A 57,671-nucleotide genomic window follows, 5' to 3' on the forward strand; every position below is an offset into this window, starting at 1 on the left:
CTTAAGTGAACGGCATTACCACCTAGTGTGGGCTTTTTTGTGTCTGCGTTTCTGGAAAGTACCTTAAATAGCATCATTCTTGTCTGCCTCCCCGTTGAATAATTATTGGATGAGCTAAGTGACTCATATCTCTCAAACTCGATTTGTGACCGCGTGGTGACCATGCTGTGACAACCTTCTAAGCATCTACAGTTTGGAGTAACAGAACATTTAAGAAATAGTCATCAGCACATTTTTAAAAAGAATGCTCTCGTTAATCTGAGTCTGGTGCGGTTTGAAGGGTCCAGCACTACGGTTAATGCAAAACTACTATAGAACTTAGGCTCAAGTTATCAACGTTAACTTTGTGCGGCCAGTGAAGTGGGTGTGCAACAAATTATAGTGTTCTTGTTAACGGGTGATGGCTGATGAGTTATTTCAAGGTGAACTAGGCGCCAGTTGTAGGTGAGGGTAGATTCAAGCAGAGTATAGAAATGTTCAAAAATGGGAAATAGAAAAGAGCCAAATAAACATGGGTTCATTTGGCTCTTTTTTGAGTAGCTCTCATTAATGCAATTGCTTCAAAGAAAAACTGATCCGTGATTGCATTGCAATCAACAGCCAACTGGCATCTCGATTATTTGGTTTGTCTTTACATAGATGTAGTGCTTTTAGTACACCGCGCGTGACTGAATCAATAAAGACATGTTCATGATGGAATTTATCTGGCCACAGTTCAGTACGTTGCTTGATAAGTTCGTAAATTTCATCGTATAGCCAATCAATATCTTGATGAGAGATTTTCTGAAAACACTGAGCCTGAAGAATGTCACAGCACAAACTGGTGCAGTGAATAGCTAGAGGTGAATAAGCCATTTACTTTCCTCCATTTAAATTAGCATCTAATAACTTTTCAAAAGCACTGCCGTCTTGCCTGGTTAGGTTTGGTATATATCGGCTGTAAACTGTGAACAGCATTTTTGTAGTGGTATGGCCCATTTGGCGAGCTATCCACTCAGGTGCTTCTCCGGCTGCTAACCATAATGTTGCAGCCGTATGTCGAGTCTCATAAGGGCGGCGATATTCCATTCCCAAGTTTTTAAGTGTCGGCTTCCAGATTCGGTCTCTGACGTTACCTTTATCTAAAGGGTTTCCAGCTGCATTGCAGAACACATACTCCTTAGTACCAGTCACTTTGTATTGGGATTTTATAGCTTTAAGTACAACAGATGACATTTGAATGTCTCTTGTTGAACCCACCGTTTTCGTTGTGTCTGAACGGCCGTGTACAAACGTTTCTCGAACTGAAATTAAACCACGCTCAAAATCTACGTACTTCCATTTCAGACCATCGATCTCTGAGGTGCGCATTCCGGTGAAGAAACGAACGGTGAAGTAATCTTTAAAATCGGAACGTACCGATGATAAAAACAAGTTCACTTCGTTAAAATCAAACGGGTTTACATTAGTGCGTTCAACACGTAGTGGTTTGATGTTTTCAAACGTCGAACGAAAATCATAGCGATCTCCGGCTTCGCTCAAAATCATGCGCAGTGGTGTCATGACATGATTAATGAACTCGGCAGATAATTTTTTGCCGTTGTTACGCGGTTTCACTAAAGAAGCACGGTACTTTAAGATGTCAGGTCGAGAGATCTTCGCGACGTCTAAATGCCCGAAGTGAGGTACAAGGTACGACCATAAGTAGATCTTCATACTGTCCTTATAGCTTTCTTTCCAACGCACTTCGTTTTCGTCGTACCACTCCTGTGCGAAGCTTTCGAACAAGACAGTTTCAATTCCTTGTAGCCCTTGTACTGCCGTTTTGTAATTACCAAGTAATTCCTGTTTGCGTTTTTGAGCTTGGATGTCTTGTTTCAAAAATGTTTGAGCTTTCTTAGACTCAGGGAAGTACTCACTATATACAAAACAACTCAGGCGAATGTCCGCTTCAATTTGATTTAGCAGTTTCTGTAGCTTGCGTTGGTTTACTTGAGTTGCAGGCAGTGCAGTTTGCTCACGGCAACGCATACCTTCATATCAGAAGTCGAGATAGAGCTTACCGCTACGTGAATTGATACTACCCATGACACACCCTCCCGCCAGCCATTGGAATATACTGAAGGTTACGTGATGCAGATTGGTATAATTCTGCCTCTACCTCTTCCCAAATGTAGAGAATTTTTCTACCATTGAATGGTCGAATGTAGTGTTTACCTTCGATGAAAATTGAATCTCGCAGAGTCGAATTGATATAGTTGGCGCTAAATTTGATACGACCTGCAAGCTCTTTTGCTGTAAGTAATAATTGGTCCATTTGACCTCCATTGTTTGTGTTTTAACAAGACACAAAATCAGCTTAACCATACTTTTGTGTTTTACCAAGACACATTATTATATCTTTTAGGAATTGATGTGTGATTAGATATAACTTAAAGGAACTTATAGATAAAAAATCAGCGGAAGAGGGACGGAAGATCTCTGGAGCTCAAATTGCTGCCGAAATAGGTATTCAGCGTTCGGCCATGGCGAAAATGATTCGAGACGAAGGGTACACTACAACCACAAAAACTCTTGATGCTTTGTGTCAGTACTTTGATTGTGATGTGTCTGATTTAATTATGTTCGAACGTGAGAGTGACGTATAACCATAGGGGTGGCTATGCTCATGTTATGTTTTGCTCATAGTGCTTTATGTAATGCAAACTTAGGGAACTTATTAACAAAAGTCAGAAGATAAGCCCCAAAAATTATTCAATTTTAGGCTTCATCAGTAACCATACTTCCTCATCCTCCTCTTAGAAACCACTGTTACTCATTGAAATTGATTGAGAATATCGGATGATCTTTGTCTACTAATGGATGTAATTAACAGTTTAGCGAATGCGTAGTTGACGTGATGACCGTTCAAAAAATAAGGTTGGGTTATTCGTATTGATGAATATTCTCATTTTTGAGTACAAATTCACGTTGGTAAGCTAGGTATGGAACTCACTCCGGTATTAAAAGAACTACAAGCTTTTGTGTATGCAGAACATGAAGCTAGCATGGAAAACCTTCTAGAAACTTGGAAGAAACCCTTAGAAGAAAAACTATTAAAAGGCGAAACTCAACGAATAGAGTCAGTAAGCTGTTCCGGGTCTAATCATCTGGAAGTCGTATTAGGTGATAACGAATCACGCTTTAGAGAAGGCGATATGATTTGTTTGCATCTTGGCGACCCAAGTAACCATAAGGTATTTGACCAAGTAGCGATTGAAGCTGAAAACGATGGAGAGTGGTTGCTCAAAGTCAAAGTAGATCAAAGCTTACTTCCACAACTAAGTGAAGGCTGTTATGCCGACCCTGCAGGCATGGACTTAAAACCGTTTTATGATAAAGCTTTGGCTGATGTAGCAACATCGAAAGTCGGCAGAGACGTATTGCTGCCTATGCTTTCCGGACATTTGAATACGGAAACGATTTATGACGAAGACTTTGATGACGCTGCGGATTATGCCGAATCTCGAGGATTAAATGAAAAGCAGAGTGAAGCTGTTGGGCTTGGTGTCGGTTCTAAATACTTAGCGTGTATTCAAGGTCCTCCCGGAACGGGTAAAACAAAAGTTATTAGTATTATCGCCAAGCTTCTTGTAGAGGCAGGGCAGAGAGTTTTCATGACTTCTCATACCCACATGGCGATCAATAATGCACTCAATAAAATTGTAGAGGAAGGGGTTCCTGTTGCAAAAATTTGTGCGAGTGGCGGTAAGAAATCACTGAGTGATAAGGTTCAGCATTTTGAATACGCATCAAAATGGGAAGATATACCGGACACTGGGTATGTGATTGGTGCGACACCTTTTGCTACCTGTAGTGAGCGACTTGAAAGCTTTACATTCGACACCATTATTTTTGACGAAGCCAGCCAAATTACCGTTCCATTGGCGTTAATGGCAATGAGAAAAGGGTGTCGATTTGTATTCGTTGGGGATCATAAGCAGCTTCCTCCTGTGATACTTTCTCAATCCGTTCTTGAGGACAGTTCGGCTTTCTCTAAGATGATTCTTGGCAATGAAAAGGTTTCGGTATTGTTAAGCCAAACTTATCGGATGTCTCCAGCCTTAACTGAATGGCCTAGTAACTGTTATTACAAGGGCGAATTAGAATCGAAAAGACCACCAACGCTGTCATCATTTTCTCTACCTAAAAAACCTCACAAGTATTCTGAGGTCCTCTCTAGCAATCGGCCTTCTGTATTCATAAAAACTCCAGGGGTCAATGCCCGAAGTGTAAATAGAAAAGAAGCGGCGTTAGTGGCCGATTTGATAACCGCGGCTGTTGAAGCGGGTCTATCTGCTGAAGAGATAGGTGTCGTTACACCGTTTCGGGGTCATGCCAAAGCTCTAAAGTCTTGCCTTCAGGATAAGTTGGGGATATTTGGATCAAAATTAGTGGTAACGGATACTGTGGAAAGGATGCAAGGCCAAGAGCGGGAAATGATTATAGTTTCATTCTGCTCCTCAGATCCGCAATACATTAGCGCTATCGCTGAATTCTTTTTCCAAGCGGAACGTCTCAATGTCGCCATTACTAGACCCCAGACTAAGTTGGTGATTGTAGGTCCCGAAATCCCAGAAGGCATGCTGCAACAGGTGGATGATCCTAAGGTGCGACAAAACATTGAAGATTATAAATCTCTGGTTCGTCACTGTTATAAGGTGGAAGTAGATTAATGGCACATATAGATACGATTACAGGCTTAGACCGCAAGCATCGACGTCATTGCAAAAAGGTATTCAATAAACTCAATGACGAATTTTTTATTCGTGAGTCATTATTAGAGTCTCTACAAGTTGCTCCTTGTATTATTGAGGGGCCTTGCAATAGTTGGGTGTTTGTTGGAGTCCATTCAGAGAAACCAGATAGTATTAGTCTTTCTAAATTGTTGAAGTTTAATGACTCGATGTTGACGTTAGGTTTAAAGCCTATTCAGTATCTAGCTGTCGTCGATAATATGATTGTGGAAGAAGAAAGTACTTTCCCAATTGACGGTTCTCTCCAAGTTGATAGTTCTTTCTCTGATTATGTACAAATAATTGAGAACAAAACGTTTATTGAGCGTGGTGAAAAACTAATCCACGCCGCACTAACCGAGTTCACAATCGACTCACATTCACGAATCAAGCGCACGTTTTTTCCGGAGTCGGTTATTCCCGCACAGTGTAGTACTCGTCGAGGAAAAATCTCCGTAGACAATACCGCAAAGCTGCTCCCATTTTTTTTAGATTACGATCAAGAATTGGCTACTAGGCTAGATATGGTTGAGTCTGTCGATTCTGAAGAAGAAGGTCAGGAAGACATTTCAGTAAGGTTGATAAATGGGGTCGCTGGGAGTGGGAAAACTCTGATTTTAATTAATCGTGCAGTTTTGTATTGTAAAAAATACCCGGAAAAAAAGGTCCTTCTTGCGATACACAATAAGCCAGTGACGGAAGATATTAAGTACAGGTTCGAAACCTGGCTTAAAGGTAAACCTGATAACCTTGAAATTACCACCTTTCACTCGTTTGCGCTAAAGCAGTACAGTAAAAGCCATCAGCGTGTTAAGCCAGTATTTGGCGATGCGAATATGAAAGAAGAAAAGAAGACCGTTTTAAGTGATAAAAATGAAGCTTACACGCAACTATCGTTAACAGATGAGCAGATTTGGTCCGAACTAGAGTACATCAATGACTATTTAATTAAAGACAAAGAAGAGTACTTGGAATTCGATCGACAGGGTCGTGGGTTTGCACTACAAAAAAGTCAGCGAGAACATATTTGGCAGCTATATGTTGATTTTTCTGCTCGGTTGTCGTCGGTTAAGAAATACCTACCGAGTTTGTATATTAAGGAAGTTGCGTTATCAGACAAGCCTCTTGAACAGTTTGATCACATACTGCTTGATGAGGCTCAATTCTTCGCGCCATCTTGGTTACAGTTAATTAAACGCTCATTGACGCCGGGGGGACAATTATTTATTTGTGCTGATCCCAACCAAGGTTTCTTAAAAAGCCGTTTAAGCTGGAAGAGCGTAGGTTTGAATGTTCGAGGGCGCACTAAGCGTTTGAATCATTCTTACAGAACGACTTATGAAATAATGGTCGCTGCGAACGCTCTGCTCGATGATCTCGAAGGAAGCCCTGAAGATTACGTGAAGCCTGACTATGAAAAAATGGCAAGAGGACACAAACCCCAAATTATATATTCTCGAAATGCTCAAGATGAGAAAAAGAGGTTCCTGAACGAACTCGCAGCCCTGGTGCTGTCGGGAACAGTCGCTCTTCATCAGATCATGGTTTTATGTAGCCCAGAGTATAATCCATGGTCGCTAAAGCAAGACATTGAAAAACGTATTGGTTCAAACAAGGTCATTAACTACAACAACTCCAAAGAGTTAGCGGATAACGTAGGCAGCAAAATTAGGCTACTTAATATCAATAGTTGTACGGGTATGGAGTCTGGTACGGTGTTCGTTCTTGGTTGTGGTCAAATAATTAACCAGCCTAAGAATCTAGAGTTGAGTGATTCGGAAAGAGAAGAAGTATTGCAAGAATCAATGCGTAAACTTTATGTAGCAATGACTAGAGCTGGGCAAAAGTTAGTGGTTTTCAGTACTGAAGAGTTTCCAATTAGCGTTGAAAAACATATTGAAATTACGGGAGAAGTTACCCAAATTTAGTTGCTATTTATTTATCATAAGTAACTCTTAATCAATGCAAAAAGTCGCATTTACGATACAATACCACGCAATAAATCTTGGCTCTGCTGTTAAGAGCCAAGTCCTACATTATTCGAGTAATTAAGAACATGGCAAAAGCACCCGCTAACAAGAAACCCACCTCAAAAGCTAAGCCCGCATCAAAAGCTAAAAAAGTGACCAAAGGCTTTGAAGAGACCCTTTGGGATACAGCTAACCAACTGCGTGGCAGTGTTGAGTCATCTGAATACAAACACGTGGTGTTAAGCCTTGTGTTCTTAAAGTTCATTAGCGATAAGTTTGAAGCACGCCGTCAGAAGATGATAGACGACGGGCAAGAAGCGTTTGTTGAGATGAAAGAGTTCTACCAACAAGACAACATCTTCTTTTTACCAGAAGATGCGCGTTGGTCATTTGTTAAAGCGCGCGCTAAGCAAGATGATATCGCTATCATCATCGATACCGCTTTATCGACTATCGAAAAAAACAACCCTAGCTTAAAAGACGCCCTGCCAGACAACTACTTCTCGCGCCAAGGTTTGGAAGTGAAAAAGCTGGCGTCACTTATCGACAGCATTGAAAACATCGACACGCTGGCAAACGAATGTGACATGAGCGAAGAAGACTTAGTCGGTCGTGTGTACGAATACTTCCTAGGCAAGTTTGCAGCAACCGAAGGCAAAGGCGGGGGCGAGTTCTATACGCCTAAGTCAGTGGTAACACTGTTAGCTGAAATGCTAGAACCTTTCCAAGGTAAGATCTACGACCCGGCTTGTGGCTCGGGCGGTATGTTTGTTCAGTCTTTAAAATTCATTAAAGAGCACGAAGGGCGCACCAAAGACATCGCTATCTATGGTCAAGAGCTTACCTCGACCACTTATAAACTGGCGAAGATGAACTTAGCCATTCGCGGCTTATCGGGCAATTTGGGTGAGCGTGCAGCTGATACCTTTTTTGCTGACCAGCATAAAGACTTAAAAGCTGATTACATCATGGCTAACCCACCGTTTAACCTTAAAGGTTGGCGTAATGAAGCAGAGCTAACCGATGATGCGCGGTTTGCTGGCTATCGCACACCGCCAACAGGCAATGCCAACTACGGTTGGATTTTGCACATGCTGTCTAAGCTAAGCGAAACAGGCACCGCAGGCTTTGTATTGGCGAATGGCTCAATGAGTTCAAATACTTCCGGTGAAGGTGAGATCCGTCAGCAGTTAATCGAGAACGATCGCGTTGAATGTATGATCGCTTTGCCGGGGCAGCTGTTCTTCACTACGCAAATTCCAGTGTGCGTTTGGTTTATCACAAAAGACAAAACCGAGAACACCACCAAAGGTTTCCGTAACCGCCAAAAAGAGACGCTGTTTATTGATGCTCGTGAAATGGGCACCATGATTAGCCGCACCAATAAAGAACTGACTAAAGACGACATCGCTCAAATTGCTGACACTTATCATGCTTGGCGCTGCGATGAAGCAGAACTTAAAGCGCGTATTGAACGTGGTGATGGCAAAGTAGATAAGTATGAAGACAAAGCAGGTTTTAGCAAATCAGCCACTGTTGACGATATCAAGGCCAATGACTTTGTACTGACTCCGGGGCGTTATGTAGGCGCAGCTGACGTAGAAGATGATGGCATTCCGTTTGAAACCAAGATGAGTGAGCTTTCACAAACCCTATACAACCAAATGAACCAATCTCAAGAGTTGGACAAAGCGATTCGCCGTAATTTGGAGGCGTTGGGTTATGGGGAGTAACTGGGCTAAGGTATCTATAGAGTCGATTAAAGCAAATGAAAAGGGCTCTATTGCTATAGGACCATTTGGCTCTAGGCTAAAAAGCGATAATTATGTTAGTGATGGTATCCCTGTAATAAGAGGAACAAATGTAACAGCTGGCCCTACGTTTAAGGGTGATTTTGTTTATATAACAGAAGATAAGGCTGATTCATTAGGAGCATGCAATGTTTATAAAAATGAACTGGTGTTTCCTCATAGAGGGTCAATTGGAGAAGTAGGTTTTGTTCAGGAAGATAAGCGCTATGTCTTGTCTTCAAGCTTAATGAAGCTAAAAGTGGATGAGGAACAAGTTAACCCTATGTTCCTATACTACTTTTTTAAGAGCTCCACGGGAAAGCATGAACTATTAAAAAATGCCTCACAAGTCGGAACGCCGGGCATTGGTCAGCCATTAAGCTCTTTAAAGAGCATTTTGTTTAATAAGCCACCATTAGTCATACAAAATAAGATTGTTGATGTATTGTCTTCAGTTAACAATAAGCTTGAACTCAACAACCAAATCAACCAAACCTTAGAGCAAATGGCGCAAACGTTGTTCAAATTTTGGTTTGTTGATTTTGACCCTGTAAAAGCCAAAATGAATGATGAACAGCCAGAATGGATGGATGCGCCTTTTCTTTCAAAAGAAGTTGCCTCGCTTTTCCCAGAAAAGCTCGTTGAGTCTGAGTTGGGTTTGATTCCTGAAGGATGGGAAGTTGGAGAGCTATCTGATTTGATGGATTTCAATCCCAAACGCACTCTCAAGAAAGGTACAGTGGCTCCGTATCTTGATATGAAAAACATGCCAACAGCAGGTCACCTTGCTTTAGATATTTATGACCGAGAAATGGGTAGTGGAACTAAGTTCGTTAATGGTGATGCACTACTTGCTCGTATCACACCATGCCTTGAGAACGGTAAAACTGCTTTCGTAGATTTCCTTGAAGATGAACAGGTTGGTTGGGGTTCTACGGAATACATTGTCATGCGTTCGAAGTCTGACAGCTACAAATACTTCAGCTATTTTATGGCAAGATTCGAGCCGTTCAGAAAGTTTGCTATTCAAAGCATGACGGGTACTAGTGGTCGTCAACGAGCACAAGCCAAAACTGTTCAAACCATGCCTTTTGTTATTCCACCGCTTTCCATTCTTGAGAAATTCGATGAATTGATCGCTGCAAATATGCAGTTGATTAAGCGCCATGGTGATGAGAATAAGACGCTAGCAGAGCTACGTGACACGCTACTTCCTAAATTGCTTTCCGGCGAAATCGACTTAGAAAACGTGCAAGTAGAACAAGCTAAAGCACTAGCAGAGTAACCTTTCGTCATTCCAGAAAGTGAGGAACGAACTTATCAGGAATCTCGTTTTTGGTGTGGATGAAAAGCGAGATCTCAGATACCTCGCGCCTCGGTTCTGAGATAACGAAGGTGGGAATTAGATGAATCCGAAATAGAACAAAGCAAAGCGTAGGTGGAACCATAATATAATGAACGCAACTAATACTCGTGAAATCGACATTTCTGAATTGACGACACTGTGTGAAACAAGCACTTTGCAAAAAGGCATCTTGCTTTCACGCAGTGGTGCAGTACGCAAGCTTAACCTTGTTGGCAACACCGCGACCGCACAGGTCAAAGGCAGCCTCAATTATCAAGTGAGCCTCGATTTCACTGGCGATCTGGTTGGCACTTGTACTTGCCCTGCGGCGCAATATCAAATGTTGTGCAAGCACGGCGTGGCGGTTGCCCTTTGCCTACAAGACCAAGAACAAGCTTTAAACCAAAGTAGTGAACGAGATACCATAAAAAATCACCTGCAAAGCCTTGGTGAAGAGGCCATGGTAGAGATGCTACTCGAATACCTAGAAGAAGATGAGTACACATGGAATGCACTGCTGACAAAAATTGAAATACGCGAAAAGCCAGCCGTATATGGCGAGCTGAAAAAGTTGGTTACCCAAGCCTTACCGCGAGAACAGCTCTGGGATTGGCGAGAAAGCCATGATTATTTCAACTCAGCAGAAATTCAATTGAACATGATCATTGAATCAATGCAAAGCCTTAACGCCGATCATCAATGGAAATTAATCAACTACCTTGTTGAACGGTTGAATAAGGTGCTAGAGCAAATTGATGACTCCAATGGCGATCGTTATGGCATTGAAAGCATGATTAACGAACACATGCCAAAGACGCTGGCAAAGCTTAATTGGAGTGAGCAAGAGAAAGCGCAGTGGATGTTTGAGCGTTTGACCCATTACGAATTTGACGTATTTCCTTCGATTGAAGAGAGTTTTGGAGCGATTTGGCAATCTAACACCCACTTTCTAACCTTATGCCGCCAAGCGATAGATCAAGCATCGCAAGATGAGAGTAGCTGGAACTTACGCTCATGGGCAGTTCCGTTAATGAAACACAGCTCCGATTGGCGTGAAGTGGCGGAAATTAAACAAAAAATAGCACGAACGTGTCGAGATTATCTTGAAGTTGTTGATATGTTCATTGATGAGCAAGAGCCGTTAGAAGCTGAGTTTTGGTTAGCTAAGGCGAAAAAAATGGCGAGTGATTATGAACTTCGTGCGTGCGAACAAGCTCAATTCCGTCTTTATGTTGAACTAGGTGAAATCCATTCTGCATGGGTATTAGCTAACCGTTTGTTAGAACAATCACCAAGCTTTCAATATTATCAACAGTTAGCGAAGTTTAAAGCCAATTACCAAATTGATGATGTTGAATTTTTCTCCCGCACTGAACTGCTACTTGCCAATGCCTATCAACAACCAGACCGCTATAATCAAGCTTCTGATCGTACGGATGCCTTGGTTCTGTTCTATATCGATAACCAGCAATTAGACAAAGCGTGCGAATGGGTTGCCGAACATAAAATATCAATACAAGGACTTATTTCGCTTGCCGATCATATTGTGGATGATAAACCTGAAAATACGCTGGATTATTATCTGCGAGCAGTCTCATCTTATATCGAACAGACCAATAATACGGCTTACGATCAAGCTTTAGAGTTACTTCGACGTTTAGAGAATATGCTGAAATCGCATCCTACTCAATTGGCGACATTTTATAGTCAGGTGGCGCAACTCGCTACCACGTACAAGCGTAAGCGTAATATGTTCGCTTTAATTCAGAAATATTATTCAAAATATATCTGATTCTGCGGAGGTGACAAGATCTGCGGTGTTGAGAAAATGGAACAAAGCCCGAAACCGAGTTACTACAAAACAAATTTAAATAACTCAATTTAGAAAACAACAAACAACGTCAAACAGCAGTAGGAAAAGGCGATGAGCTTAAAATTCACAGAAGCCAAATTAGAACAGGCCATTATTGAGCTATTGGGTGAGCAAGGCTACCCACACGTAGTGGGTGAACAAATAGCGCGTGAAGACAAAGAACAAGTACTCATTGTCGATGACTTACGACGCTACCTTGCCAAGGAGTACCGAGGCGATGCTATAACCGAGAGCGAAATCGACACCATTGTTCGTATGATCTCAACGTTGCCTGCCAGTGATTTGTACCATAGCAATAAAACCTTCTGCCAATGGCTAACGAATGGCTTCTTGTTTAAGCGTGAAGATCGCTCAAAGAAAGACCTCTATATTGAGTTAATCGATACAAGACATTTGGCACAAGCCTTACGCTTGATGTTTGTCCCGCTGCTAGAGAATAAATCTAAAGCAGACAACTCTGATAGAAAAGTTGCTGAAGGTAAGGTTACGTACCTAGAAACAAATCGGTTAGAAGCGACTGACACCAATATCTATAAAATCGTTAGCCAGCTAGAGATTGAGGGGGTCGATGAACAAATTCGAATCCCTGATGGCATCCTTTATGTGAACGGCTTACCGCTGGTGGTGTTTGAATTTAAAAGTGCCGTGCGAGAGAAAGACGCGACCATTTTTGATGCGTGGAAGCAAATCTGTGTGCGTTATCGCCGTGATATTCCTAAGCTGTTCGTCTACAACGCGATGTGCATCATCAGTGATGGTGTGAACAACAAAATGGGTAACCTGTTTGCGCCGTATGAGTTCTTCTACGCATGGCGCAAAGTAACGGGTAATGAGTCTACCGAAAAAGAGGGTATTAACTCTCTCTACACCATGATTGCTGGGTTATTTAACCAAACCAGATTACTTGATGTGGTGAAGAACTTTGTCTTCTTCCCTGATACTTCAAAGAAAGAGATAAAAATCTGTTGCCGTTACCCGCAGTACTACGCAGCGCGTAAGCTTTACTACAACATCGACAAAGAACGTAAGCCATACGGAAGTGGTAAAGGCGGCACTTACTTTGGTGCAACAGGGTGTGGTAAGAGCTTCACCATGCAATTTCTATCGCGCCTATTGATGAAAAGCATCGATTTTGAAAGCCCGACCATTGTACTTATTACCGACCGTAACGATCTCGATGATCAGCTTTCTAAACAGTTCTGTAATGCCTCTGATTACATTGGTGATGAGATGGTTGTGCCAGTTAAAAGCCGTCAAGATTTAAGAGACAAGCTGCAAGGCATCAAGAGTGGTGGTGTGTTCCTGACTACCATTCATAAGTTCACCGAAGACATCGAATTGCTTTCAGAGCGTACAAACATCATCTGTATTTCCGATGAAGCTCACCGTTCACAGGTCAACCTCGATAAGAAAGTGGTGATCAAATATCAAGATGGTATAGCCGTCGATGTGAAAGAGACATACGGCTTTGCTAAGTATCTGCACGATTCTCTACCAAGCGCGACTTACGTTGGTTTCACCGGAACGCCGATAGATGCCACCCTTGATGTATTTGGTGATGCAGTAGACAGCTACACCATGACAGAATCGGTTAATGATGAAATTACGGTTCGTATTGTTTATGAAGGCCGAGCAGCTAAAGTCATTCTTGATAACAGCAAGCTTGAAGAGGTAGAGAAATACTACCAAGCGTGCGCAGAAGCGGGCACCAATGAACATCAGATAGAAGAGAGTAAGAAAGCTTCTGCCAATATGAACGCGATCCTTGGCGACCCTGACCGTATTGAAGCTTTGGCGAAAGACTTTGTTGAACATTATGAAGGGCGAGTTAAAGAAGGTTCTACGATAAAGGGCAAGGCGATGTTTGTCTGTGCGAGTCGTGAAATCGCGTTTGATTTTTATAAGCAAGTCAAAATCTTAAAGCCAGAATGGTTTGAGGAAAAGCTATCAATTGATGGTGTCGAGCTGACGGATAAAGAGAAAGAAGAGTTAAAGCCACTTGCGATGGTGCAAATGGTGATGACGCGCGGTAAAGACGATGACCCTGATCAGTACAGCCTGCTAGGGACAAAGGAATATCGAAAATCGCTCGACCAGCAGTTTAAGAGTCCTAAGTCGAATTTCAAAATAGCCATTGTAGTCGACATGTGGCTAACAGGTTTTGACGTTCCTGAACTGGATACTATCTACATCGATAAGCCGTTGCAGAAACACAACCTGATTCAAACTATCTCACGTGTTAACCGTAAGTTTGAAGGCAAGGCGAAAGGGCTCGTTGTCGATTACATTGGTATCAAGTCACGTATGAATCAAGCCTTAGCGATGTATTCAAAGGCTGATGAGACTAACTTTGAAGATATTCGCTTTTCCGTTATTGAGGTGAAGAACCATCTCGATCTGTTAAGGCAGATGTTCCACAAGTTCGATACGTCCGGTTATTACACAGGAGAGCCGTGTAAGCAGCTAGAGTGCCTTAATCAGTCGGCAGAATACATCCTTCAAACCAAGAAAGGCGAAACTCGATTCATGGCTTTAGTCGGCCGTATGAAGGCGGCTTATGATGTTTGCTGTGGTAGTGAATTGTTATCTCAGCAAGAGCGCGACCAAATTCACTTCTATATCGCAGTACGCTCTATCATCTTTAAGCTAACCAAAGGTGATGCACCAGACACGGCACAAATGAATAAGCGTGTTCGTGAGTTAGTGGCAGAAGCACTTCGTGCCGATGGAGTAGAAGAGATCTTTACCATTGGTGATGAGCACGCCGAAGCTATCGATATTTTTGACGAAGATTACCTAGCTCGTATCAACAAGATTAAGCTGCCTAACACCAAGATTCAGTTACTTCAAAAGCTACTAGAGAAGGCGATAAGCGATTTTAAAAAGGTCAACCAGCTACAAGGGATGAACTTCTCTAAGCGCTTCCAATCGCTGGTGGATCAGTATAACGAACGTCGTGAAAATGATGTGTTGAATGGTGAGGAGTTCGATACCTTCTCTCAAGAAATGACCGACATTATCTTTGATATCGTGAAAGAAATGGGCTCGTTTGAAGACCTAGGTATCGACCTAGAAGAGAAAGCGTTCCTCGATATCTTGAATCACATGCGCAAGAAATACGATTTCACTTACGACGATGACAAGATGCTCGAACTGGCGAAGGAGATGAAAACTACCGTAGACAATGTCGCCCAATATCCAGACTGGGCAGGGCGCGATGATATCAAAGCCAAGTTGAAAGTGGATTTAATCTTACTGCTACACAAATACGGCTTCCCACCAGTAGCCAACGATGATGTTTACAAAGGCGTGCTAGAGCAGGCTGAGAATTATAAGAAGAATAGTTAGGGGCAAGTGAATATGGTTAAAAAAATAGAAGTAGTAGCGGCCATTATTCAACATGAAGATAAAACTTTGTGTGTTCAGCGAGGTCCTTCAAAGTTAGCTTATATCCATGAGAAGTTTGAATTTCCCTGCGGGAAAGTGGAAGTAGGTGAGCAGAGAGAAGAAGCCATTAAAAGAGAGTTGAATGAAGAGCTGCATCTGAATATCGAACATGTAGATTATTTCATGACGGTTGAGCATGCTTACCCTGACTTTCATATCACGATGCACGCTTATTTATGTCCTGTCGAAAACCGAAAGATAGTACTTACTGAGCATATTCAAGCATTGTGGTTAAATCTCGATGAACTAACTTCTTTAGATTGGGCTGCAGCTGATGTTCCCATCGTTGCAAAGTTGCAAGCAAACTGAAGAGGACCGTGAATGACTTATTGCTATGCAAATAGGATTGATGTCTTTCTTCAAGAACAAGAAGAAAACTGGTTGGCCAACATGTGTTCTGAGTTTTGTATTAACTTCCCTGGCTTAGAGCTCGGTGAACTTCAGAAACGAGCTTGGGTTGATTGTTTTCATCATCTTCAGAAAGAACTCTCCAAGCGTGCCCAATCTGATGGCTATGTTATTTTTGAGTATGCTCTACCAATGGAAGGAGGGCGTAGGCCTGATGTTCTGCTTCTAGTCGAAAATAAGCTATTCATTTTAGAATTCAAAATGAAGGATCGCTATCAGCGAGCGGATTATGATCAGCTGTGCGGCTATTATCGAGATCTCTGCAATTACCATCATGAAAGCGCCGAGCTAGAGGTGATTGCCGGTTTGGTTTTGACTCAATCCACCGGTAAATTAACGGATATCGAAAGTAATATCTCAATCCTATCTAGCGATAAACTCAAAGCCTTTCTTGATAAGTATTTAACGGGCGCTCCTACTAACACTGATTTAAAACAGTGGCTTGAATCGCCCTATGCACCATTACCTAATCTAGTAGATGCAGCGGTAGAGATATTTCAAAACAACCCAATAGAAGAACTAAAGAGTGCTAAGAGTGCAGGGATTTATGAAGCGCTTGATGAGTTGGATAAAGTTACTGCTTGGGTTGAGAGCGAAGGAAATAGAAATCGGGCGAGTGTATTAACCCTGGTTACTGGTGTTCCTGGAGCAGGGAAGACGTTGCTGGGTTTGGAGTTTGTACATCGGAACAAAAGAGGTCAGTTTCTATCTGGGAATGGCCCGCTGGTAGATGTCTTGCAATATGCTCTTGATGACAAAACGTTTGTTCGCGCGTTGAAAGACTTTAAACGCGAATACATGAAGCCACGTACAACCCCTCATACTAATTTGGTTGTTTTTGATGAAGCTCAGAGGATGTGGGACGAAAATAAAAACAAGAACTACCAAATGTCGGAGCCTTCTTGCATCATCAGGATCGCAGATAAAGATAAAACGCCCTGTCACTATGTCGCTCTAGTTGGAGAGGGACAAGAGATTTATGTAGGTGAAGAGGTGGGTATTTCTCTTTGGTGTGATGCTTTGAAAAGTAGTGAAGAGCTTTGGATTGTTTTTTGCCCACCAGCGTTAGAGCATCATTTTCAATTCATGAGCAGTAATCGTGTTCGAGTAAACCCATTGCTAAATTTAGATCAGTCTTTACGATCTCATAGCGCAAGTTTATATCCTAAGTGGGTGGAAGGTGCTTTGAATGGTAAGCCGGATGTTACGCTGGCTAAGCAGACGATTAAAGACGGTTTCAATATCTATCTAACCAGAGATTTGGATAAAGCTAAAAGATACTGTCTCAATAGATATCAAAACACCAACAAGAAGTACGGCTTGTTAAGTTCGTCAGACAACATCAAGTATAACAAGCAACCATTGGGCCCATGGTTCCATGATGACGTTAGTTCTTCGACATCGTGTTGTAGTTTCCTGCGCACAATTAGTGAGTTTGATTGCCAGGGGTTAGAGCTTGATATGCCAGTGCTAATCTGGGCAAAAGACTTTCTCTACAATGGCAGTGGCTGGGTTCTTCATAAAGGCAATAGAAATGTTCAAAACCCTTTTCAAATTAAGCTTAATAGTTACCGGGTACTGATGACAAGAGGTAGAGATGGCGTAGTGTTTTATTTCCCTCAAGAGGCACTGTTCGACGAAACTTACGAATATTTCTTAGGTGCAGGTGCGGAGGAACTCTAGTTCTTCATATTGTTGGCTCAGGGTAAAAATAATAAGAAAGGTAGTAGGTACAATGTTAAGAGAAAAGCTAAAAGATGTACTTGAGAACTGGCAGAGCGCTAAAAAGGAAGCCTTTTCTGGGCACCGTCTTGGTCGAGTTATTAGAAACGAGCTTGTTCAAGAAATAGAAAATATTGCTAGCACCAAGGAGAGTGCCTTTGTTTTAAAGGGATCGATCGGTGCTGGGAATTGGGCTGATGTTCCTTGGGTTTCTATCCTGCATAGTGCTATAACTCAGACGACTCAAGGCGGGATTTACCTTGTGTATTTGTTTTGTGCTGATGGAAGCGGGGTATACCTTTCTCTTAACCAAGGTACAACCAAGCTAAAAGAAAAGTTTGGTACCAGAGGGGCTAAGCACGAAGCTAAGAAAAACGCTGACTCAATATACCCATATTGTGAATTGTTGCTAACTCAAAAAGGCTGGACTAAAGGTCCGCTAGACTTAAAAGCAAAGACAATTACTGGTAAATCTTATGAAGAACCTAATGTTGTCGCCAAATTTTACCCTGTAGGGTCTATTCCTTCTGAACAAGAGCTTATTTCGGATCTAGACTCGTTACTTTCAGTTTATGAAAACATTGCACATGACTATCCATTGAATTCTGAAGTCCTGGTTGAAGAGCCAAAAGAGGAGTATGACGTGTTCAAAAACAACGTATATACAAATGCCGCTCCCCTAAATCAAATTCTCTATGGCCCACCGGGAACAGGTAAAACATACCACACTATCGAAGCCGCAGTTCAAGCCGCTGATCCTGACTTTTACGCCAGCATAAACATTGATCCTGAAACCGGTGTGTCAGAAGAGCAAAGAGACTCACTAACGAAAAAATACAAAGCACTGACTGACTCTGGTCGAATTCGTTTTGTCACATTCCATCAAAGCTATGGGTATGAAGAGTTTGTGGAAGGACTTAGTGCTAAAACAGAAGGCGGTCAAATTTCTTACTATGAAAAAGAGGGTGTATTTAAGGCGCTCTGTGAAAAAGCTAAGGACTACCAAGAAACCAAAACCACGGATGAGAAAGATGATTTTGATACATTGTGGGGGCGTTTTCTAAATAGTTTATCTGAACAGGAAGAGGGCGTTCGAATCGACACCGTTCGTACGTTTTTTATAGTGACTGATGTCGATAACAACACAATTCGCTTTGAAAAAGACAAAGGTGAATCAACCCATTCTTTGAGTGTAAAAACCTTAAAAGACATCTTTCATGGTGATCGAGTGATTAATGGAGGGTTGAACCCTTACTATTCTGCTTTGATCAAGCATTTAGAAAAGCTTGCGCATAGTAAGCGCGAAGTCAAAACAGAACGCCAAAACTATGTATTAGTTATCGATGAGATCAATCGAGGTAATATCTCAAAAATTTTTGGGGAACTGATTACCTTGATTGAACCTTCTAAGCGCAAAGGTGCGCAGGAGCCGCTAGAAGTCATCCTACCTTATTCTGGTGATACTTTCTCAGTGCCAGATAACCTATATATCATCGGCACTATGAACACGGCGGACCGTTCATTGGCAATGATGGACACTGCATTACGTCGTCGTTTTGACTTTAAAGAGATGATGCCAAACCCCAAGCTTTTTGCTGATAAAGAAGTTAAGGGCATCAATTTATCTAAATTGCTAGAAACACTAAATAAGCGAATTGAAGTTCTCTATGATCGTGAGCATACGCTCGGTCATGCTTTTTTGTTCCCTGTTTTCAATGAGGTTGATGAAGGTAAGGCGTTTATAGAGCTACAGTCAGCGTTTAAGAACAAGATAATCCCATTATTGGAAGAGTATTTTTATGAAGATTGGAGCAAGATTCGTTTAGTCCTTGGTGACAGTTTGAAGCAAGATGAGAGACTACAATTTTTAAAAAGAACTGAAGACTCCTACAGTGAGTTATTTGGCCCTGAACATGGATTGGAGCTGTATGAGGATTGTAAAGTGACATACTCATTCAAGCCTTTTGGTGAAGGGACTGTTTGGCAAAACCCGGCAGCGTTCAAAGCTATCTACGCAAAAGATAGTGAGTAAGGCTAGTGAAAGCCAAACAAGAAATTACTCTCTTTGAGTATGACTGTTTAGTGAGTGAAGATGTGCTGAAAGATCAGACTGCATCTTCACACGTTCAAGCTATCTCTATATCAGCTTATCAATATCTCAAGCAGCTTTGCTTAAGTAATGAGAATGAAAGAAATCTTCTTCAATTACGTCGTCGAAATGGTATGGAAGTTCTGCAAGTTCAAAACTATGCAGGAGTTATGTTTACGCCAGATAAAACGCAAATTGAAATCTTGCCTAAAATCGGAAAAGGCTTCACAGATGAAGGTAGTGACAACAACTATGATGACGCTTATGTGAAAGCTCGGCACACACTACTAGTAATGTTACGTGCGTTGAAAGGTTTCTCACATATTCAAACCTCGAATGCTAATATTACTCGCCAAAGAATGCCGTTGTTAGAGGTATTTATAGGCCAGTTCTTACAGTCGGTGAACACGCTCGTAAAACGTGGCTTAAGAAGCGACTATGTACGTAGGGAAGACAATTTAGGTTTCTTAAAGGGGAGGCTGAATGTAGGAAAACAAGTTAGGCATAACTCCATTAGTAAGCATAAATTTTACTGTGAGTACGATGAGTTCTTACTCGATCGTCCCGTAAACCGGTTAATGCATAGTGCTCTAAAACGAGTGAAAGGCTATACGCGGAGTGCAGAAAATCAGAAGTTGTTACAAGAGCTAGACTTTGTATTCAATGAAATACCAGAGAGTATGGACTACAGCGTTGATTTTTCGAAAGTCAGGCTTGATAGAGGGATGAGTTACTACCAAATACCTTTAGACTGGTGTCGACTAATCTTAGAAGGCTTTTCTCCACAAACGATGAAAGGTGGTGCTAACGCAGCTTCTCTTTTATTCCCTATGGAGAAGGTATTTGAAGACTACGTTGCTAAAGTTTTAAAAGAACAACTAGCGGTCAGTCATCCTAAGCTCAGTGTTAGTACACAAGTTACTGGTGAGTACCTTGCCCGTTATGACGGTAGAAACAAATTCAGTTTACGCCCGGACTTGATCATTAAGGAAGGGAGCACCAATCAAGTCGTACTCGATACGAAGTGGAAGCTCCTGAATACCAAGTTAAGTAATTCAAATATCTCCCAATCGGATATTTACCAACTGTTTGCTTATGCAAAAAAATACCTTGCGGATGATGAAAGTGGACAGGATGTAGTGCTTATTTACCCTAGCCAAGATAACTTTGATGAAGCACTGCATTTCCCCTTTGAATTGGGAGGTGGACATCAGCTTTGGCTCGTACCATTCGATATATCAGAGAAGAAACATATGGGTATCAGATGGCCACTAGATTTCAATTTTACCTCTAGAGCGGAAGTCTCTCAAAGGTCACCTAACTAATGTGGTTCCTTGAAGTCACAAAGGTATACATTTTCGCGAGTAATTATAAATAAGGCATACCAATGAGATTTCTTAAAATAAAAGAAGTCATGAAAAAGACTGCGTTAAGCAGATCCTCTATTTATCGCAAGATAAGTGAGGGCTCATTTCCTAAGCCCGCACCTATAGGAGAAAGAGCTGTTGCTTGGCTCGACAATGAAGTGGAAGAGTGTTTAAATCAGCGATGACTGACAGCTAATAAGTGCTCAAAGGTCATGAGTTATATGTAATAACTCATACTCGATCTTATACACCCGCTGGTTAGTCACGACTAGATCGTACAGGCGACCTGTTGGTATCGTAACTCACATTTGGACAAAAGCTTGTTAGCGATTCTTCTAAATTAAAAAACCATTAATAATTACAAGTATCTCAAACCACTAAACTTAGAGCACTATCTCGCCAGTGCGTAGCCGTTAAGTATTAGAATCATCATTCAAACGGTACAGGCGAAGATTCACCTTTACCATCAAACAAAACAACCACTTCAGTTGTACTCGATGGGTTCATCACTACCCATCCATTTGGATCCGCATCTTCACTTGGTGAACAATCCATCCGGTAAGAATAACAGCCAACAGTAAACATAACTTGGATACGCTCTTCATCTACGATGACCTGCATTGAAGCTCGAGTAGGCTGATAGTCTTTATAATAGCTCTGCAAAGTGCGCATTTTCTTCTCAGCTAATTCAGTGTCAATCGGTGCATCAATACGGTAGTAGACCAGTTCATCATCATAACTCCAGCCTTTACGCCATGTCCCTTTGATATGTGCGGGGACGCCCATTTTTCCGATGTCGGCACTTGCTCCAGGATAGCCATTGACTGCTCCATAACCAAAGCCGGTCCAACCACCGCCTGTGGTTTGGATAGCGACATCACGGATCCCATAGAACCCACTAAGGCTTCCCGCATTACCAATGCTCGCCTTTATTAACGGCTGCTCTTCTTGACAACCACTCAAGGCGACCATTGCAATGAGGAGTGTCGTTATTACGTACTTAGGCATTGTCCCAAATTCTCCGCTCTGGTGTTTTTTCTGTTTTTTCATCGGTTGTGATGCTGTTTATAAGAGTTTCCCTGACCGTCTTATACGGGAGGTTAATCACCGTATCATGAGAGCGGTGGATATAGTTGTCAAAGATAAGCGTTGGTTGAAGCGTTGTTTTCCAATCTTCGCTGGTTAGCTCCCCCAATTGCTTGGTTGACATATTAGCCCATAGAGATTGGCAGAGCTCATCGTTCACATAGTCAGGAGTTAGGTTTTCAATATAATCTGGCTCGATCCATTTTACTCCTGCGTTTTGAGCTTGTTGCTTCATGCGCTCAAGGGCTAGCCCTGCTATCGCATTACTCACGGGTTTAAAGTGATAAAAATAGAGCGTGTTGTCTTTTTCTTTTACCTCACCGTAATGGCCAAACCGTTGTCGGCATGTCTTTTTCCATTCGGCATCTTTAACTTGGCGAGTGCGCTCTATCATAGCAACCTTATCTAGACTTCCCCCAGGGTATGCAAAATTAGCGTGCACGATATCAATGGTTTCTGATTTTATTTCGTTACGGTTGTAGGTACTGCTCACCGGAAAGCCCACATAGTCAGGGAGTCCCTCTTTCTCATATTGCTCAATTGAAGGGTAACCGCCTCCCACATCGGTATGGCATCCTGGGAAGTGTTCTTGGTGGAAATTATCGGGTAACCAATTATCACGACTCAGTGAAGTTAATGGAAAGTTTTTCCGATACTCATGTTCGGCAACCAACTGCAAGACCGTGGTGGCCATCGTCGGCTCTAGGCCCAGCTGAAAATTACCTTCATCGTTATTCCCCGCTAAGTAAAACGACCCTACGGTATCAAATAACCCCAAGAACCTTACACTGACGCCTTTCGTATCATCGCGTTCATAACCACCTTCTTCTGAAAACTTTTTGTTGCTTTCAGTACCCAATAGATGAGGGTAAACCGTAACATCCGCCTGCTTGCCCGCAACTGGTCGATGGTAATCCGGTAATCCTTGGTACAGTGCATTAACAAAGTGACGAGATAATGCCGCACCTCGGCTAAAACCGATAACATCAAAAACGATATGGGTGATGTCATTATAAGAGCCGGATTGTTCCAATTCATCGATAGTGCGCTGCAACTGACTAAGCAAACTCTGCCATTTGTAAAACGCACCATTTTCACCGTCCACATAGTTGAGTAAGACTTTGCCGCTAATACCCGCAATAGCATCAGCAAAGCCTCCACCAAAGGCCTGCTGTGCACCCACCCCAAGCGCCTGCTCTGGTCCGGTTTCATCTTTTTCGGCATCGATGATGGCGGGGCGCTGACTGTCGTCTTCAATGTCGACGGTGCCGACACCGGACACATAAATTTTTGCTGATTCACCTTGAATTTGCGGATAAGCCGCAAACAAACGCGCCACATTGCTGCGTGACTTATTTCCACGCTGCTCTTTGTAAGCGTCATTCTTATTGTTGGCCCCCGTCCCATCAAAAAACACGCCGATACGAAAGAGTTTTTCAGGGCGAAGATTGATGACCGGAATACCTTTGGCAACGAGACTGGGACTATTGATGGCGACAATCTCTGTCCCATGTAATAAACGGCCAGGGTGTGGGTAATGGCAATTCAGTGGGGCATGATATCGTTAATTCGGGGTTTCCTTACCTTGTCCTACATCCACAAGTTCTGAAATATTCAACGCAAGTCCTTGCTCATTGAGCCACGCTGGATTCACCGAAGAAAACTCATCTTGTGTCAACTTACGAGGAAGATAGAGTAAGTGCTGGTTGTCCAACACCTGATTATCGACACGCCATTGAATCGGTATCGCACTTTGCCAAGCGGTAGGACGAAGCTCATCGCTAAGTGTGAGTTCATCCGAATAGGTCAGGCAGAACCGACAATTACCATTACCGATGATTTTGTACTCTTGAACGAGCTTGCCTTCACTAAAGTGGTAATAATACCCTTGAGTGGCAAGCCCTAGTCGTTCACCAAACTGTACAGCCGGCATCACTGCGAGGAAGGCTTCATTGAGTGCGTTCGTCCCTTTAGGTTTGGCTGAGACGTCAGGGATTGATAAGGGTACTGCAGAATCTCTCGATGACAATGCAAGCGTCCTTAGCGCATCCTCTTTTATGCTGGCCACCAATTGCGTGCTGTGCTCGTTTTCTTGCTCGCTCCAACGAGAATGCATCGGTGACGTACTCGTTTTAGCTAACGCCACATCCCATCCAACATGTGAACTAAAAGACGACTGAGAGCACGAGAGCTCAAAAGTGTATTCAAGATCCTGTCTTTGGTCTTCTTCTGTATTACTGACGGTGGTTTGGGTGCTTACGAGTTTAGGCTCTTGTTGTACCGGTGGGTAGTACGCACTTTTATAAGAAGAGGCAGGCACGGAGGATGCCGCGTTGACTGCCACCCACCTTTCTGATTTTAATTGAGATTTTAATGCGTTGAGGTAAGCATTCGGGCTTTTTTCCACAAAAGGAGCAAGTATTCGTTGCAACTCATCAGGTAGCGCATCATGAAATTTAGATATTGAACCGCTGTCAATCAAGTAGCTTGTTAGCTCATCGGCAGCGATAGACTGACCACCTTGCTTTTGATGAAACTCTACTACTTTTATATCCGATATACTCATGGCACTTATTCCTATACAAGTCCGACTAATTACTGGCGAATAAATAATCGTATCTTACTGAATAATATGGTGAGTGTGTGCCGTTCTTCCCTATCATTATGACTGAATTACCAGATAGTCAGTATCAACTAATAAACCTGTTAGAGGAAATCCGTTAAATGATGTGCTAATTGGGTGATTGGTTATTTGCAGAAAGAAGGAATGGGGCAGATCTGAGCTAGCTGGCGCTTTTAGAGAAAAGTGCCACGAGTAAAACTTCAGTCTTATGAAGACTCTAGACAGAAATTAGTTTCGCAAATCAGAACATTAACATGTCATGAATTACGTGAAGTATGGAAAAGTCGCTTAACTTGGTGTCTAGCATTGGTGATGCGCATCACACGAAGTAAGCACACATTGTCTTTGACTTGATAATATTGTGATAATTAATATGAGATTTATTCCATATCTTGTATTTTTTATCATCACTATTTTTCCAATGTTGAGGTGTGCATGAGAAATCGTTCTATTTTTGGGTGGAAGCTAAGTGAGAGTAGAGTTGTTTCTGTTGTTGATCTAGAAAGTGGCACTCAGGATGACGTTGTTTGTCCTTGTTGTGGAGACTTCATGGTTGCCGCACATAGTAATAAAGGTATAGCTAGCTACTTACGTCATCAAAGTAACGCAGACTGTCTCTATTCGTATGAAACCCAGTTGCATTTGAGTGCAAAGGAGTTCATCGAACGGGAGAAGCTCATTCCTCATCCATATTCCAGTGGCATTTTTGATTCTAGTGATTGCGAAATGGTAGGTGTGAAAAATGTCCGTCTAGAGGTCTATCGAGACGGAAGGATTCCAGATGTCGTTTGCCAGATCGGTAGGGAAGAGTATTACGTGGAAGTTACTAATACTCATGAAACCCCGCCAGATAAAATAATGGATTTTCGAAAGCAGGGCAGGAGTGCTATTGAGTTATTTCTAGTTGGATTGGACTCAGATTCGCTGCTGAACAGCTATGAAAATGTAAAAGTTCAGATAACAGCATTAAACCCGCTAAATCCATTCTGGGATTTTATTGAGCAGCAAGCCGCGATGAGTATCAGCAAAGAAAGAAGTATGTTGTTGAGAAAGATAGCAAGGCATCGCAAACAAGTTCAAAGAATTACTGAAAACATTTCTGAGCGTGAGGAACAAGCTAAGGAAAGGGTTGACCGAATAAAACAAAGGGTTGGAAAGTGGCAAGAAAAAGAGCGGGAGCAAAAAGAGCTCTATAAGCAGATAAAGTCCCTAGCGAATGACCTTCAAGTTGTGGTACTGCGGCTTGAAGAAGAGAAGTCATCTTTAAATCAAGAATTAGAACAACTCAAGCAAGCCATCTATCTCAACAAGTTAGAGGCGGGAAGAATTATTAACAATGCGAGAGTTGAAGCAGAACAACAACGTGAAAAGGTCAGAGTAGAAGTTAGAGATGATGTTCTAGCTGAGTTAGCTTCGGAAATAGAAGATACTAGAAAGAATGCTCAAATGATTACCGATAATGCTCTAAAGCAAGAGTTATCAATGATTGAAAGCGCTCAAACAACAGCGCAACAAATATTGGATGGAGCACATTACAAAATCACGAGTGAGCTTGAAGTTGCACTTGATAGAAAAGGTGTATCAAATGAAGCGTTGACCGAGTTAGAAAACCGTGTCAAATGGCTAAAACAAGAAACGGAGAGTCTAGAGGAAAAGAAAGCTGAGTTAGAGAGTGGTGTTAATTTAGATAGACTTTGGAGTAAACAACAAGACTTGCAGAGAGCGATTAGTAAGGAAGTAAACCGCTTGAATGACTTTAAAGAAGTCGGTGATAAGTATGTCAAAATCATTAACAGTATTGCTCTAGATTTCAAACAGCTAGATACGGCAGAGTATGCCTCTCTCTTGCCTGAACGTATTCAAAAGAAAATAAAAGTTAATCGAATGATCTTAGAGATGCAAAACTCAATCGAATACGAGCCGCTGTAACTGACATTCGAGCATTTTCGAGCTAGAAAATACCACATGTTAAAATTCAGATTATGACGTTTTTGGACAAAGCCTTGTCCGTGAGTTTACCAATTTAGCTAACGTAAAATTAACTAAGGTATGAGAAAGACGCCCATCTTCGAAGCTTTGTATGAATATTCTGTAAGCGTGTCATGAACACCGCATTCTAATCCTTCAGCACGAAGAATAAGATCAACTCTCCAACCCAAAGGAGAGTTGAAATGGCAAAACGACGTACCAACCTAGAATGGCAATCACTGTTTGAGCAATATGAAAGCAGCAGTGTTACCCAACGCGCTTTTTGTGAAGAGCATGGACTGAGTTTATCCACGTTCTTTGCCAAACGGCGTCAACTCCAAACAGCAAGCCAATCGGAATCTGTCGGATTTGTTAAAGCCGAAATCGTTGAAAAGACAACCAAGTATCAGGCCCAGATAGCTACGGCGAACATGACACTTCTCATCAATGATGTGGAGCTGAGCATTCCTCAAGGCACGCCAGCCACCTATCTTGCTGAACTCATTGGAGCGTTGTCATGAAAGGTATGCTCAGCGCTCCAGACATTTACCTTTATCGTGAAAGCGTCGATTTTAGAAAGTCCATCAACGGCCTTGCAGCGATTATCGAAAATGATACTGACTTGCCTCTTGGCAGCGGTGCGCTGTTCCTGTTTACCAATAAACAGCGCGATAAGATTAAAGTGTTGTACTGGGATAAAACAGGCTTCGCCCTCTAGTATAAACGCCTTGAAAAAGCCAAGTATAAGTGGCCTTCAAAAGAGAAAAATCAGGTGTTTACCCTCACTCAATTTGAGCTTGACAGACTGCTTTCAGGCTTCACAATTATCGGCCACGAACCCATCAAAATAAACGATTTTACAATGAGTTAATCGAGAATAAAGCCTTATTCTCCAAGCGTTAACGGCACGATTTTAGTATAATCAATGCTATGAAAAAGACGCCAAATATCAACCCAGAAAGCCAAGATGTTGCCGAGCTACAAGCGATGGTAGCTGCTCTGATGTCGGAGAAAAATGAGTGGAAACAAGAGCGCCAATCGCTGCTTGAACAACTCAAACTCGCCTTCGACCGTCAGTTCGCGAAACGCTCGGAGGCATTAAAGCCTTACGATGAATCACAAGGTGACCTCTTCAACGAAGCGGAATGTGAAGCCGTTAAAGAAGACGAGGTTGAGGTGACAACCACGACCACAACGAAAAAGCGCGGTAAACGTAAACCTCTGCCTAAGACCTTGCCTCGTGAGGTTATCGAACTTGATGTAGACGACCATGAAAAGCAGTGCGCTTGCTGCAATCATAGCCTGCATAAAATCGGGGAAGACCGCAGCGAGAAGCTAGAGTTCACGCCAGCGGTACTCAAAGTGTTGGAATATGTTCGTCCTAAGTACGCTTGCCGCCAGTGCGAGAAAACAGATGACAGCAGCCGTATCGTTCAGAAGCCATCCCCTCAGAGTCTCATCCCTAAAAGCTTCGCACAGAAAGCTTGCTGACCAACATCATTCTTGGCAAATACCAATACGCGATGCCACTTTATCGCCAAGAATCGCTGTTTACCCAGTCGGGTATCGAGCTATCACGCACCACCATGGCAAGGTGGGTTATCCAAGTCAGTGAGAAGTTCGCCCCGCTGTATGCGGCCTTGAAGGAGAACCTGCTTCAACAAGTGGTGGTTCAGGCGGATGAAACGCCGCTCAATGTGCTCAAAGAAGAGAAGAAGTGTTATATGTGGCTCTACTGCTCAGGCGCTGACTCACCCGAATCGGCACTGCCGAATGTGAAAAATATTGCCTTGTACAACTATCAAAACAGTCGCGCGAGGGCGTGTCCCGTGGACTTTTTAGGTGACTACAACGGTTATCTACAAACCGATGGCTACGCGGCTTATGATGGTCTGCATCACGTCACCAATGTAGGGTGCTTAGCGCATGCTCGTCGCAAGTTCATGGATGCGAAGAAGCTTCAAGGGAAAGGTAAATCGGGCAAGGCTGATAAGGCGCTGGCTAAAATCCAAAAACTCTACGGGATAGAATCACGCTTAAAAGGTGCGCCTGCCGAAGAGCGAAAAGCAGAGCGTCAAGCGCTTGCCAAGCCGATACTGGATGAGCTTTACCAATGGATGACAACCCAGAAGGTGATAGGCTCTAGCCCACTAGGCAAAGCAATAAAGTACACGCTCGGGCAATGGCCTAAACTCATTCGTTATATCGACGATGGTCACTTATCTATCGATAATAATCGCGCTGAACGCGCAATTAAACCGCTGGTTATTGGCAGGAAAAATTGGCTGTTCTCTAACACACCAAATGGCGCTGAGGCGAGCGCGATGCTTTACAGTATCGTCGAGACTGCAAAAGCCAACGGTCTTATCCTCTACGACTACATGGTCAAGTGCATGAAAGAGCTCGCGAAAGCAGAGCCTGATATCGACGCACTCCTACCTTGGAACTTCAAACACTGACAAGTCGCCCCGTGGGTTCATGGGGCGGATACCCTGTAATTCCTTGTGTTATCTCGTTCTTTATGAACAATCAAAAAAGTCCACTGAATGTGGGCTTTGATGTAGATCTTGTCGTCTTCTAAACTAAGCGCGAATGATCATTTGCTCGCGCTCTGGACCTACCGATACCATCACGATTGGCACACCCATCAGCTCTTCGATACGAGTAACGTAATCTTGCGCTGCTTGAGGAAGGCTCTCAAACGTGCGGCAACCCGTGATGTCTTCATCCCAGCCAGCCATATCTTCATATACGGGCTTTAGCTCAGCCGTTTGTGGCCAAATCGGGTTCTCAGTATGTTCACCTGAGTAAGCGGTACAGATTTTAAGTTCAGACAAACCAGACAGGCAATCGATCTTAGTCAGTGCTATTTCCGTTGCAGCTTGTAGGTCAACACCGTTGCGAGTTGCTACCGCGTCGAAGTAACCCATGTCACGTGGGCGGCCTGTTGTTGCGCCGTATTCGTTAGAGCTTTCGCGGAAGCTATCTTGTTCTTCCATTGCAGTTACTAGCGTGCCAGTACCAACAGACGAGCTGAATGATTTAGCAACAGCGATAACACGTTCAGGACGAAGTGCAGGTAAACCGCTACCAATGCCAGCATAAGCTGCGGTTACATTCGAAGATGTTGTCCAAGGGTATTCACCGTAGACAAGGTCGCGACCTGCGCCTAACTGAGCTTCAAACAGTAGGTTTGCGTCTTGTGATTGCAGCGCTTTAAGCGGCTCAGTTACGTTGCAGATGAACGGGCGCCACGCTTTAGTTACTTCAAGTAGCCATTCTGTCATTTCAGAAGCAGTCTGGGAGAAGTCACATTGAGGGTAGAGCGCTTTAAGCTGAGGCATCTTCCAATCAAGTAGGAATTGAATACGCTGCTCTAAAATTTCAGGTTGATTCAGCCAACCGACAAGAATGCCTTTCTTCATTACACGATCGCCGTACGCTGGTGCAATGCCTTGACGTGTAGAGCCGTAAGCGCCATCGCCCAAACGCTCTTCTTCAAGCGTATCTTCAAGAGCATGTAAAGGGAGACACAGTGTCGCACGATCTGAGATCGCCATTTTCACTTTGATGCCAGCCTCTTGAACTTCTGCAATCTCTTCAGTTAGCGCAGCAGGGCTGATCACCATGCCAGGGCCAAGAACCGCCGTACAATTAGGATTAAAAATACCACTAGGTAGTTGGTGCAGTTTGAATGTACCGAAGTCATTTACCACAGTATGACCTGCATTGTTTCCGCCTTGGAAACGAATGCTAGCAGAAGCTTGGTCTGCTAAAAAATCGACGATGCGGCCTTTGCCTTCATCACCCCAGTTTGCGCCCACAACAACGATAGATGGCATAATTTTTCTCCTAACTGATTGAGGAATCATGTTAGGCCTACAAGGTGGATAAGAGAAATTAATTATCTTTATTATCTTGATAAGGATTTCATATATCCTTAAAGTCTTAAGCTACAAACGAGATTCCCTATCACGTTCGTTCCTCACTGTAGGGAATGACGATGGGGCATTCTTTACTTTTAGGGAATGATATTAGTGACACGAGAGAGAGGACATGATGCTCGATATTAATTTGTTGAAGACGTTTGTGACGCTTGCGGAGTACAAGCATTTTGGGAAAGCGGCCAATGCACTGCACATGACACAACCCAATGTGAGTTTGCACCTAAAACAACTGGAACAACAAACACGCATAAAGTTGATAGAGAGAAGCCCTTTTCAATTGACTCAAGCGGGTGAACGGCTATTGGAAACAAGCCAAAGAACGCTACTCGAACTGCAGATTTGTCAGGCCGATCTCAATGCCATTAACGACCTTAAAATAGGGACGTTAACCATTGCCGTAAGTGACATCATTTCTCGATTTTTGCTAATTCGTCCGTTCCAGAAGTTCAAAGCGCAGTATCCCGGTATTGACCTTACGCTCTTGAATACCACGTCATCTCAGGCATCGAATTTAGTTAAAAATGCTCAAGCGGATATTGGTTTTGTTATCGCCAAAGAGCAGCACAACGAGTCTTTGTATTTCACTAAGCTGCAAGAGCTTTCTTGGTGTGCGCTTGGCGATGGGTTTGATATCCGAGACTCTGATGCAGAGCTCACTTTGATTCTACTAGGTCATGATACGAGAACGCGTGACTTTATTGATGAAGGTTTACCAAGCCTTAATCTACCTAATTATAGGGTGATGGAAGTAGGGAGTGTCGATGCTCAAATCGACTGGGCAGAAGCGGGATTTGGTGTGGCTATTGTCCCGGAGTTTGCGGTATCAACCAAGCAGCACCTGCATTCGAAAGTGACACCATTGACCAACTTCTCGAGCACCAGTCTTGGTTATATTGTTCGGCAGAACCAAGTCTTGTCGAAAGCAACCAAGCAGCTGTTAGGTTGGGTGAATGATGAGATTATTTCATTGCAAAACAAATAAATACAATCATTGAGTTTGACTCAATCAGCCCACCTCGAGTGGGCTTTTTTGTCCCTGGAAAGCCTCGTTTTTACTGAATCAATAATCTTTGGAACAAACTAGCGCTCACCATCAACTATTCGTCCCGCAAATCAGAGTTTCAAAATTCATCGTTGACAAAGTTTGATAATCAAACTAAATTTCAAATTATTACTTTGATTGTCAAATTACTTGTCAATCAAAGGGCTTTTATTTGCAACGATCATCTAACCACAAACACAAGCTAAGGACGCCATTTTGAGTTTTCCAACACGTCACCAACACAACTTTTCTTCACATAACAGTCAAGGTGAGAAACGCACTTTCTACGTTCTCTTGTTAACTATCATCACCATGGTTGTCGAGATCGTTGCAGGTACTATTTACGGCTCTATGGCGTTACTTGCCGATGGTTGGCACATGGGGACGCATGCTGCAGCGTTTGGCATCACCTTATTTGCATACCGATATGCGAAGAAACATGCCGAGAGCGAACGTTTCTCTTTCGGTACTGGCAAAGTCAGCGTGTTAGGGGGCTACACCAGCGCGATTGCATTGGGGATTGTGGCATTGTTGATGCTGGTGGAATCGGTACATCGCTTGTTTAAGCCACAAGCAATTCAGTTCAATGAAGCGATCATCGTTGCTTGTATTGGTTTAACTGTGAATGTGGTGAGTATGTTTTTACTTGGCGATCACCATCATGATCACGGACACGAGCATGGCCACAATCATAGTAAGAATCACGGTCATTCACATAGTCATGATCACGACAGCGACCATAGTCATAAACATGGTGAGCACCATCATGACCACAACCTACGCGCAGCCTACATGCATGTGTTGGCGGATACTCTGACGTCTCTGCTTGCGATTGTTGCGCTGCTATTTGGTAAGTTTTACGGTTGGAACTGGTTAGATGCAGCAATGGGCATGGTGGGTGCTGTCGTGATTGCCAAATGGACGATGAAACTTATGAAACAAACCAGTCCAATCCTGCTTGATGAGAATATCGACCAAGATTATCGTGATTCAGTGACTGAAACCTTAACGCCTTATGCGTCAGTTACCGATTTCCACATGTGGAAGGTGAGTGGGCATCACTATTCAGCAGCGATTACTCTTGAATCAAACAGTGATAAAACCGTCTCTGAATATAAACAAATGCTCGCCAAGTTTGATAAGATTAATCATCTTACTCTTGAAGTGCATTCAAACGACCATGCGAAATATAGAACAGCTTAACCAAATACTGACTGAGTTCTACGATAAAATGTCTTCGTGGGAGCAGTCTGTTGTCAAAGAGACGGGTTACTCCCTGGCTCAAGTACACACCATTGAAGTACTTGGTATGCATGGCGCGTTAAGAATGAAAGAGCTCGCTGAAAAGTTGGGCATCACCACGGGTACACTTACTGTTCAAATAGAAAAGCTGGTTAAAGCTGAATTGATTGAGCGCCATGAACACCCAACAGATCGTCGTGCGATTGTGGTTGCCTTGACGGATGAAGGGCAGAAGATACACGTTCACCACAATCAGCTTCACTTGAATTTGGTTAGTGGACTAACACAAGACATCGAAGAAGATGAGAAAGCGGTGTTATTGAAGTGCCTAACCAAGATGGTGAAAGCGTTTTAGTCAGCCTTGAGTTCGCACCCTAACTCTTTAGTAGCAAAGCAATTGACTAGACAATCAAAAGATGGACCTGACTCGAATTGAGTAGGTCCATTTTTTTCACCGTTTACGCTCTACCGTACAATCATCAATAGACGGATTCATTGTTTAAAAACCAAGTCAAAACCTCCACTATTGCGCTTCGCTCGTGCTCTTCTGGAGAGCCAAAAAAATGTCATGCATAAATAATGCATCCAAATGTGCGTCAAAGTCTTTTAATTCAATGCCTTGTATACCATGACATTAAAGCCATTTATGTTCCGTCAAATAGCTGTCTCTCACTTTTATCATTCAACTAATGTACATGTATTCAATTTGTGTTATTGATGCTTTTATCTTTAGTGAAAAGATTCATTCTCTGTTTGAATACCATTGAGAATGTCACTGCTGGTGGGCTGAACAGTCGCTAGATTTAGTGCTCATTACTGATACAAAAACCATAACAATAACCAGGTCACACGAGTTGTATTCCATGCTTCGATGCGATCAATTAGATACTCATAGTTAATTTAGTAAAGACGAGCCACGTATATGAATATAAAGAAAAAGCTCTATTCGTTGGGGATGTTCTCCATCTTCGGCATGATTTCATTGTTGTTTACCACATCGCAATTTGCAGACACCACCGCTCAAATGAGCGAAGCCAAACAAATCACCAAAGAACTTGAAGTGCGACTACTCAATCTTCGCCGTAACGAGAAAGATTTCCTATTACGTAGTGATATGAAGTACCTCGCCAAGTTCGACGTAAACTACAACAAATTCTTAGCGTCTGAATCTGAGCTAGATACAGTGCTCAGTGATTTAGGCTTAGCCAACAGCACACACCTACGTGAAGACATCGAAACTTACCACACCAGCTTTGTTAACCTAGTAAAAGCGAGCGAAGTCTATGGGCTAGCACGCGACAAAGGCATGCTAGGCGAGTTTCATGTTTTGCTCGATAACATCAGCGCGACAGCCAGTGTTGAACAAAAAATCGAGCTTTACCTGTTCAATGACTTAATTGAAAAGGGTGAGTTCGATCCGAGTGTTCTTTCTATTACTTCTAATGTTGGAAGCTCAACTGCTTTGATAGATGCTGCACGTCAAGTGGTTGAACAGAAGCGAGTGATTGGCTTGAAGCACAACGAAGGTCTGCTTGGGCAAGCTCGCTCGGGTTCTCATGCTATCGAAACTCAATTTAAAGAGTTCTCAGCGGTATTGGACCAAGAAACCCAACAAGAGATGGACAAACTATCGCTGATCAACAACATCCTTTGCGTCACGCTACTCGTGTCGATCATTCTGTTCAGTTGGTTAATTGTCCGTTCTATTATCGGCAAGATTGAGTCATTACTCTCGGTGATTCGCAACATCGTTGATTCTAACGACGTGTCTATTCGTTCGCACCTTGATGGCAAAGACGAACTCAGCACTTTAGGCCAATACTTCAACCAATTGCTTGATCAACTGGAAGGCTTGATCGCGGCATCTCAATCTAAGTCACTGCAACTGACACAAAGTACGTCGAACATGCATGACGAGCTAGAGTCAGTAATCAAACAGTTTGAAGTTCAAGCAAACCACACCTCTACAATGACAACGTCAGTGCAAGAGATGGTACTCACAATAGGTGAAATCTCAGAAAGCACATCAGTTGCGGCTGAAGGTGTTCATCAAGCAAAAGTGAATGCCGATAAAGGCCGTGAAGTGGTGGTTGAAACCATCAGCAACATCACCCAGTTGTCTGAACGTCTTTCAAGCAGCCAAGATTCGATCAGTTCACTGAACCATCATGTTGACCAGATCGGCGATGCAGTAAACATCATCCAAGGCATTGCAGAACAAACTAACCTATTGGCATTGAACGCAGCAATTGAAGCAGCACGTGCGGGTGAACAAGGTCGTGGCTTTGCGGTAGTTGCCGATGAAGTACGCGCACTAGCAAGCAGAACGCATCAATCGACCACAGAGATAACTTCAGTGGTGAGTGCAATTCAAAGCCAGATGCAGGCGTCGATGGCAGAGATTGGCGAGTGTAATCAACAAGGTCAACTAACGCTGAAAGATTCGGAAGAGCTGGATGCGAGCTTGCAACTTATCTTGAGCGACATGGAAAGCATCCAAGGTAATTCAGAACGTATTGCTTCAGCGATTGAAGAGCAGGGCGCAGTAATGGCGCAAGTGAGTGACTCAATTACTGAGCTGAACACTATCTCGAACGACAATAACGCTTCGGCGCAGCATTGCTTAGTTGAAGTGGACAAGGTAGCAGAGCAAGCGAACGATATGGACCAAGCGGTCGCGCAGTTCAAGACTTCATAAACAACATAGAACTTACTAAAACAAAAGGCGTGGATCATCTACGCCTTTTTTGTGCCTGAAATTCAAATAGATAAATGACGAGAATAAAAAAACGGCCCGATCTGGGGGAAGATCTGGGCCGTTATATTACGTATTAAAGGGGGGACTACTTATTTCGGCCTTCCAGCACATCCAGTGCCAGTTCAACCGCTTTATCAATATTGTCGCATCCCGCTAACTTACCTGAGCTGATAGGACCAAGCACATTAGCGTATAACGAGAGCTGCTTGTTAAATGGCAGGCTCAACTGCTCATATAAACGCTGGCGAATCTCGGCATGTTGCTCAGGAGCGTGAGCAGCAAGGCTTTTCAAAGTGTCATAAACAAGAGTGGTGGTAGTGTTCATTCGTCTCTTTATCTTTGAGTGGGGGATTTCTATTTTAATATCATTTGGGTACAAGTTGCTGTGATATATGTCATACAATAAGTCAAATAAACTTAGGGTGAGCATTTTGGTCTTAACTGACAAGTGAGAAATCATCAATGATTTTTAACGCACCTGAAAAATCATTGTTTATGTTGAAAGAATGTTGAAATGCAATGACTTCACAACCACTAGCTAAACCAGCCTGAAGTCCTGGAGCCGAGTCTTCAAAGATAATGGTTTTACTTGCGGTTACATTTAATCTAGATAGCGCCAACAAATAAGCTTCCGGATCTGGCTTGTGCATTGAAACATGCTCTTTAGCGATGACAAGATCAAACAAGTGCTCAAGTTTACAAGCTTCCAGTATTTGGTTAGCCATCCACTGTTGCGCAGAAGTTACAACCGCACATCGCTTCCCAGAAGATTTTAGTTGCTGTAGGAGGCCAACGACACCTTTATTGATAGATAATCTTTGTGAAAGGAGTAATTGATAATGTTCCTTAAATTTATCGTTAAACTCTTGTCTCTCTGGTTCGATTTCTCCAACTTTGAAAAAATACTGAACGACATTTTCCCATTTCATACCCATTACATTTTGATAAATACGGTGGTCAACGATGGAACCATAGTCTTTACAGGTCAGCGCTAATGCTTGGCCTTTGAGCGGCTCGGAGTTTACTAATGTTCCATCCATATCAAAGATAAAGGCGTCGTAATAAAGTTTTATTGGTTCCATTTCAATACGTTAACTCAGGATTAATTCGTTAATGGTGGGTAGCATTCAATAATCTCGACGCCATCGTCTGTTTCTATCGTGATATTTTCAATGCCAGCCGGGCAGAAAAATTTATCGTACTTATTGAGTACTAAAATTTCTTCGTCTAATTTAATCGTACAACTGCCAGCAGCAATAACACCGACATAAAAGTCGTTCTCAGATTTGGTGATGCTGCTAATGACTTTTGTGCGACAAACTCGATATCTGTCGGTTGTTTTGTCATCAATGAGAGACTCTTTTACCGATCCGTCAGCATAAGTTGTTAATAGTTGAGGTGTCTTTTTGTTCTGAGTTGCCACAGCTTCAACCGACTTCTCTGAATAGTCAAAAACATCAAGGCAAAAGTCCAAATCTCGCTTCATGTAGCGAGCTTCTTCAGGAAGTGTATAACCAGCTCGTTCAAACTCAAATCGAACAGCCCAGTCCGATGGTTCCATTATCTCAATCATTAGAATGCCTTCGCCAATCGCGTGAGGCATTCCTCCTGGAATAAAGTAACACTCACCAGGAGATACTTTGATTTTTTCGAAGCAAGTTTTCAGTCGGTTAATGTCTTGTTCAACAATGATCTCTTTCAACGTTTCTTTAGTCGGAGGCGTCTGAAATCCGAGATAAATATAAGGATCATCAATCTCCTCACGAACTTGTAAAATATAGTAGGCTTCAGCCTTGCCTGAATTTGAATCTAGGTGCTTTTGGGCAAACTCTCTGGTTGGGTGTGCTTGGAAATGTAAGCGAATTGAAGAGTCTAGAAACTTAATCAAAACCATAGGGTTAGGACCGAATCTACTGAAGTGCTCTTTACCTAAAAAATACTCAGGATCTAGATCTAATAATTCGGCGAAATCGAGTGAGTGATCGCCGATAATCGCAGTTGATTGACCTTCACTGATTGTTTCTCGACCTGGGTTAACGGCTTTAGTGACCGATGCAATCCAGTCTTCAGGAAAATGAGAGTCGACCGGAACGCTTTCGTTATTAATTTGGTCTAAAACCTTACCACCACTGTAAGAGCGCCAAACGCGGTTCTGACCAAATCGAATCAACTTATTTTTGTATTCCATGCCTAGCCCTTTAAGTTCAGTGTTTTTGTTAAGTTATGTAAAGTTTGCATTGCACCAACCTCTTGAATACATTCGAAAAGGTCGACTATCTTATTTACGAATTCGGCATCTGCAAGAAGGCTAGATTCAAAAATACCATCAATGCTTAATAAAGAAATGACAGCTTCACGAGGCGTTTTACTTTCTTGTTTGATTTGCTTGAACACGCCAGCCATTGGATCATGAACCTCGATAGCATCGCCGTTGTCATCCATGCCAATCACATAAGCCATCCACCCTGCAATGCCCAACTCTAACCAAGTTGTTTGAACAGCATTTTCACGGTTATATTTGAGAGATTCACAAAATCGTGGTGGTAATTTCTGACTTCCGTCCATTGCTATCTGAGAGGTAAGGTGTTTTAAATTTGGGTTAGAGAAACGTTCAATCAGCGAATCTGCGTAAGCTGCAATGTCAGTTTCCTTTGGTAACGACAATGAAGGCGTTTGCTCATTCATCATGAAGTCTAGAATCACCTTCTTAAAATATGGGTCTGAAATCGCTTCTGACACATACTTATAACCACTCAAGTATCCCAAGTACGCAAGAAGTGAGTGACTACCATTTAGCATGCGTAGCTTCATCTCTTCAAAAGGTATGACATCATCGACAAATTGCGCGCCCACTTCATCCCAATTTGGTCGACCAATTGCAAACTTATCTTCTATTACCCATTGTCGAAAAGGTTCACAAGCGATGGCACATGGATCCGAGTAGCCGATAGCTGTTTCTATATAAGATAAGCTTTCTTTACTCGCCGCTGGAACAATACGGTCTACCATAGTGTTTGGGAATGTGACATTAGCCTCTATCCAAGAATACAACTCCAAGTCGACCAATTTTGCAAAACTAAGGATAGCCGACTTCGCTACTTCTCCATTGTTTTGAATATTGTCGCAAGACAATACGGTGAACGCGTTAATATTCCTTTCTTTTCTGAGTCTTAAACCTTCAACGATATAACCGATGGCGGACACTGGACGAGAAGGTGAGTCGAGATCGAGCTGGATGAGACGATTGTTAACATCAAGAGAGCCAGTACTTGGTTCAATGCAATAGCCTTTTTCTGTGATAGTCATTGAGACTATACGAACGTTTGGATTCGCAATTTTTTCGATGATAGTCGACTGACCGTCTAGATCTGGATGTAAGGATTGAGTGATTGCCTTTGATATTTTTATTTGTTCGCTTGTCGCACCTCTTTCCAAAACAGTGTAGCAATGACCTTGCTCTCTTAACTGCTGAATAAGCGATTGTGAACCAAATAAGTTAATGGAACAGATCGTCCAGTTAGACTTTTTATTGTCTAACAATTCGCTTGTATATAAAGCTTGATGAGCTCGATGAAAAGCCCCTAAGCCAATGTGAACAATTCTCTGTTCTTCTTTTAAGTATTGATTTAAAACATTTTTATTCATACTTCCGCACTCTCACTCCAATTTTTAAAATCAGACGGCTATAAAAATTACCATTAGAGAGTAACATTCATTTGTATTATTTAAACGGCATATCATCAGAGATTTATTTTTTTGTGAGAAGTGTCAACCAATTGGTAGACCAATTTTGACAGCCAATATCTAGGGGCGATATAAAAGAAAGCGAAAGGTGTTTAGTTTTTAAATATCACGGTTAGGGATCATTATGAATATCGATATACTTATAGTTATAGGCTACTTCGTTTTCCTCCTCGGAGTAGGTTGGATGTTTCGATCAGCAACGTCATCGACAAGTGATTACTTTAGGGGGGGAGGCAAAATGTTGTGGTGGATGGTTGGGTCCACAGCATTTCTTCAAGCACTGAGTGCTATGACGTTTACTGGCGTAATGGGAAAAGCTCTTGATGTTGGCTTATCCATCTCTGTTATCTTTTTTGCGAATGCTCTTGGTTACTTTTGTAACTACTTATTCTTTGCTGCAAGAGCTCGACAGATGCGAGTTATCAGTCCAATCCAAGGCATTCGCAAACGTTTTGGTCCTGTTAGCGAGCAAGTTGTAACGTGGGCGACGGTACCGTCGAGTGTACTTCAGGCTGCGCTATGGCTGAATGCATTAGCGATCTTTGCAAGTGCGGTATTTAATATCCCAATTGAAACAACGATAGTTGCTGCGGGTATGGTTGTACTTCTTATGTCTCTGGTCGGCGGAAGTTGGGCTGTAGTTGCATCAGACTTTATACAGATGATCATCATTACTGTTGTTACCTTCATAGCGACAATCGTAGCGATATACAAATCTGGTGGTGTAGCACCAATCCTAGAAGCGGGTTTGCCTGATCAAGGGTTTGTTGGAGAAGGGTATAGCTATACTTACTTATTTGTTGGCTGGTTTATCTGTATTTTCATCAAACAGTTCTTCAGTACAAACAATATGATTGATTCTTACCGCTATATTGCAGCAAAAGATACTAATAATGCACGTAAAGCTGCAATCCTAGCGTGTTGTCTAATGGCGTTTGGACCTTTCATTTGGTTCCTTCCTGCTTGGTATGTAAGCGGAAATTACCCAGATATGTCTACATGGGGCCTCGATGTTCTAGGCAAAGATATTTCTAATGCCACTTATTTTGTCTTCGTTCGTAACGAGATGCCCGTTGGGATGGTTGGCTTGATGATGTCAGCTATGTTTGCTGCAACCATGTCGTCAATGGACTCTGCATTAAATAGAAATGCCGGCATATTCATTAAAAACGTTTATGAACCTTACATGGCAAAAGACAAATCAGATAAATCGATCTTGTTTGCAAGTAAAGTTTCTACCGTGGTATTCGGCTTGTTGATTATTGTTTGTGGCTTGTTCATGAGCAAACTGCAAGATTTTGGGCTATTTGATGCACTTATGATGGTGAGTACGCTTGTCGCGTTCCCTGTGCTTATTCCGTCACTGCTTTGTTTCTTTATCAAGAAGACTCCAGATTGGTCATGTTGGGCAACCATTGCCGTAGGCGCTTGTGTTTCAGCCGTTATTGCTTCAACAAATGCACCAATGATCGAAAGCCTGTTTAATTTATCTGAACCATTGTCTAGTCGTGAATTCGCTGAAATGAAATCGATAACCATGGGCGTAACAGGGCACATTATTATCACAGGTGGTTTCTTCTTGCTGACTCAACTTTTCTATAAAGAGCCAACAGGTAAGCGTGCTGAAGAAATCGCAGAGTTCTTTAGTAATGCAGAAACTCCAGTAATTGTAGAAGATTCGCCTCAAAGCTTCGAAGCTGATAGACAACAGTACATTTTACTTGGTCGAGTGTTATTGGCGACAAGTGCAGCGCTTCTCCTATTAACGCTGATACCAAACCCTATGTGGGGAAGAATGTTATTTGTATTAATGGCAGCGATTGTCGGGTTTATATCTTGGCTATTACTACGAGCTGGTAAGTTAAATGATGTAAAACTAAAAGCTTACACTGTCTAATTAAATAAAATATCAGATGAAGCCTTAATAAGGCTTCATCAAAAAAATTAATAATAGGTAATAACTTATGAAGCAAACTTGGCGATGGTATGGTCCAAATGATATTGTAACGCTTAATGATATTCGTCAGGCTGGGGCAACAGGAATCGTAACGGCATTACATCATATTAAGAATGGTGAAATATGGTCTAAAGAAGAAATACTAAAACGTAAAAAGTTAATAGAAGAAAATTCACTTACATGGGAAGTTGTCGAAAGTATCCCTGTTCATGAAGAGATCAAGACTCAAACTGGAAATTTCATTCAATGGATAGAGCACTATAAGCAATCTATTATCAATTTATCTGAATGCGGAGTTGATACAGTTTGCTATAACTTTATGCCAGTTCTTGATTGGACGAGAACAGATTTAGAGTATGTACTCCCAGATGGCTCAAAAGCATTAAGGTTTGACCATATTGACTTTGCTGTTTTTGAGCTATGCATACTAGAACGAGAAGGTGCACATGAAGAGTATTCAAAAGAAGACATTGCACTTGCTCGAACTCGTTTTTCTAACATGCCTGATGACAAAATTGCACAGCTAACATCGAATATCATCGCTGGTCTACCAGGTGCGGAAGAAGGCTATACTCTTCAGCAGTTTAGAGAGCAACTGGATCAGTACCAACACATTGACGGCAATAAGTTACGTGAAAATTTAGTTTACTTCCTAAACGAAATTACCCCAGTGTGTGAAGAGTACGGCGTGAAGTTGGCCATTCACCCTGATGATCCACCACGCCCAATTCTTGGTTTACCGCGAGTGGTATCTACGATTGAAGATATCGAATTCTTGACGCATCGTGTACCGAGCAAAATGAACGGTATTACTATGTGTACCGGGTCTTATGGCGTGCGAGACGATAACGATCTTGTGAAGATGATTGAAACTTTTGGTGATCGAATTTATTTCACGCATCTGCGTTCAACAAAGCGCGAAGAAGAACCCGGCAACTTCCATGAAGCAGCTCATCTCAATGGTGATGTTGATATGTATGAAGTGATATTTGCACTTCTTAAAGAAGAAAATCGTCGTACTAATAATGGACAAAGTGATTTAATTCCAATGCGGCCTGATCATGGTCACCAAATTATTGACGACTTAAATAAAAAAACAAACCCAGGGTATTCTTGCATAGGCCGTTTAAAAGGCTTAGCTGAGATTCGTGGTGTCGAGTATGCATTGACTCGGTCTCATTTTAATTAATGTGTTTTCAATTCGATATTGGGTTTTTAAATTAAGCTAACCCAGGGATATTATCGGATTAGCTTATTTAGTGTCAGTGAAAATATTGATAATCAATAAGGGAAGTCGTTACTGTTACTTCCCTTTATTTATAGGTGATGATATGTCGGTTCAACAAAAATTTGGCGGTGAACTTTCGGATGAGGAATTTAGAAAATTCACCCTATATACAACACAAAGTAATAATAAACATGATGACGAGTCGAGAGCTCAAATCTTAGGCTTCACCAACAATAATGTTCGAGTTGCTCCAGGAGCTATCGTTCGCATTGGTGAAAACCAAATCGGAACACGAAGTTATATAGGCCTATACAGCTACATTAATGGTGATGTGGAGGTTGGTGAAGACGTTTTGGTAGGGCCACATGTTTCTGTCGTTGCGTCTAATCATTTATTTGACCCGACTTCAGAGAGCTTTAGTGGTCGTAGTGATTTGGAAAGCGGAAAGGTCACAATCGCAAAGGGTGTTTGGTTGACATCTGGTGTTGTTGTCACTCCAGGAGTGAGCATCGGTAAATGTTCATTGATTTGTGCTAATTCGGTAGTGACATCCGATGTGCCCCCATATTCGATTTTTGCAGGGACCCCAGCGAAGCAAATTGGTCATATTGATGCAGAGACAGGGCAATATCATTGGTCGAAATAGAGGAGTAACACATGCTACAACTAGAAAGAACGCATGATTTCCAAATTTTTTTGTCGCCTTGTAACGAAATTTCCTCAGTCAATCCCCCAAGTTTCAATTGGCCTCAAGGAGAGTATGGTTCTGCATATAACATCGAACTTGAAGACAAAGACGGTGAGCAAAAATGGGATTGGAAATCGGTGCAGTCTCCTTTACAACCGACATTTCAGTTACCTCAAGGTAGCTATCGCTGGAGAGTGACTTGCCTCAATACTCTAGCAAAATCTGATTGGATTGTTTTTGAAATCACGACGGAGTCAGAAAACTACTTGGCACCGGACGCTATGTCACTATTCTCACTGTGTACTAATAAAGACCAGTTTATGATGTATCTCGATGAAGATATTGACGCAGTCAGCAATGCTTCATTAAGTGCAAGAGACAAGTTACGCAATAGTGTTGAACTAACTGATATAGATGACATTTTATATTCTAATCATTATCGCCGTGGTAATGAAGAAGGGAAGCGTACAGCTATCGCTAACGTAAGACGTTGGATTGATCGCGATCTTATCGCACTAACATTACTATATAAGGTGTGGGGTGATGAGGTGGCAGGACATAAGGCATGCCAAATTTTATTGCGCTTATCCGAGTGGAGCCCTGAAGGCCCGGCGTCACTGTTAAGGCCTTGTACGTGGGGAGATGAAATTGGCCTGTCAATGACGCGAAATTTGTATCTTGCCTATCATTGGTTGTCTCCATTGCTGACGACCGACGAGTGTTCATTCGTCAGGCCGCTCTTAATTCGATATGCCTATCAAATGGAAGAGCGCTTAGAGCAAGATAAGTTTAAACAGTACCCGGGACATTCACATACATCGCGTTTGCCTGCTTACTTAGGCGTTGCTGCCCTTGTGTTACACAAAGAGTTTGAACTTAAAACTTGTGAACGTTGGCTTAATTACGCCTTAATGATTTACCGAGGTGTGTTGCCTTTCTATGGCGGAAAAGATGGCAGTTGGGTTGAGGGGCCTTTTTATTCTTCTTCCTATACCAAGTGGCACCATCCGTTTTTCTTGTCGGTTGAGCGTTTAAGTGGCTTTTCTTTCTATAATCACCCGTTTTATAAGAATTACGTTAAGTTTGCTTTGGACTTTGTGGCGAATAACGATCGAATTCATCCCTTTGGTGATGGCTTCTGGTGCAAGAGAGAAGGTAAAGAGTGGCCTGGTTTCTTTGCGCAAAATCCACTCAGAATATATGCACCACGGTATGGTTGTACGAAGTCGATATTAGAGTCCAAGAAGTTAGAGTCCAATATTGAGACTTACAAGCTCCATTTATTAGATATAGTACCGACGTATCCGCAGTTACAATTTGAAAAATCGGATCAACATTCAACCGTTTCTAATACGTTAATGACTTCAAATGAGGCGTTTGTTTCTGACGAGACTGCTCTGTGTGTGAGCCCTGCGTCGAACAACATTTACTATTCATACGCAGGGTTAGGTAAAACTGCCCATAGTAAAATGTCGGTGTACTACCGAGCAAGTAAGTTTGGTAATAGTTCTCATCGCCATGCTGATCAAGGGAATGTTGCACTAGTCGATGATGGCGTTAATGTTCTTACTCCGAGTGGCAGTTATGGCTATAGGTTTGGTAGCAAACATCATAGTTTATGGACTCGAACTACGCAGGCGCATAATTTACCCTTATTTGGTGGTGTCAATTTAGACGATAGCGTTACCAACGCGACTGAAGGTCAGAAGATAGATTGCGCAACAGCTCAAGCAACAGTAATCACTCGAATTGATAGCAATGAGTTTCAATGTGTCGTTCTAGATCTCGCGAATGCTTATGAGAGTTGTGAGTCGTTTGTGCGAACAATAATACAAGTTGCAGATAACGGGGTCGTTATTGTCGACAACATTAGGCTATCTGAACCCAAATCGATGCAATGGCGAGCCCATACCCCGCTCGAAGTTGTTATTAAGGGGGGGAGTGTTGATTTGTACCATGAACAAGAAACTTATTATCTTGGAATGATGAGTGATCCTTCTTGTGTAGTTAAGTTAACAAGTGAAATTGATGACGGTGATGGTTTCAAAGGGAATGTTGAATCTGACGCTCAGAAAGATATTAAACATCTAGAATGGTTCATAGAAGAACAGCAGCAACATCAAGTGGTTATGAGTTGCTTAAAACAACCAATAGATTACGTGTTAACTGACGAAAATACTTTGATACTTGCCCATGCGGGCCAGTCTTTTAAGCTCAATGTAGAAACTGGTGAGGAGATCACTCCGTAAAAATCAGGTGACATAAGTATTTTATGTCACCTATTTTCTAAAGATTGTCTTTTGATGTCGCGATAGCGGGAATGGAGTTAAACAGATAACCATCAAAATTAGGGTCGGTAAAATCAGAAAGCTCTAAAAGCCTAATCTTCACATGTTCTAGATGTTGCCACATCGCTTGCTTGGCTTCGATTGGGTTCTTGCGTCTCATTGCTAGCAAAATAGCAGCATGATCATCTAGCCACTCTTTCCTATAGTCTTGGATCTCGATATGTGTATGCAGTATCTTCCACATAGGGCTAGACTCACGACGTTCCCACGATTCCTTTAGAATATCGACCAGCACAGAATTCTGTGTCGCTTCGGCAATACACTGATGGAACATTCTGTCACCAACCGGATTTTGGACATTGTTTTCAATTTCGCGGCGCTCAATTTCTAGAGCTTCACGCATTTTTTCGATATCAGCAGGGGTTGCTTGTGTTGCAGCAAACTCAGCAATACTGCTTTCCAATAACTGTCTTGCTTGAAGCATTTCAAAAGGACCTACATCTTCATTTTGTGCCACTGTTGATGTAGTCGGTAAGTTAACGATGTACACTCCCGAGCCTTTCTTTACTTCAACGAGTCCCTCAAGTTCCAGCATGATGATTGCTTCTCTAACCACAGCTCTGCTCACGGATAGACGCTCAGCAATATCTCGCTCGGGCGGTAAACGACTTCCAATCGGGTAAAGACCATCAGATAGTTCTTTTCTCAAGATAAGACCGAGGGTTTGATAAGGGCGTTTGGGTTCGAAGTTGATCATGGAAATGCAGTGTACCTTTGGATCTGTGGTTTGAATTGAAAGTTTTCGCTAACTCGAAAGTCATTTTAAACGCTTATAAATGTCAATTCGAGTAAAAACCTAACTAATCCAACTCTAATTGTATCAAAGCGTAACGGTTCGTTGTGGTCACTTTTATGTACATGAACAAAAGGTTATCAACTTCGATATTAAACTTTCAAAAGCCATACAAGGAACGCGCTCATAGTTTTGAAGTGAGATTAAGCGTATTTCGTATAATCTTGAGTTTTTGATCAATAGCACAAGCCGTGAATAACCGCTATGTTCAATAGAGTTATATCACCTAACAAGTTGATATTGATAATAAACAACGGTGCTTGTAAAAATACAGATATAAACTTCAAGCCTAATCTGATTGAGAGTAAAAGGAACAACATGCACTACGACGTATTCAACGGAGACGCAGATGGCATAATCGCGTTGTTACAGCTGCGATTAAGTGAGCCAAGAGAGAGCGTGCTCATTACTGGTGTTAAGCGTGATATTAAGTTGGTCTCTCAAGTTGTTACTCAAACTATGGAGCCGGGTAAGCAAGGTGATGTTTCTTCCGTTACCGTTTTAGATGTATCGATGGAGAAAAACCTGCCTGCACTGCACTCACTGCTAGACGCAAACATCAATGTATTTTATTGCGATCACCACCGAACAGGGGATGTCCCAACTTCTAGTCATTTAGATACTCTGATTGATACCGCGCCAGAGAGCTGCACGAGCTTGCTGATTAACCAGAAGCTGAATGGTGCGCATGTGGCTTGGGCAATCGCAGCTGCCTTTGGCGACAATCTAAAAACGGTGGCGGCGCGGCTAGCGGATGAAAATGGATTCGCTCAATCTCAAAAAGAGTTTCTAGAAGAGCTAGGTACCTTGGTTAACTACAACGGTTACGGTTCGTCACTGAGTGATTTGCATTTCACGCCAGCTGAGCTCTACAAAACCCTTTATCAATACCCGAATCCGTTTGATCTTTTGGATGATAAAGACTCTGTGTTTTATCGACTGCGAGCTGCTTATCAAAATGATTGCCAGCAGTTATCAAACCTTGCTCCTGTTTATGAAAGTGAAGTCGCACGTGTGTTTGAACTACCAGGCGAGACTTGGGCAAGGCGCATCAGTGGCGTATTTGGTAATGAAATCGTTAATCAAGATCCAAACCGAGCGCAAGCAGTATTAACGAAAAACCAAGACGGCGAGTCTTACACGGTGAGCTTACGTGCGCCATTATCAAATAGAACGGGTGCAGACGAAATTTGCTCAAGTTTTGCGACTGGCGGAGGAAGAAAAGCAGCGGCTGGAATTAATCAACTTAATGAACTTGATAAGGTGAATTTTATTTCACTATTGGATGCATATTATTCATCTGGCACTGACGGTTAACTGAAAAACTCCCGACGTATACATTCAAAATCCTACAAATTCTTGCTCCTATATTCCGTTATACGTGTGTATTGCTAGCACATGTATGATGGCTATATCCAGGCTGTTTTAGTGATATCACTCGCAATGGTATCTGGTCTTAGGTCAGTAATTACGCCGTATTTGGGGTGATTTTTGCCGATTTAAAGTTTATTTTTTCCTATCGGTGATTTTTTATATTTTTGGTTAATTATCTTAGTGAATTAAGGTTGATTAAATATTTATATGGTCAATGCATTCAGCCGAAAATAACAGTTTTTAGCATTTCAATTTGAATGAAAAGTCAAAATCATATTGATTCTGATATTCAATCTGTGACTTAAAATCACAAGTTAAATCAAAGGTCATCTTTTCCTAAAAATTCCATTACTTTTCTATAAATATTCATGATTACAATGAATTGGTTCGGTTGTGATTGGCACAGCTGTTAAGTAAGGAAGTGGGACTAATGTTGAAACGTAAAGCTCTACAATTAGCAGTATCGCTCGGCATGGCGGCAATGTCTGGCGCTGTTTATGCGAATGGTTCAGATATGACGAATCCAGACTCTGGCGTGGTGGTTGGCTATTGGCATAACTGGTGTGACGGTGGCGGCTACCAAGGTGGTAATGCGCCATGTGTGACGCTGGATGAAGTGAACCCAATGTACAACATCGTGAATGTGTCATTCATGAAGGTCTACGATGTGGCTGATGGTCGAATCCCAACTTTTAAACTGGACCCAACCATTGGGCTTTCAGAAGAACAATTTATTGACCAAATCTCGGAACTCAACAAGCAAGGTCGCTCTGTGCTGTTGGCTTTAGGTGGTGCGGATGCACACGTAGAGCTAGAAACCGGTGATGAAAGAGCCTTTGCTGATGAGATTATCCGTCTAACTGAGCGTTACGGTTTCGATGGCCTAGATATCGACCTTGAACAAGCAGCCGTAACCGCAGCAAACAATCAAACCGTGATTCCTGATGCTCTTAAGTTGGTAAAAGACCACTACCGTGCTGAAGGTAAAAACTTCCTTATTACTATGGCGCCTGAGTTCCCGTATCTCACGACAGGCGGTAAGTACGTTCCTTATATCGATAATCTAGAAGGCTATTACGACTGGATTAACCCACAATTCTACAACCAAGGTGGCGATGGTATCTGGGTTGAAGGCGTGGGTTGGATTGCTCAAAACAACGATGCGTTAAAAGAAGAGTTCATCTACTACATTTCTGATTCTCTTATCAACGGAACGCGTGGTTTCCACAAGATCCCACATGACAAGCTGGTGTTTGGTATTCCTTCAAGCATCGATGCTGCAGCAACCGGTTTTGTACAAGAGCCACAAGATTTATACGACGCATTTGATAGCCTAACGGCGCAAGGTCAACCGCTACGTGGTGTAATGACTTGGTCTATTAACTGGGACATGGGCACCAACAAAAACGGCCAACAATACAACGAGCAGTTCATTAAAGACTACGGCCCGTTTGTACACGGTCAAGTAACGCCACCACCAGTAGAGGGTGAGCCTGTTCTTAAAGGTGTCGAAAATACGCGTGTTCTTCACGGAACAACGTTTGATCCTATGGATGGCGTAACGGCAACAGACAAAGAAGACGGCGATCTAACGTCATCAATCGATGTTGAAGGATACGTCGAAACGGCGGTTATCGGCACTTATGTACTGACTTACCGTGTTAAAGATAGCGATAACAATGAAACAACCAAAGCAAGAACGGTAGAAGTTTACAGCCAAAAACCTGTATTCGATGGCGTGTCTGATACTACTGTCATGTTAGGTAACGCATTTGATCCGATGGCGGATGTTAGTGCAAATGATGCTGAAGATGGTGACCTAACAAGCACCATCACACACACTGGCAGTGTCGATGTGAATGAAATCGGCAACTACACACTTGTATACAGCGTAACAGATAGCGCGAACCAAACCGTAACTGCTGACCGTAAAGTGTCAGTAACTGATGGTTCTAACTGTGCTGCTCCATGGGATTCAAACACAGTTTATGTGGAAGGTGACCAAGTTTCGCATGACGGAGCAACGTGGGTTGCAGGTTGGTATACTCGTGGCGAAGAGCCGGGAACAACAGGTGAATGGGGTGTTTGGAGAAAAGTTTCAGACTCTTCATGTGGTGGTAACCCAGATCCGGGCGATGACTTAGAGCTTTCGGTTTCAGGACTTCAATCACAATATGCGCCAGATAACGGCAACGTGCGTTTAGATCTGACACTGACATCAAATGAAGCATTAGATGTTACCGCTATGGTGATCAACAATGCAGGTACTGTGGTTGAGCAAACTAAGGTTAACGTAACGGACAGCCGTGCTATTACCATCGACTTATACGATGTAGCGGAAGGGCAATATGCACTTGAAGTAGTCGGTAAAGCATCTGACGGTGAAATGGTGATGGTAAACGATTCGTTCGCTGTTAAAGACGGTGGCGGAACAACACCTCCTCCAGGTGATTACCCTCCATATGAAGCGGGCACAAACTACGCAGCGGGTGACATTGTGGTCGGCAGCGATAATGGCTTGTACGAATGTAAGCCTTGGCCATACACGGCATGGTGTGCAAGCGCGTCTTACGCTCCAGCAGATAGCCAATACTGGCAAGATGCTTGGACAAAGCTGTAGTCTGATAGCTCAACGCTAGCAATATAAAGTAGACGATCAAAGAGAGGCCATTGTGCCTCTCTTTTTTATGTTTAAACAGTTCTGACTTAGAGCTTTAAAACCCACTTAACCTTAAACTCTGCTCTGCATATTGCTCTAGATCAAAATAGGAGTGATTATCAATTGTATTACATGTTAAGAAATAGCACTATGCGCACATTGAATTTTATATATTGTTAATATTTGCATAATGAATCTTGCTCAAGTCGACCTCAATCTACTCGTTATTCTTAAACACCTTCTTGAAGAGAAGCACGTTTCCAACACGGCATTGGCGCTGGATATGAGCCAACCTACGGTGAGCCGATCTCTGCAAAAACTGCGTACCGTTTTCAATGATGATCTATTGGTGCGAGCGGCTTATGGCTATGAGTTAACGCCAAAAGCAGAAGCCATTAAGCAAGATCTCAATTCGGTACTGACACGTTTAGAAAAGCTGGTACATGGCGATGTATTCGAGCCGCAAAGCAGTGACAGTACGGTTCGCTTCTTTGGTTTAGTGCCTAATGTCGCGCACTTGCTGCCCAAGGTAGTTGCGGAGATACGTCAACAAGCGCCAAACATGACTGTTGATATCGACTCGATTCCTAAACGACACTTTGAGCCTCTGTTATCCGGTGATGCGCACTTTGTGTTGTCGACCCACGAGCCGTTAAGTTCAGAGCAAAATTTGTATCGAATGTTCGTGATTAGCCGCGATTACCGTTTGCTGATGAGTAAAAAACATCCTTTGGCGGACAAAGAGATCACGGTTGATGACTTGTTGAATAGCCAACTTGGTCAAATCTCACTGCAAGGGGATAAGAAGCTCTCGATCGAAAGTCGATTTAAAGATCTTGGCTTGATTGATAAGCAGCGCCAGCTGTCCATTCCAATTCAGCTTTCCAATTTTAACGTCGCGCCGGATATGGCAGAAGCAACCGACATCATCTTTCATTTACCGACACCTTTTGCTCAACAAGCCGCTACGCAAAGAGATCTTGTTTGTAAACGCGTGCCTAAAGCGTTGCGCCACCCATCAGAAGACGTCTACTTATACTGGCATAAGCGCTTTCATAACGACCCGATGTGTCGCTGGGTTCGCAATATATTCAAAGAGCTTTATACATAATCCATCTGCAGGGTGAATGAAAATTACGAATACCTATCGAGTTGGATATAGATCTCTTTCATTATTTGAATGGTGAATAACGAGAATCGATTTTTGGTATGAAACTTTCGTTGATAAGAGTGGTAGTTGGTTGTTTAATGCAAACCATTATCATTACCAATCACATATAAGAATGAATATCATGTCTGAGAGATCTCTTTTGATTCGCAAACCTCTTTTGGTTCGTAAACCCCTTTCGATCGCAGTCGCTGTTATTTGTACCTCACTTTCAGCTAACGTGTTGGCGCAAGAAGAAGCGCAAGCAACAGATGAGCAAATGGTTGTTACGGCAACTCGTACCGAGATGGCACTAAAACAAGCACCAGCTTCAATGTCGGTTATCACCGCGCAAGACATCGAAGACAGCCCTGGTATTACCTTGGCAGACATCGTTGCCGAATCAACGAGTGTTGAGTCTGATTTTGATAGCACACGTGCTGGCCGTCAGATGATCTCTATTCGTGGTATGGATTCAGATTACACTCTTATCATGGTGAACGGTCGTCGTTTAAGCTCTGCAAGTGCCATCATCCGTGGTAACGACTTCGACCTATCAACGATTCCTGCTGATTCGATCGAACGTGTTGAAATAATCCGTGGCCCAATGTCTGCACTTTACGGTTCAGATGGTATGGGCGGTACAATCAACATCATCACTAAGGCTCCAGAAAACGATTGGAGCTCTACACTGAGCATGGACACTTCATCTCCACTTGATGGTGATGGAGGGGAAGAGTATTCGATGGGCTTCACGACATCTGGTGCGTTGATTGAAGACGAGTTGTTTGCTCGCCTATCTGTTAACCAAACTAGCCGTGATGCTTGGCAACCCTATTCTGGTATGCATAGCTCTGGTTACGATCGTTCAGACATTACTGCGTTAGAAGAAAGAGAGACATTAAGCTTACTCGCGAGCCTGACATGGAATGCAACAGACAACCAAACCATTGATTTCGATTTTGGTTACAGTGACGACGAACGTGAGTCATCTGCGGAAAACGTATCATCTGTGATAGAGTCTGACACACGTGTTGTACGTCAGAGCCAAGCGATCACACATAGTGGTTTTTGGAGCTGGGGTGACACGCAAGTACGTTATTCACGTGAAAATGTGACAGATAATGATGCTGCGGACTCAGATACTAACTATAGCAGTGACATCGAAGAGCTGACTCAAATTGTTGAAGCTTCGGCGACCACTTATCTTGGTGATAGTCACACCGTAACGTTTGGTATGGACTACCAGTTGAGTGAATTAACCAACAAAGAAAACTTAGTCAATGGTACATCTGAAGCTTATCAAGGTGCGTTATTTGTTCAAGACCAATGGTTAATGACGGATCAACTAACGGCAACCATTGGTGGTCGTTTAGATAAGCATGAACTGTACGGTGAAGAGTTCAGCCCACGTGTGTACTTGGTTCATCAAACAACGAATGACCTGATCATCAAGGGTGGTGTGGGTAAAGCATTTAAAGCACCAACATTGACTCAAAATCAGACAGACTACACAGTTAATAGCTGTAAAGGCGTATGTGATTTACATGGTAATGAAGATCTTAAGCCCGAAACCAGCTTGAACTATGAGATCGCTGCGATTTATAGCCAACCTCGTTGGAATGTTGAAGGTGCCTTATTCCGAAATGAAATCAACGACCTAATTGATCGTGATGAAACCTATTGTGAGAACGGCGGAGTGTTTGAATCGGGTAAAGGTTGCGCTGATAGTTCAAGCTCAACTGGCTATGTGAATGGTAAGCGTACTTATACAAACGTATCAGAGGCTGTAGTTCAAGGTGCTGAGCTTACAGGCCAATTCCAAATTACTGATGAATGGGGTGTGTCTGGTAATTACACATTCTTAGACACTGAAGATAAGTCTACTGGTGACGAATTACTTGAGCGTTACAAGCATTCGGGTTTAGTTAAACTGAACTGGAGCCCAACTTACGATCTAAGTACTTTCGTGAGTGCGCGTTACCGTGGTGAACGTCAGATCGAAAGCGATCTAACTCAAGACGCTTACACAACGCTGAACCTAGGTGCTGTCTACAACGTGAATGCTTCAGTACGACTACGTGCAGGTATCACGAACTTAACTGACGAAGCTGTATCACAAGAGCTAGAGAGCATGGGCTATGTTGAAGAGCCACGTACTTACTACGTAGGTATGACAGCGGACTTCTAATTTAGAGTTCAGTAACTGATAGCTTGATACAAAAGAACCCACACTGGCTGATGCTCTAAAAGGAGAATGGCGAGTGTGGGTTCTTTTTTGATCTATAGATTTGGTTTAATTTGCCGTTTATCTATTAATCTAGATTTTGACACATGTGATCAGCGCATTACCGGACTGAGTATCCCAAGGAATCAGCTTGTCGTAATCGTGCTCGAAGATATTAACCTCGAAGTAGGGCTTCAATATCTCGATTAACTCTTTAAACGAGAATGCCACCATTGGGTGTTCATCATTCCACACTTGAGTTTCACCAGCAGTCGTCTTTTCGATGCTAAGCTTTAGCGCTTGCTTATCACCCTGACCAGAGTAATACCAACCAGAACGGAACGTGAAATCGTCTTTGTCTTGGTTTGTTGTGTGTCTAACAAACAGGTCGTTGCTGATCTTGTCTTTATCAACCACGTTAAAACAGAAAATACCTTCTGGCTTTAACGCACGATGCACACTTTCAATACACTCTTTAAGCTTCTCAAGGCCATCGTTGTAATGGATGGAATACAGGAAGCAAGTGATAAGATCGAGTGGTTCCGTGACCTCAAAGTTACTCATGTTTTGTACTGAGAACTTGGCTTCCGGGCAGCGAACTTCTGCGATATCTAACATCGGCTTGTTAAGATCTAGGCCACCGCTTTGGTAACCGAAATCAATAAAATGACGAACGTGTGGGCCAGTGCCACAAGCTAAGTCGAGGTGTGTTTTTCCTTCATTTCCAAAGATTTGATGGAGTCTACGTACGCAGTTACTTTGCGCTTGGTAGTCAATATCTACACACATTAAATCATAGTAACCGGATAGGTCGGTATAGAGTGCGTTGGCGGACATATTTGCCTGCAGCATAAGCTGAAAAATTAGGGTGGCGCATCATATACCGAAATTGGAAAATCGCAATCAAATATTCGATCAATGAAAGCGTTTTATTTTCTAACTTATGGTCGTTTTAAATGAGACCGTTTAAAGGGATGTTTAAGCTGCCAACAACATCAGTACGCGTGTCATCGCTATTCACTTTGCCCTGACTACTTATTCGTTAACTAAAACAGGTGTTGCTCCCTCAATGCAGCGACCATACGGGCTTTGCGGAACGCTTTTATCACGAGACGAGATAGGAAAAATATGGTATCTAGGTAAACCCAGTGTGACATTTATAATTTTATGATTAATCAGTAATTTTACTGATTCAAACCGAGTTCTTGAAAAGGAAACAATTCAGGAAAGTGGGCTGTTGATAAAAACCAAATCACTCAAGCTAAATAAGCGAACTAAACAAGGAGAGTTGAAACAATGACATCAGCAATAAATGCACAGGGTTCAATGGAAAATAGAACAGCATTGGAAAGCAGTGCTTCAATAGAAATTAAGGTGGATGACTTGTCGGGTGGGGAAGTCATTGAATTACTTGAAGAGCACCTCGCTGATATGTACGCCACTTCGCCAGCCGAAAGCGTTCATGCACTGGATCTAGATGGGCTCAAGTCACCAGAGATTACTTTTTTCAGTGCTTGGAAAGACAGCCAACTACTTGGGTGTGTTGCCATTAAAGAGCTAAATACCCAACACGCTGAACTCAAATCGATGAGAACCTCACAGTTTGCTCGAAAGTCAGGTGTTGCGAGCCAACTTTTACAGCACGTATTGGATACAGCAACCGCCCGCCAGTATCAAACAATCAGTTTAGAGACCGGCTCAGAAGACTACTTTAAGGCTGCGCGTAACCTGTATGAAAAGTTTGGCTTCGGATACTGTGAACCCTTTGCTGATTATGTGTTAGACCCGCACAGCCAGTTTATGAGTATTGAGTTGCGTTAAGAGACTAGCCTTAGATGTCGACTTACTTTGCAGGTTTCTCCCTTGGCCTTTCGCTGATTCTTGCGATTGGCTCTCAAAATGCGTTTGTTTTAAAGCAAGGGCTTAAGAACCAACACGTATTGGCAGTTTGTGCTGTATGTGCCATTTCTGACGCCTTACTGATTAGCTTTGGCGTGACGGGCTTTGGCGCAATCGTTAAGCAGTTCCCACAAATTGAGCAGTTCGCCCGTTATGGTGGCGCTATCTTTTTGGGTGTCTATTCATTCTTAAGCTTCCGATCAGCATTTACCGAAAACCACGCCTTAGAAGCCACGGCAGAAACTAAAGACTCATTAACCAAAGCGATTGCGATGTGTTTGGCGTTCACTTGGCTTAACCCGCATGTGTATTTGGATACTGTGGTATTGCTGGGGTCTATCTCAACTCAATATCAACCGGATCAAATGTTGTTTGGCGCTGGGGCGGTATCGGCGTCATTCGTGTTCTTCTTTTCACTTGGATATGGCGCTCGCTTCTTGGCTCCAATGTTTAAGAACCCGAGAGCGTGGAAGGTGTTGGAATTTGTCGTTGGCGTGATCATGGCATCTATTGCAATATCTTTGATTGTCTAGCTGCGCGTAATTAGGCTTCCATTTTGGTATAGGTGTTGAATACACGCCAGTAGAAAGCCTAACCTTACGTTTAATCTCACAAGCAGATGCAGTAAATATCGAATTCTTCGGCCCGAATGGTAATAGACTGGCAAGCCGTGATGTAGCGTTTAGCACAGTAACTCTGGGCGCTTCGTACAATTTTTGACGACCTCTGTGAAATAGCTTAAAGCTAAAGCTATGGACACCTAAAACCGCTCTAACGTTGAGCGGTTTTTTTATGTCAAAAATAACGATTGGTCACGCTATGGGCGGAGTTGGTCCAAAGCCTGAAATTAGTTGGTTTTCACAAGCTTATAAAAGGGAATTATCTCGACTATTTTGGTAGATTAAAGGTATTACCGACTTCCAGTGAGCAGCAATGAAGATTCTTCACACGTCCGATTGGCACCTTGGCCAAAACTTCTACAATAAAAGCCGTAAGAATGAACATGAACGGTTTTTACAATGGTTACTTGAGCAAGTTACAGAGCACGACATCGACGCGATCATTGTTGCTGGCGACATTTTCGATACCAGTACACCGCCGAGTTACGCTCGTGAGATGTATAACAAGTTTGTGGTCGATTCGAACAAGATCGGTTGCCAATTGGTGTTATTAGGTGGTAACCATGACTCGGTGTCTGTGTTGAAGGAGACACAGCAATTACTGAAGTACATGGGCGCAGACGTAATTCCGAACACCAATGAAGATCATGCGACTCAGGTTGTCGAACTAAAAGGCAAGAACGGCGATGTAGAAGCGCTGGTTTGTGCCATTCCTTTTATTCGCCCTCGCGATGTGTTGATGAGCCAGGCGGGTGTCACTGGCGTTGAGCGTCAGAAGCAACTCGGCGATGCAATCAAACAGCATTATCAAAGTGTTTATGATGCGGCGGTTGCTAAGCGCGCGACGTTTGTAAACAGCGAGCACATGCCGATTATCGCTACCGGTCATTTAACGGCGATGGGTGTCCAACAATCGGATTCTGTGCGTGATATCTATGTCGGCAACCTTGATGGTTTCGCCGCTGATGGCTTCCCAGACGCAGACTATATCGCACTTGGTCATATCCATCGCCCACAAGTGGTGGCAAAGCGTGAATACATTCGTTATTCAGGCTCTCCAATCCCACTAAGTTTTGATGAACTTAAGTCTCAAAAACAAGTGTGTGTGGTTGAGTTTGTTGAAGGTGAGCGCACCATTTCTCAACTGCCTGTTCCCACATTCCAACCTCTAGCTGAAATCAAAGGCGACTTGAGCGAGATCGAATCTCAGCTTAACCAATACATAGGTTTAGATAGCGACCAAAGCGTATGGTTATCGATAGAAGTGCAAGCGCAAGATTACTTGTCGGATCTACAAGAACGTATGCGCGCACTGACCGAAGGATTGAATGTGGAAGTACTTCAACTGCGCCGAGCAAGAGAGCGTCGTAATCAAGCATTAGAGCAAGAGTCGGCAGAGACCTTATCTGAACTGAGCCCGATGGACGTGTTTACGAAGCGTATTGCCTTAGAAGAGTTTGAAACCGATTCTGAAAAAGCGCGTTTAGAGCGCATGACGGTGAAGTTCAAACAAGTGATGGTCGAAGTGTCTGAAAGCGCTCAAGCGCCCAATAAAG

At 42.6% G+C, this 57,671-nt stretch carries 42 protein-coding genes and 3 pseudogenes (1 of these 45 running past the window's edge); 32 read left to right on the plus strand and 13 right to left on the minus strand.

The window, feature by feature from the left end:
* Positions 1 to 546: 546 nt before the first annotated feature.
* From AB4486_RS09805 to AB4486_RS09815, 3 genes are read right to left on the minus strand one after another with little or no spacing between them, the layout of a single operon-like run.
* Positions 547 to 855, minus strand: coding sequence for a hypothetical protein (locus AB4486_RS09805; protein WP_372117043.1), 309 nt, complete (start codon positions 853 to 855; stop codon positions 547 to 549).
* The gene (locus AB4486_RS09810; protein ID WP_372117045.1) at positions 856 to 2,010 is read right to left on the minus strand and encodes a tyrosine-type recombinase/integrase; all 1,155 of its coding nucleotides are present in this window, start codon (positions 2,008 to 2,010) and stop codon (positions 856 to 858) included.
* Positions 2,011 to 2,059: 49 nt separating this feature from the next.
* Positions 2,060 to 2,296 (minus strand): hypothetical protein, encoded by a 237-nt coding sequence (locus AB4486_RS09815; RefSeq protein ID WP_102321027.1) that lies wholly within the window; start codon positions 2,294 to 2,296, stop codon positions 2,060 to 2,062.
* Positions 2,297 to 2,396: 100 nt separating this feature from the next.
* Between AB4486_RS09815 and AB4486_RS09820 the strand changes: the two genes are divergently transcribed.
* The 12 genes from AB4486_RS09820 to AB4486_RS09875 all read left to right on the plus strand — a co-directional run bounded on the left by AB4486_RS09820 (position 2,397) and on the right by AB4486_RS09875 (position 20,950).
* Positions 2,397 to 2,627, plus strand: a complete 231-nt coding sequence (locus AB4486_RS09820; RefSeq protein WP_017068297.1) for a helix-turn-helix transcriptional regulator — start codon at positions 2,397 to 2,399, stop codon at positions 2,625 to 2,627.
* A gap of 336 nt (positions 2,628 to 2,963) precedes the next feature.
* Positions 2,964 to 4,694: an AAA domain-containing protein gene (locus AB4486_RS09825; RefSeq protein ID WP_102534750.1), complete on the plus strand. Its 1,731-nt coding sequence runs from the start codon at positions 2,964 to 2,966 to the stop codon at positions 4,692 to 4,694.
* A complete protein-coding gene (locus tag AB4486_RS09830; protein WP_372117047.1) occupies positions 4,694 to 6,682 on the plus strand; it encodes a UvrD-helicase domain-containing protein in 1,989 nt (662 codons plus the stop codon). Before AB4486_RS09825 ends, AB4486_RS09830 begins: the two co-directional genes overlap by 1 nt.
* A gap of 128 nt (positions 6,683 to 6,810) precedes the next feature.
* Positions 6,811 to 8,457, plus strand: coding sequence for an N-6 DNA methylase (locus tag AB4486_RS09835; protein WP_372117049.1), 1,647 nt, complete (start codon positions 6,811 to 6,813; stop codon positions 8,455 to 8,457).
* Positions 8,447 to 9,799, plus strand: a complete 1,353-nt coding sequence (locus tag AB4486_RS09840) for a restriction endonuclease subunit S (RefSeq protein WP_372117051.1) — start codon at positions 8,447 to 8,449, stop codon at positions 9,797 to 9,799. The genes AB4486_RS09835 and AB4486_RS09840 overlap by 11 nt, the downstream gene beginning before the upstream one ends.
* 169 nt (positions 9,800 to 9,968) lie before the next feature.
* Entirely contained in the window at positions 9,969 to 11,651 is a 1,683-nt protein-coding gene (locus AB4486_RS09845) for an SWIM zinc finger domain-containing protein (protein WP_102398486.1), read from the plus strand.
* A 132-nt stretch (positions 11,652 to 11,783) separates the two neighbouring features.
* A complete protein-coding gene (locus AB4486_RS09850; RefSeq protein ID WP_372117053.1) occupies positions 11,784 to 15,080 on the plus strand; it encodes a type I restriction endonuclease subunit R in 3,297 nt (1,098 codons plus the stop codon).
* 12 nt (positions 15,081 to 15,092) lie between these two features.
* Positions 15,093 to 15,488, plus strand: a complete 396-nt coding sequence (locus AB4486_RS09855; RefSeq protein WP_372117055.1) for a (deoxy)nucleoside triphosphate pyrophosphohydrolase — start codon at positions 15,093 to 15,095, stop codon at positions 15,486 to 15,488.
* A 12-nt stretch (positions 15,489 to 15,500) separates the two neighbouring features.
* Positions 15,501 to 17,270, plus strand: coding sequence for a DNA/RNA helicase domain-containing protein (locus AB4486_RS09860; RefSeq protein ID WP_372117057.1), 1,770 nt, complete (start codon positions 15,501 to 15,503; stop codon positions 17,268 to 17,270).
* A gap of 52 nt (positions 17,271 to 17,322) precedes the next feature.
* Complete coding sequence (locus AB4486_RS09865) at positions 17,323 to 19,341, plus strand: MrcB family domain-containing protein (protein ID WP_372117059.1); 2,019 nt, start codon at positions 17,323 to 17,325, stop codon at positions 19,339 to 19,341.
* A 5-nt stretch (positions 19,342 to 19,346) separates the two neighbouring features.
* Entirely contained in the window at positions 19,347 to 20,723 is a 1,377-nt protein-coding gene (locus AB4486_RS09870) for an McrC family protein (protein ID WP_372117061.1), read from the plus strand.
* 62 nt (positions 20,724 to 20,785) lie between these two features.
* On the plus strand, positions 20,786 to 20,950 hold the full coding sequence (locus AB4486_RS09875; protein ID WP_372117063.1) for an AlpA family transcriptional regulator: 165 nt from the start codon (positions 20,786 to 20,788) through the stop codon (positions 20,948 to 20,950).
* A gap of 244 nt (positions 20,951 to 21,194) precedes the next feature.
* On the opposite strand, the gene AB4486_RS09880 is transcribed toward AB4486_RS09875, so the two are convergent.
* The 3 genes from AB4486_RS09880 to AB4486_RS09890 all read right to left on the minus strand — a co-directional run bounded on the left by AB4486_RS09880 (position 21,195) and on the right by AB4486_RS09890 (position 24,417).
* The gene (locus AB4486_RS09880; protein WP_372117064.1) at positions 21,195 to 21,773 is read right to left on the minus strand and encodes a hypothetical protein; all 579 of its coding nucleotides are present in this window, start codon (positions 21,771 to 21,773) and stop codon (positions 21,195 to 21,197) included.
* Complete coding sequence (locus AB4486_RS09885; RefSeq protein WP_372117066.1) at positions 21,766 to 23,268, minus strand: DUF2235 domain-containing protein; 1,503 nt, start codon at positions 23,266 to 23,268, stop codon at positions 21,766 to 21,768. Before AB4486_RS09885 ends, AB4486_RS09880 begins: the two co-directional genes overlap by 8 nt.
* Positions 23,269 to 23,415: 147 nt before the next feature.
* The gene (locus AB4486_RS09890) at positions 23,416 to 24,417 is read right to left on the minus strand and encodes a hypothetical protein (protein ID WP_372117068.1); all 1,002 of its coding nucleotides are present in this window, start codon (positions 24,415 to 24,417) and stop codon (positions 23,416 to 23,418) included.
* A gap of 492 nt (positions 24,418 to 24,909) precedes the next feature.
* Here AB4486_RS09890 and AB4486_RS09895 point away from each other — a divergent pair, with 492 nt between their 5' ends.
* The 4 genes and pseudogenes from AB4486_RS09895 to tnpC all read left to right on the plus strand — a co-directional run bounded on the left by AB4486_RS09895 (position 24,910) and on the right by tnpC (position 28,901).
* The gene (locus AB4486_RS09895) at positions 24,910 to 26,403 is read left to right on the plus strand and encodes a hypothetical protein (protein WP_372117070.1); all 1,494 of its coding nucleotides are present in this window, start codon (positions 24,910 to 24,912) and stop codon (positions 26,401 to 26,403) included.
* Between the two features lie 242 nt (positions 26,404 to 26,645).
* Complete coding sequence (tnpA, locus tag AB4486_RS09900; RefSeq protein ID WP_017068715.1) at positions 26,646 to 26,963, plus strand: IS66 family insertion sequence element accessory protein TnpA; 318 nt, start codon at positions 26,646 to 26,648, stop codon at positions 26,961 to 26,963.
* Positions 26,964 to 26,968: 5 nt separating this feature from the next.
* Positions 26,969 to 27,313, plus strand: a pseudogene (gene tnpB / locus AB4486_RS09905) (IS66 family insertion sequence element accessory protein TnpB).
* A 59-nt stretch (positions 27,314 to 27,372) separates the two neighbouring features.
* Positions 27,373 to 28,901, plus strand: a pseudogene (gene tnpC, locus AB4486_RS09910) (IS66 family transposase).
* 123 nt (positions 28,902 to 29,024) lie between these two features.
* Here tnpC and AB4486_RS09915 read toward each other — a convergent pair.
* Positions 29,025 to 30,284, minus strand: a complete 1,260-nt coding sequence (locus tag AB4486_RS09915) for an adenylosuccinate synthase (protein WP_017059182.1) — start codon at positions 30,282 to 30,284, stop codon at positions 29,025 to 29,027.
* A 214-nt stretch (positions 30,285 to 30,498) separates the two neighbouring features.
* Between AB4486_RS09915 and AB4486_RS09920 the strand changes: the two genes are divergently transcribed.
* From AB4486_RS09920 to AB4486_RS09935, 4 genes are all read left to right on the plus strand, one after another.
* Positions 30,499 to 31,371, plus strand: coding sequence for a LysR family transcriptional regulator (locus AB4486_RS09920; RefSeq protein WP_017059183.1), 873 nt, complete (start codon positions 30,499 to 30,501; stop codon positions 31,369 to 31,371).
* Between the two features lie 276 nt (positions 31,372 to 31,647).
* Complete coding sequence (dmeF, locus tag AB4486_RS09925; protein ID WP_372117072.1) at positions 31,648 to 32,634, plus strand: CDF family Co(II)/Ni(II) efflux transporter DmeF; 987 nt, start codon at positions 31,648 to 31,650, stop codon at positions 32,632 to 32,634.
* Positions 32,612 to 33,028, plus strand: a complete 417-nt coding sequence (locus tag AB4486_RS09930; protein ID WP_004733937.1) for a MarR family winged helix-turn-helix transcriptional regulator — start codon at positions 32,612 to 32,614, stop codon at positions 33,026 to 33,028. Before dmeF ends, AB4486_RS09930 begins: the two co-directional genes overlap by 23 nt.
* A gap of 618 nt (positions 33,029 to 33,646) precedes the next feature.
* Entirely contained in the window at positions 33,647 to 35,371 is a 1,725-nt protein-coding gene (locus tag AB4486_RS09935) for a methyl-accepting chemotaxis protein (RefSeq protein ID WP_372117104.1), read from the plus strand.
* Positions 35,372 to 35,516: 145 nt separating this feature from the next.
* On the opposite strand, the gene AB4486_RS09940 is transcribed toward AB4486_RS09935, so the two are convergent.
* The 4 genes from AB4486_RS09940 to AB4486_RS09955 form a co-directional block, all read right to left on the minus strand.
* The gene (locus AB4486_RS09940) at positions 35,517 to 35,756 is read right to left on the minus strand and encodes a PAS factor family protein (protein ID WP_004733935.1); all 240 of its coding nucleotides are present in this window, start codon (positions 35,754 to 35,756) and stop codon (positions 35,517 to 35,519) included.
* Between the two features lie 112 nt (positions 35,757 to 35,868).
* Positions 35,869 to 36,513 carry an HAD family phosphatase gene (locus tag AB4486_RS09945; protein ID WP_065583616.1) on the minus strand — a complete coding sequence of 215 codons (645 nt, stop codon included), beginning with the start codon at positions 36,511 to 36,513 and terminating at the stop codon, positions 35,869 to 35,871.
* Positions 36,514 to 36,533: 20 nt separating this feature from the next.
* Positions 36,534 to 37,619 (minus strand): class I mannose-6-phosphate isomerase, encoded by a 1,086-nt coding sequence (locus AB4486_RS09950; RefSeq protein ID WP_372100444.1) that lies wholly within the window; start codon positions 37,617 to 37,619, stop codon positions 36,534 to 36,536.
* A gap of 2 nt (positions 37,620 to 37,621) precedes the next feature.
* On the minus strand, positions 37,622 to 39,076 hold the full coding sequence (locus tag AB4486_RS09955; RefSeq protein ID WP_102333272.1) for a mannitol dehydrogenase family protein: 1,455 nt from the start codon (positions 39,074 to 39,076) through the stop codon (positions 37,622 to 37,624).
* Between the two features lie 223 nt (positions 39,077 to 39,299).
* Between AB4486_RS09955 and AB4486_RS09960 the strand changes: the two genes are divergently transcribed.
* The 4 genes from AB4486_RS09960 to AB4486_RS09975 all read left to right on the plus strand — a co-directional run bounded on the left by AB4486_RS09960 (position 39,300) and on the right by AB4486_RS09975 (position 45,297).
* The gene (locus AB4486_RS09960) at positions 39,300 to 41,072 is read left to right on the plus strand and encodes a sodium:solute symporter family transporter (protein ID WP_065583619.1); all 1,773 of its coding nucleotides are present in this window, start codon (positions 39,300 to 39,302) and stop codon (positions 41,070 to 41,072) included.
* A 67-nt stretch (positions 41,073 to 41,139) separates the two neighbouring features.
* The gene (uxuA, locus tag AB4486_RS09965; protein ID WP_065583620.1) at positions 41,140 to 42,321 is read left to right on the plus strand and encodes a mannonate dehydratase; all 1,182 of its coding nucleotides are present in this window, start codon (positions 41,140 to 41,142) and stop codon (positions 42,319 to 42,321) included.
* 142 nt (positions 42,322 to 42,463) lie between these two features.
* Entirely contained in the window at positions 42,464 to 43,006 is a 543-nt protein-coding gene (locus AB4486_RS09970; RefSeq protein ID WP_065101257.1) for an acyltransferase, read from the plus strand.
* A gap of 11 nt (positions 43,007 to 43,017) precedes the next feature.
* Positions 43,018 to 45,297 (plus strand): heparinase II/III family protein, encoded by a 2,280-nt coding sequence (locus AB4486_RS09975; protein ID WP_102428733.1) that lies wholly within the window; start codon positions 43,018 to 43,020, stop codon positions 45,295 to 45,297.
* 37 nt (positions 45,298 to 45,334) lie between these two features.
* Here AB4486_RS09975 and AB4486_RS09980 read toward each other — a convergent pair whose 3' ends face one another.
* The gene (locus AB4486_RS09980) at positions 45,335 to 46,093 is read right to left on the minus strand and encodes an FCD domain-containing protein (RefSeq protein ID WP_083190198.1); all 759 of its coding nucleotides are present in this window, start codon (positions 46,091 to 46,093) and stop codon (positions 45,335 to 45,337) included.
* A gap of 414 nt (positions 46,094 to 46,507) precedes the next feature.
* Between AB4486_RS09980 and AB4486_RS09985 the strand changes: the two genes are divergently transcribed.
* From AB4486_RS09985 to AB4486_RS10000, 4 genes are all read left to right on the plus strand, one after another.
* Positions 46,508 to 47,506, plus strand: coding sequence for an acetyltransferase (locus tag AB4486_RS09985; RefSeq protein ID WP_102428732.1), 999 nt, complete (start codon positions 46,508 to 46,510; stop codon positions 47,504 to 47,506).
* 487 nt (positions 47,507 to 47,993) lie between these two features.
* The gene (locus tag AB4486_RS09990; RefSeq protein WP_372110476.1) at positions 47,994 to 50,183 is read left to right on the plus strand and encodes an immunoglobulin-like domain-containing protein; all 2,190 of its coding nucleotides are present in this window, start codon (positions 47,994 to 47,996) and stop codon (positions 50,181 to 50,183) included.
* A 229-nt stretch (positions 50,184 to 50,412) separates the two neighbouring features.
* Positions 50,413 to 51,333 (plus strand): LysR family transcriptional regulator, encoded by a 921-nt coding sequence (locus AB4486_RS09995; protein ID WP_017059189.1) that lies wholly within the window; start codon positions 50,413 to 50,415, stop codon positions 51,331 to 51,333.
* Between the two features lie 181 nt (positions 51,334 to 51,514).
* A complete protein-coding gene (locus tag AB4486_RS10000) occupies positions 51,515 to 53,560 on the plus strand; it encodes a TonB-dependent receptor domain-containing protein (RefSeq protein WP_229647289.1) in 2,046 nt (681 codons plus the stop codon).
* 129 nt (positions 53,561 to 53,689) lie between these two features.
* Here the strand turns inward: AB4486_RS10000 and AB4486_RS10005 are convergent, their stop codons facing one another.
* Positions 53,690 to 54,433, minus strand: coding sequence for a class I SAM-dependent methyltransferase (locus AB4486_RS10005; protein WP_029235856.1), 744 nt, complete (start codon positions 54,431 to 54,433; stop codon positions 53,690 to 53,692).
* Positions 54,434 to 54,892: 459 nt separating this feature from the next.
* Between AB4486_RS10005 and AB4486_RS10010 the strand changes: the two genes are divergently transcribed.
* From AB4486_RS10010 to sbcD, 4 genes and pseudogenes are all read left to right on the plus strand, one after another.
* A complete protein-coding gene (locus AB4486_RS10010) occupies positions 54,893 to 55,417 on the plus strand; it encodes a GNAT family N-acetyltransferase (protein ID WP_017059192.1) in 525 nt (174 codons plus the stop codon).
* A gap of 14 nt (positions 55,418 to 55,431) precedes the next feature.
* On the plus strand, positions 55,432 to 56,028 hold the full coding sequence (locus AB4486_RS10015) for a LysE/ArgO family amino acid transporter (protein ID WP_017059193.1): 597 nt from the start codon (positions 55,432 to 55,434) through the stop codon (positions 56,026 to 56,028).
* A gap of 13 nt (positions 56,029 to 56,041) precedes the next feature.
* Positions 56,042 to 56,215 (plus strand): annotated as a pseudogene (locus tag AB4486_RS10020) (porin family protein); the annotation flags it as partial.
* 213 nt (positions 56,216 to 56,428) lie between these two features.
* Positions 56,429 to 57,671, plus strand: partial view of an exonuclease subunit SbcD gene (sbcD, locus tag AB4486_RS10025; protein WP_017063974.1) — the 5' portion only. 11 nt of this gene lie beyond the right edge of the window; the window shows 1,243 of its 1,254 coding nt (coding positions 1–1,243); the start codon lies at positions 56,429 to 56,431; its stop codon lies beyond the right edge, outside the window.

Origin of the sequence: Vibrio sp. 10N.222.55.C6 (genome assembly GCF_041473395.1) — a bacterium.
Lineage (GTDB): Bacteria > Pseudomonadota > Gammaproteobacteria > Enterobacterales > Vibrionaceae > Vibrio > Vibrio crassostreae_C.

Coding starts and splice junctions, on each gene's coding strand:
- AB4486_RS09920 (WP_017059183.1), top strand. CDS start 30,499: ATGATGCTCGATATTAATTTGTTGAAGACGTTTGTGACGCTTGCGGAG.
- AB4486_RS09825 (WP_102534750.1), top strand. CDS start 2,964: ATGGAACTCACTCCGGTATTAAAAGAACTACAAGCTTTTGTGTATGCA.
- AB4486_RS09955 (WP_102333272.1), bottom strand. CDS start 39,076: ATGAATAAAAATGTTTTAAATCAATACTTAAAAGAAGAACAGAGAATT.
- AB4486_RS09840 (WP_372117051.1), top strand. CDS start 8,447: ATGGGGAGTAACTGGGCTAAGGTATCTATAGAGTCGATTAAAGCAAAT.
- AB4486_RS09950 (WP_372100444.1), bottom strand. CDS start 37,619: ATGGAATACAAAAATAAGTTGATTCGATTTGGTCAGAACCGCGTTTGG.
- AB4486_RS09975 (WP_102428733.1), top strand. CDS start 43,018: ATGCTACAACTAGAAAGAACGCATGATTTCCAAATTTTTTTGTCGCCT.
- AB4486_RS09945 (WP_065583616.1), bottom strand. CDS start 36,513: ATGGAACCAATAAAACTTTATTACGACGCCTTTATCTTTGATATGGAT.
- AB4486_RS09930 (WP_004733937.1), top strand. CDS start 32,612: ATGCGAAATATAGAACAGCTTAACCAAATACTGACTGAGTTCTACGAT.
- AB4486_RS10005 (WP_029235856.1), bottom strand. CDS start 54,433: ATGTCCGCCAACGCACTCTATACCGACCTATCCGGTTACTATGATTTA.
- AB4486_RS09985 (WP_102428732.1), top strand. CDS start 46,508: ATGCACTACGACGTATTCAACGGAGACGCAGATGGCATAATCGCGTTG.
- AB4486_RS09995 (WP_017059189.1), top strand. CDS start 50,413: ATGAATCTTGCTCAAGTCGACCTCAATCTACTCGTTATTCTTAAACAC.
- uxuA (WP_065583620.1), top strand. CDS start 41,140: ATGAAGCAAACTTGGCGATGGTATGGTCCAAATGATATTGTAACGCTT.
- AB4486_RS09855 (WP_372117055.1), top strand. CDS start 15,093: ATGGTTAAAAAAATAGAAGTAGTAGCGGCCATTATTCAACATGAAGAT.
- AB4486_RS09970 (WP_065101257.1), top strand. CDS start 42,464: ATGTCGGTTCAACAAAAATTTGGCGGTGAACTTTCGGATGAGGAATTT.
- AB4486_RS09940 (WP_004733935.1), bottom strand. CDS start 35,756: ATGAACACTACCACCACTCTTGTTTATGACACTTTGAAAAGCCTTGCT.
- AB4486_RS09865 (WP_372117059.1), top strand. CDS start 17,323: ATGTTAAGAGAAAAGCTAAAAGATGTACTTGAGAACTGGCAGAGCGCT.
- AB4486_RS09830 (WP_372117047.1), top strand. CDS start 4,694: ATGGCACATATAGATACGATTACAGGCTTAGACCGCAAGCATCGACGT.
- AB4486_RS10010 (WP_017059192.1), top strand. CDS start 54,893: ATGACATCAGCAATAAATGCACAGGGTTCAATGGAAAATAGAACAGCA.
- AB4486_RS09990 (WP_372110476.1), top strand. CDS start 47,994: ATGTTGAAACGTAAAGCTCTACAATTAGCAGTATCGCTCGGCATGGCG.
- AB4486_RS10000 (WP_229647289.1), top strand. CDS start 51,515: ATGTCTGAGAGATCTCTTTTGATTCGCAAACCTCTTTTGGTTCGTAAA.
- AB4486_RS09835 (WP_372117049.1), top strand. CDS start 6,811: ATGGCAAAAGCACCCGCTAACAAGAAACCCACCTCAAAAGCTAAGCCC.
- AB4486_RS09890 (WP_372117068.1), bottom strand. CDS start 24,417: ATGAGTATATCGGATATAAAAGTAGTAGAGTTTCATCAAAAGCAAGGT.
- AB4486_RS09850 (WP_372117053.1), top strand. CDS start 11,784: ATGAGCTTAAAATTCACAGAAGCCAAATTAGAACAGGCCATTATTGAG.
- AB4486_RS09875 (WP_372117063.1), top strand. CDS start 20,786: ATGAGATTTCTTAAAATAAAAGAAGTCATGAAAAAGACTGCGTTAAGC.
- AB4486_RS09815 (WP_102321027.1), bottom strand. CDS start 2,296: ATGGACCAATTATTACTTACAGCAAAAGAGCTTGCAGGTCGTATCAAA.
- AB4486_RS09810 (WP_372117045.1), bottom strand. CDS start 2,010: ATGCGTTGCCGTGAGCAAACTGCACTGCCTGCAACTCAAGTAAACCAA.
- AB4486_RS09860 (WP_372117057.1), top strand. CDS start 15,501: ATGACTTATTGCTATGCAAATAGGATTGATGTCTTTCTTCAAGAACAA.
- AB4486_RS09980 (WP_083190198.1), bottom strand. CDS start 46,093: ATGATCAACTTCGAACCCAAACGCCCTTATCAAACCCTCGGTCTTATC.
- AB4486_RS09915 (WP_017059182.1), bottom strand. CDS start 30,284: ATGCCATCTATCGTTGTTGTGGGCGCAAACTGGGGTGATGAAGGCAAA.
- AB4486_RS09895 (WP_372117070.1), top strand. CDS start 24,910: ATGAGAAATCGTTCTATTTTTGGGTGGAAGCTAAGTGAGAGTAGAGTT.
- tnpA (WP_017068715.1), top strand. CDS start 26,646: ATGGCAAAACGACGTACCAACCTAGAATGGCAATCACTGTTTGAGCAA.
- AB4486_RS09960 (WP_065583619.1), top strand. CDS start 39,300: ATGAATATCGATATACTTATAGTTATAGGCTACTTCGTTTTCCTCCTC.
- AB4486_RS10015 (WP_017059193.1), top strand. CDS start 55,432: ATGTCGACTTACTTTGCAGGTTTCTCCCTTGGCCTTTCGCTGATTCTT.
- AB4486_RS09935 (WP_372117104.1), top strand. CDS start 33,647: ATGATTTCATTGTTGTTTACCACATCGCAATTTGCAGACACCACCGCT.
- AB4486_RS09845 (WP_102398486.1), top strand. CDS start 9,969: ATGAACGCAACTAATACTCGTGAAATCGACATTTCTGAATTGACGACA.
- AB4486_RS09805 (WP_372117043.1), bottom strand. CDS start 855: ATGGCTTATTCACCTCTAGCTATTCACTGCACCAGTTTGTGCTGTGAC.
- AB4486_RS09880 (WP_372117064.1), bottom strand. CDS start 21,773: ATGCCTAAGTACGTAATAACGACACTCCTCATTGCAATGGTCGCCTTG.